This is a genomic window from Lactiplantibacillus sp. 30.2.29 (assembly GCF_018991255.1).
Classification (GTDB): domain Bacteria; phylum Bacillota; class Bacilli; order Lactobacillales; family Lactobacillaceae; genus Lactiplantibacillus; species Lactiplantibacillus pentosus.
In genome coordinates, this window is record NZ_JAGYGU010000002.1 from 57,672 (window position 1) to 115,342 (window position 57,671).

Consider the following 57,671-nt stretch of genomic DNA (forward strand, 5'->3'; position numbering starts at 1 on the left):
CATTATCGCTGCTTGATTCAGCTGGAGACCCGCACTTACCACTTCATTCCCCGCACAACTGGTCGTCAGCAAAACTTGACCTTAACGCCGGAGATGGCCGCGGATTGGCAAACACCGTATGTCTTTCCAGCGGACTGATTTTCGCCGATACGCTGTCTTCGCCTGTTTAAATTGAGCGCGATTCCAAGGCACGGTCTGGCGCACATATGACTATTTTAGTGGCTTTCATTTTAAGAATTTAATAAAAGAATATGACCATGCAAATAGATCCAGAGACCTTTTTGTGGGGATGCTGCAAAAAAATTTCAGTTAAAATATTTTGCCTCCAAAAATTATCAAATAAATTTTTGAAAACAGTTTAGGCTCCGCATTTATTGAGCGGATTTTTTCAATGCTCACTTTTTCTACCGGTTGACGGACCCTACTTGTATAAATTTAGTTATGTTCAATCAAAAAAAGCTCACTGACTTGCGATAATATTCTGCGTATAAATTTCATAAGTTCGTGACAAGCGATATTACCCATGTTACGTTTTGTATATGCTAAAAATGGGGGATACAAAATGAATTTCATCAATCATTGGGACAAGCAATTATTACCCATGTTCGCTTCTTTTAAAAAGCATAAAATTCTCAGTTGGACGATTTCTGTTCTGCTCATTATTGGTATCCTCTTAATTGGGGTGTCCGTCAAATCTAGCATGGAGATGACTAAGGCACGGGCAACACTTGAGGTAATGCTGAAAGAAAATCATGATGGCAATCAAATTCCAAGAAGCAAGCTAATTAAAGAAGAATCTGGTCCCTTCAGTGGCATTGTTTGGTATGACTATACTTTTTCAAACACGCACACATTAGCGGAGAGCAAGCGATATCTAAAAGCGACGGGACAATCTCATCAACAGGTCACGCTCGAAAATTGTCCAATCGTCTATCGCGTGATACTGCGACCACCAACCAAAACGTCCAAGCGATGGACGGGGCAAATTTTTTTGGATACTAATCAACAGCTCAGCGGCTCTGGCCGGTCGAGTTATGTTCAAGCTTTAAGTGCTAAATCTTTACGAGATTTGAATTGATGGCATGGTTACGTTGATTGCTTGAATAAGGAATCAGTACCGCAAAAACTCGATATAAGGCTAAAAAAACTAGTGGTTACAACATTCTTACTTGCCCGAATGTTGTGGCCACTAGTGTTTTTTTATTGATCATACTGCGTCATTGCTTGAGTCCTTCCAACCCAACCTGCGTAACTAAATCGCATCACCTGCTTAAGGTACTTCGAGCAATACCAACATGATGGACCAATTTGCTGATTGAGCTGGAAATAGACTATCCAATCAAGCTTCGTTGAGCGTCACCCGACTCATCGCCAGTAATGCCACTAGAGTAATCGCACTGCCGATGATAAATACGGTCGCAATACCGACATACCTGGTTATGACGCCGCCGAGTGCGATACCAATCGGCATTGAAATGTTCGTGCAAGACATCATCGCACCGTTCACCCGCCCTAATAATTCGCCGGGCGTTTTCAATTGGATCAAAGTGAATAGCGACACATTCACAAAGCCACCCGCCATGCCAATCACCATCATGGCAATCAAGGTGGTACCGATACTGTGCGTCAACACCATGAACGTCACCGCGACCGTCATCGTCGTCAAAGCCAGCAGTAACTTGGTCTTAAAAGTCGTTTTAACAAAATTGATCAGAATACTGCCAGCCACCACCCCAATGATGAACAGCGCTTGTGCCAAGCTATAGACGACGGCACTGGCATGTAAGGTTCCCCGCGTCCAGATGATATTCAGTCCTAGCACGGGACCAATCACCATATTCACGATTACGGCTAGTAAAATTAGCGTTCGCAACATCGGGTTATGATAGACGTAAGCTAAGCCAGCATACCAATCCCGGGTTTGCACCTGCTCGACGCTCACTTGTTCGGCGTGGCCCACCCGTTTATGTACAATCACGATACAACCTAGCGAGACCAAGAACGTCAGACCATTGATCAAAACGAAATCAGCTAGCGAGACGAACGCAACTAGACTACCGCCAGCTAACATCCCCACTAATTGGGCGCACACCTTAACGCCTTGATTCATACTATTGACGCGCTGTAATTGGTCAGCTGGGACAATTTGCGGAATTAATGCATTCTCAGCCGGATCAAAAACAGTTCCCAGAATTTTAGCGATAAACGCGACCCCCACCAGCGTCCAAATATTAAGTGCAAAGCCATAATACAAATAAGTGGCGACGCCCATTAGTATGGCTTGAAGCCCGTCAATCGTCATCATCACTTTGGTCTTAGGAAACCGATCGGCTAAATATCCCGTCAAGACATTCAGCACGACTAACGCATTGAATGTCCCAGAAATCAGGCCAATCGTCGTTGAATTATCAGTCAGTCGATACAGATACCACATAATCGCAATATCAAATAAATTATTACCGAATTGCGATGTCGACTCTCCAGCAAGGAGGACATAGATATTTTTCATTGAATCACTTCACTTTAGCTTTGAATTGTTGATGATGCTGTTCATTGAACTTGATCAGAAATGCGCCGAGGGGCTGAGGTGACAGGAAGGGTGAATAGTGCTATTTTAGCATGTAGTCACAATAAAATTAAATCGAATTCTAATCAAATTATAATATTAGCCACTTACCCATCTTTTTCCGTCTGTATATCACAACTGAATTTACTTTTCTTAACTCGCAGCTACTCACCCTGATTCCATTCTTTATAGACTTCAGATTGCTTGCGAGGTCCGACCGTGATATCAGTTGCGCGATTGGTTGGTCAACACTGCCATTATCACAAACAGCTCGCCATCGTCACCAACCAATATGATTGCGATTATAACTTGCTCGGCGGATATCGCCGCCTTGAAGGAATCGTTTGTCAGTTATCCAAAAATAGTCTCCTCGCACCTCCACATAGCGATAAGCGCAGCGCAAAAACGCCACGATGCGCGCCAATCTAGGCGGTATCGTGGCGTTCTGATCAATGACGGCGTTTCAAAAAATGCTCAAATTCTTGATTAATTGCTGCACGGACTTTTGGTTCATGCAAGTCGGCGTGTTCAGCATCCGTTCCACCCGTGACTTGGCTGACCACTTGTAAGTAGCCGAACAAGACTTGGCTGGGATCCAGATGGTACTGCTTGGCTAACGTGACCGCCAAGTCATAGCGGTCAGGACCTAATAAACTGGAATAATCCATCACTGTGTGCCTCCTTTCGCCTGCTCTAATTGATGACTCATCCGTAAATATGCGACAAAGTGAAAGATGATTCCGCTCGCCAGCAGAATCACCCCAAGCCAGACTGACCAGAACGTCGCAATGATTGCTAACGCGTAGATTGTTACACTACGCACCGGGTCCAGTTTGATTGCGGTATAGAAAGCCATGGAGACCCCCGGCTTTTTTAAGGCTTGATGGTGATGCAAATACGCATACATCAGGTAAAAGGTCGCAGAAATAAAGAGCGCGACCAAATCGTACACGATAAAAGCTGTCTGCATATCTTGGCGATTGCCAGTGGTTAACGCATCCGCCACTAACGACATCGGATAATCGATCAACGTAATGCTAAATAACATCAATAAGTTCAACATATTCAAATTACGGTCGATGCGTTGCAACATATTGAAATAATCATGGTGAAGCAGCCACAAAGTTCCGACGTAAAAATATGAAAAGACGTACGACAACATTAATGGCCACTGTGCCAGTATTGCTGGCAACAAGTGACCGGGCTGATAATTTGGAATATGAAATTCCAACACTAAGATGGTAATCAGAATCGCAAATATGCCATCGCTGAATGCCTGAAAACGGTCTGTTTTGATAACGTCACCCCCACAGCGTTTTAGGATATCATAACTCTGAATTAATTACTGTAATTAACTTTTCAAACTGGCGACAAAACCGCTAATCTCAGGACTGATATGGTAAGATTAGCGTAACAAAAAGTAATTGATGTGGGGGCGTCAAGACGAATGCGAAAATTATTGAAACCAAAATGGCTATTTTTATTTTTCTGGGGGATCGTGGTGTTAGCAAGTATTGTGATTTTGCCAAACATCACCACATTTGTGAATGAACAAACAACCATGCCACAAAATCAACGTACCACTGCCAAATACCAACAGCAATGGGGCCACGGACTAGCGGACACCCGTTCACTAACATTGGTCTTCAGCAATCCCAACGGTAAGTTGACGAAAGCGCAACACCGTCAAATCACCAAAGTGTTAGCGAAGTTGAATCGCAAAGCGGATACGTATGGGCTGGTGCAGCTCCGCATCGCGACTGGCATGACCAATGACCGCCAATTATTACGGTCCAACGATGGCTCGACCGAACTCGCTTTAGCGGCGGTCCAAACTTCTCGGGCCGACCTGCCGATCATTGCCAACCAACTAAACAACGCGATTGCTGCCGACGGGCTGACGACTAGTGTGACCAGTTCTGACCTGGTCTACCAGCAACACGTGTTACGGCAAGGACGCGCCTTACTGGTAGTCTATCTGATTGGGACGGTCATCACGCTGATGATACTCGGCCTGATTTTTAAGTCATTATTAGTGCCTTTATTAAACCTGGGCTGCCAGGCCGTCACCTTGATTACCACGGTCAGTTTCATTACCAACAGTCATTTGGCGTGGCACTGGCCACTCACGGCGAGTGCCTTGGGGCTAGCTGGGCTAGTCAGTCTGCTATTGACCCCGATTTTGACGTGGTCCTTCATGCGCGCATACTGGCGGTCGGCCGCGGATGAAACACCTGAAGCAGTTGGTCTCAAAATTTTAACGACCCACTATCGGCAATGGGGACTGACGATTATTCCGTTGATGCTGATCACCCTGATCGCACACTGAACAGCTTTCATCACGCTAGCCAGCGCCTGGACGATTGCGGTCGCCCTGATGATTACGCTACTCGCCGTTCCTACGCTGAATGATGCCTTTGTCGGTTGGCTGGGCGATAGCCTCTTTTGGCCTGGCACCAACGCTTGGCAACCACGGTCGCACAACCTATGGGGCCAGTTAAGTCGGTTTAGTCACTGGCAACCAGCCTTGGGAATTGTCGCCAGTGCGTTGTTGATTGTCCCGGGCATTCTCAGCGCCAATCAACAATTTGCGGACGATAATTTACGCCCCTGGCAGCAGGCCCAATTAACCAATGCAGAGCTCGGCCAACAACTGGTTCAAGCGCACTTTGGTACCGGTGCGACGGGGCCAATCACGATTACGCTACAAGGCACTCAGAACTTGACCAACCAACGCGCGCTCCAAACGATCGACCAGTTGACGCGTCAATTGACCGCGGTGCCAAACGTTAATCGTGTCATCTCAGTCACCCGCCCGACTGGCCAACCGATTGCTAGTTTTTACGTCAATAATCAATTGTCCGCCATCAATATTGATTTGGCGGGCAAACAAACCAGCGTGGCGCAACTGCAGCGAACACTGGCCAGTGATCAAAAAACGCTGAAACAAGCGGCAACAAGCAAGCACACTAAGTCCGTCGATCAACTCTCGGACCGCATCAATGATTTAGCCGATTTGAACGACCAATTAAATGACCAACTTAAAACAGTCAACAAACTGTTAACGCCGTCGACTGACGACGAACAACCGACCAAGCAGGCTGACTCTGAACAGCTACACCGCGCCTTGAGCAAGCTCGACCGCCTGACCAGCCGTACCACGACCGCACTCGACCACGTTGTCAGTGCCCAAACGGCCGTTGCGACCGAAGCTGGCCACGTCGATCAACACGTTCATCGCGTGACACAGTCGCTCAAGCAAACGACCGCACCGTTTAAAACGTTATTAGCGTCATTGACAGCCACCCACAGCTATTTGGAAAGCTTGGCTGACAGCGAAGTGGGCCACAGTTTCTACCTCCCCGCTAACGCCGCCACCAACCAAGCTTACCAGAACAGCTTGTTTACTAACGTTAGCAGCGATTCTAACATGACCCAACTGACCGTGCTCCTCAAAACAGCACCGGGTGACCAAGCCAGTCGGCAGACGTTGCGCCAGCTTGAAGCGGTGACTCACGCTAGTTTGTTGGCGACACCGCTTAAAGCTTCAAAAATCACAACAACGGGCATTACCGCGCAACAACAGGCCCGCCATCAGTTGGTCAGCCAACACGCGCTAAAATGGACTGTCGGCGTCGCGGGAATTCTAGTCATCGCCCTCTGGTTGGGCTTACGCTCGTTCCTACTGAGCGCCCTGGTGACCGGTGGTTTAGCTGCATTGGCTATCAGTAGTTGGGGCTGGACCCAGCTAATCATGACCCAGTGGCAACATGCCGGATTGTTAAGCAGCGCCGTCTTCCTCAGTAGCCTGGTGATCCTAGCGCTGCATTGGCTGACAGTCACCTTGATGGCGGTCGACCGTCAAAATTGGTTCCACCACTTTGATGCCCAGCGGTTACAGACCCACTTCTATGCTTGTGGACAACTCGTCTGGCCGGTCACGCTGCTGGAATGCGGCTACCTGTTGCCACTCTGGTTGACCGCTGCGCCTAATCTAAAAGGGCTTGCGCTGATGAGCCTGATTGGGATTGGCCTCAGTAATCTAATTGTGCCGGCGACACTGCCGGGCCTAATTCGTTGGACCGTCAGTTTTCCACGGTGGTCGCAACTACTGAAACGCCGCTCAGCGTGATGTGATGACACGACTACTCAGTACTGAATACTAATGATCAAGCTAGTTAAAGGCCGTTCTAAGTTGACTGTGTGTCGCTTAGAACGGCCTTCTAAGGTTACGATATTCTCAATTTGATGTCCACATTATCGCCGGCGCCACCAGTGATACCCCAACCACAATACGAGGCTACCGACCATGACCCCGCCAATTAACGTGACATTATAGGCGCGCCGTTTGATTCGATATGGTTGCGAGGTAATCGAATTCGGATGATCATGCTGAAAGTGGCCGATTCGTGCTGAAAACACTGGATCGCCAGTTCGCCTGTTCATCAGCTCAGTTGGCGTTACAGTACTAACTTGTTGTGAGACCGTTGCGATAAGCACAGTTGCCCGCGACTGAATGGTCGGTTGTTGCCGGGCGTGCGCCATCTTCCACTGACTCACACCACCAATTAGTATCATAATACCAATAATGACTAGGATTTTTAGCCACCATCGCGTCCGTTCTCCCCGCATGCGCAACGCCCCCATAATTGTGCCGATTTCTAATGATATTTCAGACCATACACGCTCCGAATGATTTTGGCACCCCAACGGATTCGTTGCGTCAACATCTAAACGAATGTCGTCCAGCAATTTCTAACGCCATATCTTAGGCGTTCAAAAAAGAACCCCAGCGCACTTGCTGGAGTTCCGTGTAAAACAACTCAATTGGATCTCTCATCCATCATGATGACTGACGCAATTTAGCCGTGCCGACGCCGCAGATAAACGACACCAGTTCCGGCCATCAACAAGCCGAGCAAGCCAGCGAGCATCATCAATAATGACGTTGGCGTTTCAGACGTTTGCGGGAGTCCCGCTCCGTGGCCTGCGCCAGCACCAGTGGTCCCCGTTCCTGCAGTCGTACCGTTCAAACCGGTTCCTGAGGCTAACGTCCCTGAACCATTTGAGGTAGTCACGCCTTGACTGGCAGATGGGTTACCAGCTCCCGGCAAACTTGGTGCTGGTACACCAGGCTGGCTAGGATTGGTTGGTAACGTTCCACTTGGTTGACTTGGTGTGGTGGTTCCAGGCACGCCTGGTTGACTCGGTGTGCTTGGGCCAGTGGTACCAGGCTGACTTGGTTGACCTGGTTCGGTCGTCCCGGGTTTACTTGGTTGACTTGGCTCAGTTGTTCCGGGTTTACTTGGTTGACCTGGTTGGCCCGGTTCAGTTGTTCCGGGTTTGCTTGGTTTGCCGGGTTCTTCGGGCTGTCCGGGTTCAGTTGTTCCGGGTTTGCTTGGTTTGCCGGGTTCTTCGGGCTGTCCGGGTTCAGTCGTCCCTGGTTCGCTTGGTTTGCCTGGTTCTTCGGGCTGTCCGGGTTCAGTTGTTCCTGGTTCACTTGGTTTGCCCGGTTCTTCTGGTTGGCCTGGTTCAGTCGTCCCTGGTTCGCTTGGTTTGCCTGGTTCTTCGGGCTGTCCTGGTTCAGTCGTTCCTGGTTCACTTGGTTTGCCCGGTTCTTCTGGTTGTCCTGGTTCAGTCGTCCCTGGTTCACTTGGTTTGCCTGGTTCTTCTGGTTGTCCGGGTTCAGTTGTTCCTGGTTCACTTGGTTTGCCTGGTTCTTCTGGTTGCCCGGGTTCACCTGGCTGACTTGGATTCGTGACTGGTTCATCAGTCGCGGAAACGGTCACCGCCGCGGTTTAACCGGCTTTGATCGTAAACGGCAATGGCGTTGCATTCAATTCATAGCCCGTTGGTGCAGCAGTTTCAACAAACTGGTAGTCGCCAGCTGTTAAACCGGTCACAGCCAATTGACCAGCCGCGTCGGTCTTCAAGTTGGATTGCAACACTTTACCATTAGCATCCCGTAGTTCGTAGACTGCGCCTGCTAAAACTTTCTTAGTCGTCGCATCCGTCTTCGTCAGCGTGACATCACCAGTCGCTGGTACGACCGGCATCTTCTGATCATCTTGACTCACTTCAATCGAAATCAGCGTTTTCGGTGTTCCCAAGGTAAAGGTCAATGGCTTGATGTTCAGCTCATAGCCTTCTGGGGCCTTAGTTTCAACGAATTGATAGTTTCCTGCTGCCAATTTTTCGACAATCAGCTGACCATTGGCATCCGTTGTTAAGCCGGATTGCAACACTTTGCCAGTGCTATCTTGGAGGTCATAAGTGGCACTAGCTAGCACGGCCTGTGTATCGGCATCATGCTTGGTTAACCGGACACTATAATCCTGCTGAGCGCTTCCGTTGCCACCAAACACAATATCGGCATCTGTCGCCACATCCAAACCATTCAAGGAAGCGGTATTATGCCAAACATTGCCAGCAGCGGAATCAACATTTTCTGGTTTCGTCCGATAATTCAGGACGAGCTTACTGGTTACATTCGTAAATGAAAATGTGATGATATTGCCATCAACCGCAACCGTTGGCGTCACTGTCCGACCAGGTACTTCCATCCCGTTCACGACATTGACCAAATACGCTTGAACGGTATCTGGTAAAAAGGTTTGGTTCGGTCCTAACGTATCCGTGATGACAATAGTCGGGTTATTCCCAGGTTGAACGGTGATATGCCAGAACAGCGTGGTCGGTGAACCTGCTTCATCCGACGTAAATATCGATCCACTCTTAGCAATGCTCCGTTCATCTCCCGAAATCGTTGAATTACCATTTGCGTTAATCGTTAACGTCCCGTGCCGATTCTGCAACCCACTGATTCGATCATTGAACGTGATGGTCCCCGTGGGATCTCCAGCCTTATACGTGAACGTTCCAATAGTTGCCCCATCGGCATCCACCACTGGAAAACTGACGTTGTTTTGAACCTTGACGTTAGCTGGAATACCTACCGTAACGGTATCACCGGCGTTCAAAACTTCAGAATCTGGAATCTGCCAATTATAGGTCACTTGATATGACGTGGTCGTATTCAACAAACTGGACGGTGGCATCAACTGACCGTTCTTATCATATACTTGAGCACTATTGGCATCGAGACCGCTGACACTTATTTCCTTGGCATGCGCCGTAGACCCCAACACAAATAACGTCAAAATTGCCATCAACACACTTAACAAAAAACCTATTCGCTTTTTTCGCATATGCTCCTCCCCCATTCAAAAAAAGCCAAACAACCTAACTTTTCCAGCCTAACCATCGGATGATAGCGGCCGAACGCCGGTCAGTCTTTTGCGCTAATCGGTTCCATATGTACAATACTGCAACTCACTAGATAGAGACGACTAATAACTTTCATTTGCCAACTAACTGAACAAACTGAATTCGCTTTCTTGCCCTGATTAAACGCATCATCCCTACACAAAAACCAGAAGCTTACTTGCCGCACTCAAAATATAATCAGCTATACGTTGTGCCAGTTCTTATTTAGCATTAAAGATGATTAAAACGTGCCGGCTCTTGAGTTCAAAAGCAGCCAGCTGAGGCCCGCTGGAAACAAAACGAATTAGCGTAAACCTGATTTGATAGCTGCGTCCTACACCGGCCTCCAGGAATTTCTGACAACGCTGGAACGCGATGGACACAGATTTAAGCCGACAGCCCACGTCTTAAATACTGGTCTTCCACTAACCAAGCACACAACGCTTGCTAAGTGGAATTTCATCGCTGAGCATTGTCAGAAACACCTTCCAGCCGGGGATGGTATTTGAAAGGAGAACATGTGCGGACTCAACTTTTTGTTGAATTAGTCGTTGATTCATAGTAGACAGTCATTTTGGTTATGAACTGTAAGATTAGTTTCAGGTAAAAGCAATCATACTCACGTTTTAATCATAGGAGCCAGCAGTATTCCTGAATATTATCAGAACTTTCTCTACTCGCTTAAGATGACGAAGCTTGAATACCAAACGAAGCCAAATTCTATGCACTAATTTCAAGGATAGTGGCTCTGAAATTAATGTATAATCTTAAAACCATCGTATCAGTATTCAAATGGGACAAGTTTTCAAGCTCAATAGATCATCACCGATTCTGATTTTTAAGGCCAGTCTCCTAGTAGTCGATGGCCAAATGTACCTAGATAGGCGGCCATTTATCTGCCATTCGAGCGGCTTCCCGACTGGAGGGGCTGGCTGACAATGCTCAAGGGCGAAATTTTTCTTGTCCGGGCGGTCTTCCCGGGCTAGAAGAAGACTCGTATTTGAAATTGCGCAGTGGGTTTCTGCGTGAGTTCAAATCGATGTCCGCCCTGTTCCAGCGTTGTCAGCAAGCCCCGGAAGTCGGACTAGGGCGCGCATCAGCTGACGAACAGAAATCTAAACTGGCACGTTTTAATCATGATTCATGACATATTACCTAGCACAATGCGTAATTAGCTTAAAAACGCAAAAAAACACCACGTCGCCGGTCAGTCGTAACCGGGTCGCAGTGCTTGAGATGTCTTGAATTCAGGATGCAGTTGACTTGTCAGTTAATTGGCAGGCGTCAATACTTTCACCATATTTTTATGACGCAAGCCGGCTTCCATAAATGGCGCGCCCGTTGGTTGATAGCCCAACTCAGCATAAAAACTCTGGGCCGTGACTTGTGCCCCTAACACCAGCTGTTGGTAGCCCTTCGCAGCCTCATCGACCGCAATTTGGTTTAAGAGCTGGCGTGCATACCCGTGGCCGCGTGCGGCCTTTAACGTGGCGACACGCTGAATATGGCCCGTCGTAGGATCGTTGGGCGTCACCCGTGCGGTGGCCACTGGCTTGCCCGTGTCATCATAACCAACATAGTGCCAAGTTGCTGGCGTAACCGTATCAATTTCCAAGGCCTCATCAATGTGTTGTTCTTGAACGAAGACCGCCCGTCGAATTGCGATGGCATCCGCATAAACGTCTGAGTCAATCTGATTACTCGTCTTGATTTTCATCTTATCGCCACTTTCCTTCTCAAATACTTTTGAGAATACGCGTTTATGGTATCGTCGTCAAATGTCGGTTCGAGCACAACACTAGTTTCGTTTGAAAACTCGTATTCTTAGCTTGTTTAATGTGCACCCTAGATTGTACAAGCCGGCTGAAATTAACGCATTCTTAAAATTGTTAGCGATTACGGAACTAGATGTTATGTTAAAATGATTTGATGACTGTTTATCGCGTCATATCCAAATTTGTTAAAAATGAGGTCTTTATCGATGTTTACCAAATTTCGCCAATACGTTAATACGCGAATTGGATTCTTTTGGCTACTAGTCTTTCTATTCTGGGCCAAAACGATTTATGCGTACTTAACTGAATTTGCGCTCGGCGTTGCGGATCCCTTGCAAGCGTTCTTAATGCTTGTCAATCCAATTGCAACGACGGTCTTCTTGTTTAGTCTGGCGTTCTACATTCGTAAAACCGGTGTATATTACTATATTTTGCTATTCATTGATGCATTGGACACCATTTTACTATATGCCAATGTCATCTATCACCGTGAGTTCACAGATTTCATGACTGTGAGCACGATCACCGGCGTCTCCAAGGTCAGTCAAGGGCTGACCGGCTCCTCATTAGCCTTAGCTAACTGGGGCGACGTGCTTTACTGGGCAGACATTGTCATCATCTTAGGTTTGGTGATTCTTCATCGCATTAAACAAGATCAGCGTCCGATTAAGAAGCACACCGCGTTTGCCTATACGTCTGCCGCGATCGCGGGCTTTGGGCTCAACTTAACACTCGCTGAATCCAACCGTCCCCAGTTATTGACCAGAACTTTTGACCGCACCTACATCGTCAAATACCTGGGACTCGACTCTTTCACGGTCTACGACGGCATCAAGGATGAACAAACGAACCATCAACGGGCCAGTGCGAAGAAATCCGAGCTGGACACCGTTAAGGATTATACGGAATCGCATTACGCCGCCCCAAATGCCAAAATGTACGGGATCGCTAAGGGTCGTAATGTGATCGTGATTCATCTGGAAAGTTTCCAACAATTTTTAATTGGTCAAAAAATCAATGGTAAGGAAGTCACGCCATTCCTCAATAAGCTGTATCACAGTCAATCAACTTACAGCTTTAAGAACTTCTTCCATGAAGTCGGTCAAGGGAAGACTTCCGATGCCGAAAACATGCTCGAAACGAGTACCTATGGCCTTTCAACGGGTTCATTGTTCTCACAATTAGGTTCAGACAACACGTTTCAGGCAGCGCCCGCGATTTTAAATCAACGGGCCAACTACTCTTCCGCGGTCTTCCACGGAAACGTCGCTAGCTTCTGGAATCGAAATAACACATACAAGAACATGGGCTATCAATACTTCTTTGATGCCAGTTATTTCGATACGACCGGTGATAAATCAACCGGTTATGGGCTAAAAGATAAGTTGCTATTCAAGGATTCCGTCAAGTACCTTGAACGACTCCAGCAACCGTTCTATGTCAAATATATCACCGTCACGAACCACTTCCCGTTCTCACTAGATAGTGAAGATACGACCTTCAAGACGACTGATACGAGTGACTCGGCCATCAATGGTTATTTCCAGACGGCGCATTATTTGGACCAATCGGTGAAGGAATTTTATACCTACCTCAAAAAGGCTGGTTTACTCAAGAATTCCATGATTGTTTTATATGGTGACCACTACGGCCTATCTAACAGTGAAAATTCAACGTTGGCGCCAATTCTTGGTAAATCGGCGGATGACTGGACGTCCTTTGACAGTGCCCAACTCCAACGGGTACCGTTCATGATCAACATTCCAGGCATCAAGAGTGGTAAGGTCGAATCGACTTATGGTGGTGAAATCGATGTTCTGCCAACGATTCTGCACTTGCTCGGGATTTCCAGCAAACGCTACATTCAGTTTGGGACCGACCTCTTCTCCAAGCAGCATGACAGTACGGTCGTCTTCCGGAATCGCGACTTCGTGACACCGAAGTACACCGTTCTCAGTGGTAAAATTTACGATAACGCCACTGGTAAACAAGTCGAAGATGATGAAAGTGTTCAGAAGAAAGTCGACAAGGATCAAAAGAAAGTCGACAAAGAACTGAGTCTTTCCGATTCACTCAATAACAAGAACTTATTGCGCTTCTACACACCGAAGAACTTTAAGAAAGTCGATGCGTCGAAGTACAACTACGCTGACGGGCTTGAAAAAGAAATCGACATTCAAAACAAGTTGGCTGGCAAATCAACGAGTTTGTACTCGAAGAACGGCAACAAGTCAACGGTCGATCTGTACAAGACGGATGCCCCAGAAGCGTCGCATAAGAAGACTGATTCAACTCGGATCAAGATTACCAATCCGGACGATACGGACAGTACGACGAGTTCTAGCAGCTCTAAATAATTGATTTGTAACAACGATATCCTGGTTAAGGGGTGCTCAACTGAGACCCTTAACTAGGATTTTTTGTTCCCACCGCAAGCCGATTGCCTGTCGTGACCGGTTTCATGATAGAATAGAATAAATTATATCCACTGACTAGCTGGGACGACCTGGCAATGGTCAACTTATTTTGAGAAGCGTGATGGTCGTCATCACGTGAAGGGGGCAATGCGCATGGGCGCTTGGCGTTTCTGGTGGGATAGTACCCGCCGTTTTTATAAAAATTGGGGAAGTTACGTGGCACTGATTTTCAGTACCAATCTGGTCATTAGTTATCTAGCAGTGCCCTTCTTCAATTGGCTTCTGGAAATGCTGCTGAAATGGCAAGGAGTCAGTTATGTCTCCTACACCAATGTCTTAAGCATCATTATTCGCACACCGATTGCAGCACTCGGCATGTTGGCCATTTTATTAGCCATCATTATTTTGATCTACTGGCAATTTGCCTTTTTATTACTGGGGATCATTAACATCTTCCGGGGACGCCCGCAAACGATTCGGCAAGTCTTACGGACAACGGTCACCAGTTTGACGCTGACCTCACCAAGCACCTTTCTGTTCTTTATCGGCTACTTCATTGTCATTCTGCCATTTGGGAGCTTCATTTTTACCACGCCCCTACTGAACAAGGCGCGTATTCCGGCCTTCATCGTCAGTTACTTGCTCGAGAATCCTTGGATGGCGCTGGGGCTTGCAGGCTTCCACTTGATTGCTGGGTATCTCGGGATCCGTTTAATCAGCTTATTGCCGCTCATGATCATCGACAGATTACCATGGAAGACTGCAGTTAAGCGCAGTTGGCAACAAACCAAGCACCGAACACTGCGGTACCTCTGGACGATGCTAGTAACCCTGTTTATGATTCTAGTCGCGGTCACCCTAATTTATATGCTGATTTACCTCGCGCAATTAGGATTTGATAAGACTGGAATTGCGATGGCCGCTGCGACGGTCAACTTGTTCATTATGGAAGCCATCACAGAAGTCATTATTTGCTACACGACCGCTGTTTTCATGATGCTGATCATCGTTTGTTACCGCCAAGATTTCACTCTACTTCGGCAAGCACCGCAACACTTTAACGAAGCACCGCGCCTAAAACGGTGGACCCGAGCCAGCGTGGCGATTGGGATTCTACTGGCGACTAGTCTACTCGTCGCGGTCAACCTCGTTTATTTAAACGGATTAGTCATCACCAAACCCATCATCATTTCTCACCGTGGGGTCGATGATGGCAATGGCGTTCAGAACACGATTCCGGCGCTCATCAAGACTAGTAAGGAACATCCTGATTACGTTGAGATGGATATTCAAGTCACCAAGGATCACCAGTTTGTCGTCATGCATGATCCGACCCTGAAAGCACTGGCTGGTATCAACAAGAAACCGAGCCAATTGACGCTAAAGCAGCTCGAAAAAATCACGGTGCGTGAAAATGGGCATCAAGCTAAAATTCCAAGTTTCGATGCTTACTTGAAGGCCGCCCGGCAACACCATCAGAAATTATTAGTCGAAATCAAGACCAGTTCCGCTTACACGTCTGCTGATACCAAACGGTTCATCAAGCGATATGGGGCAACACTGCTGGCACATCACGACCAGGTACACACGCTGAGCTACAAAGTGATGCGCGACTTGAAGCGGCTCGACTCACAACAGTTCGTCAGTTACATTTTGCCGTATAACTTGACCTTCCCGCATACGGACGCCAACGGATACACCATGGAAGTCACCACGCTCAACGACCAATTTGTCGATAAGGCCGACCGCAATCACAAGACGGTCTACGCCTGGGATATCGACGACACTGACCAAATGGACCGAATGATGTTCATGGGCGTAACGGGCATCATCACTGACAACCTGAAAGAAATGCAACAGGAAGCCAAGAGTAACACCGACCATCCGAGCTACGCCAAGCTACTCTTGACCTTCATGAATGAATTAAGCTTGACTAGTAATGAATAAGTTCGATTAACGGTTGGACATTGACTTGGCACACAATCGTGCGCGTTATTGTTAAGCATGAAAAATGATTGAATCATACCAATTGTTTGGCTTACTGTTCGTCTGCCGGTGATCGTCTTAGTCCGACTTCCGGGGCCGGCTGACAATTGCTGGAACGTAAGCCGACGTCGATTTGAACTCACGCAGAAACCCACCGCGCAATTTCAAATACGAGTCTTATTCTAAGCCGGAAGAAGACCACTTCCAGCTAAGAATAATTTGGCTACTGAGCATTGTCAGCCGGCCCCTACAGTCGGGAACCCACTCGAATGGCGGATAAACGGCCACCTACCTGGGTACAATTGATCACTGAATATTTTGCGACTGGTCCTTCAGGCAAACTTTTTTGAATCAGTATTTATGATGATTTATGGTATTCAAATGCTGACAAGCTTTCCTAAAGGTTAGTGTCTAATTCAATAGTAGAGGCTTACAATCAGACGATAAAATTGCCGTTTGCACAGGGTTTAAGGCTTTACCGAGAGCTGACTCTGCCAATATTCTACGATACTGATGGTTCACTGCCTGATAATATGGACAAAGCGGCTTAATATTATCGGTAGCTAGCCTGACATTTGACCGTCAAAATAACTGGTTACCAAGAACTAACGACTAGTTTATTTAAGGTTGAGTCCACACATGTCCGCCTTTCGAATACCATCCCCGGCTGGAAGGTGTTTCTGACAATGCTCAGCGATGAAATTCCACTTAGCAAGCGTTGTGTGCTTGGTTAGTGGAAGACCAGTATTTAAGACGTGGGTTGTCGGCTTAAATCTGTGTCCATCGCGTTCCAGCGTTGTCAGAAATTCCTGGAGGCCGGTGTAGGACGCAGCTATCAAATCAGGTTTACGGCTAATTCGTTTTGTTTCCAGCGGGTCTCAGCTGGTAGCTTTTGAACTTAAGAACTGTCACGTTTTAATCATCATTCATACCAAATGAGCGTAGACGCCTACTTTCTGTCAAAAGCTGGCTGAACACTTTTGTCCAATTGCATCTTCATTAAAGGATATAAATAGCGGCAATCGGTAATCATTAAATTGATTATCGATTGCCGCTATTTCACTTCTCAAGCGTTGATTAATTACATTTTTTCAAACAACGTCGTACTGTGCAGTGGGCTGCGCCGTTCTGGGTATAACGTCATCATCAGTTGATTGACTGCGTTCGGTGCTTCACCAAAGCCACTCGCAATCAAGCCAAGTTTGCCCGGATAAGTGACTGTATCACCAATCGCCGCAATGCCCGGAATATCCGTCTTCATTTCAGTGTCGACCGTAATCAGCCGGTGAGCCATCGTTGGCGTGACGTGCCAGTTGCGAATCACCTTGTTATCCGCAATAAAGCCATAGTTGACGATCAAATCATCAACTGCTAACGTCTCTTCAGCCGTACCGCGAACTTCCTTCATCGTCAATTGTAATTGCCCGTTGTTGAGTTCCGCCAGTTGTTTGATGAGAAATGGCGTCTTGATTTGAACGGACGAGGCCTTCAATAGGTCGACGTTATGTTCCATTCCGCGAAAACGGTCGCGGCGATGCATAATGTAGACTTGCTTGGCAACTGGTTCCAACATCAATGCCATATCAATGGCCGAATCGCCACCCCCGGCAACTAAAACAGTCTGGTCCTTGAACCGGTCAACACTTGGAATATGATAGAATAATTGCTTGTTTTCAAACGTCGCCGCGTTATCAACGGCCAATCGGCGGGGTTCGAATGCCCCGCTCCCAGTGGCGACAATAATTGCTTTGGTATGTGACTGTTCACCATTTGCGGTCGTCACCGTAAAGTCTCCCATGGCCCCCGTCACATCCGTAACCGGGCAAGCCAACCGGACATCAATTGGAAATTGGTCCAGTTGTTTGGCCAATTGGGCGACCAACTCACGCCCCTTAATTGCCGGATAGCCGGCAACATCATGAATCATTTTTTCAGGATAGAGTGCCTGAACCTGTCCACCTAATTCGGGCAGACTTTCTAATAATTGGACGCGGGCGTTCCGCATACCGGCATAAAAAGCCGCAAACATCCCCACGGGTCCGCCACCAATAATTGTTAAATCGTAATCTGAACTCATCGTTTCCCAGCTCTCTTGTATGTAGATTTGTTGCTTCTAATTCTAGTGGATTCTGGGAGGGTTTGCAAAACCAAATTTGTCGATTTGTCTTAAATTAGGCTCAGATTGCTAGTATGACGCGAAAAACGTTTTGTCGCGGTGCATGCCCCCAATCCATCGCCATATCGGCTTAGGTTGCGGTGTTGCACAAAGTTTTATTATACTCCCCCGCCCAACGCTACCGGTGCGTAAAAGCTTGCTAACAGATGCCGGTACAAGTTGCGTCATCTTCATTCACGCACTGATTCAACTTTATCCGCATAGTCAAAGCAGACAGACTATAATAGAAGCTGAAAGCAAGGTGGGAAACATGCGGCACAACAAAATCATTAAAATTATGGCGGTCATCAGCGCGACTCTGATCGTCTGCTTAGGAACTTATTGGCAACACCGACTCATGCCACTAAAAAAAGTCCAGGTCAATCAAACGTCGATTCCAACGATTTTCGTGGGCGGCGACTACGCCCGGGCCTTCTCGACGGCGGGCTTTGTCCACCGTTTGACCGCGGCACACCTGATGACTAAAGGCCTGATCGTCCATGTCAGTCAATCTGGACACGTTAGCGTGCAGCAGTTTGCCCCACTGAAAGCTAATCCTACGATCCAAGTGATTTTCGCGGATAACCACCATGCGAAACGACAAGCCCGCCAGTTTGCGACCGTCATTGCAATTTTGGCTAAACGTTATCACGTCACCCGCTACAATGCGGTCGGCCACTCGTCTGGCGGCAACATTATTTTTGACTACCTGACAGCAAACATTGACCACCCCGCCAAGATCAACAAGTTTGTCACGATTGGCTCGACTTATCCGGGAGTGACTCGCAAAACAATACAACAACTGCCGACCCGTTTTCCAGTCCTGAACATCGGCGATCAAATCTGGCAGACAACTGGCGATGGCGGCGTCAAACTGGATGATGTTTTAAAATTCAGTCAGCAACTCCGCGCAGCCGGTTGGCACCCACAAACGACCATCATCCACGGCAGTCCGCTAACCGCCGAACACTCGATGTTGCATATCAACCCGCAAGTTGACTTGCGCCTCATCCAGTTCCTATATGGCGTCATCAATTGAGAACCTACCAAACAGTCCTAGTCTCGACCGGCTTGATTTACCGCTATCCACAGGCAATCAAGCCGGTTTAGTCATGATGGTTAGTAAACTCGACGAACAACACCTAAGCGTACTATTAAATTGTACAACAGTGGTAAACTATGGGTAATTTAATAGCAGGGGGTGTTTACCATGCGCAAAAGGTGGCAATGGTTGTTATTAGCTCTAACGGGACTCTTCTTATTGATGTTTAGTCCCCCATTGATCAGTCAAGCGCGAGAAGTGATTGAAGCGACTGGTAATGATGTAAATAGTGCAGTTATCAAAGATAGCGCAGGCAACGTGATTTCGCATGATGCGCAATTGCCTGCCGATGCAGACTATACCGTCAATTATAAATGGCGTATTCCAGACAATGTTAAGATTACGGCCGGCGATACCATGACGTTCCAGGTTCCAGCCAACGTCACGATTCCAGCCGATGACTCGTTTCCAATGACCGGGACCATTGCGGGTTCTAGTGGTAACTTCTTCATTGCAGCTGGCTCCCATACCGGGGTCGTGACCTTCAATAAGATCTACCAATACGCAACAGTCAACCGTTCTGGATACGTTCAACTGGATGTTAAAGGGACTGTCCCAGAACATCCCGGAAACTTATCGCCAATTTTGTTAGATAAAACGGCAGCCTGGGAAGACCCGGCCGATCCGTACCATATCATTTGGACCGTCCACGTCTTACCAAACGAGAACGAACTGGCCGATCCCAGCTTCGTTGACACTTTAGGACCCGACCAAACGTTTGTCGCCGGTAGCGCTGTGCTACACGATGCAACTGGTAATGCAATTCCAGTCACCGCAACGACAAACGGTAATCAGGTCACGTTTAACGCCAGTGGTAACTATGTGACTGAGCTGACGCTGACTTATAAGACGCAAATCGACCCGAAATCCGAAACCGCTGTCTTTACTAATGATATTGAATACACGGATAAAAATGGTAACCGTGGTTCAGCTGATTCGAGTATCGATAAGCCTAAGGTCGATGTTCCGGAGAATCCTGGGGTAACTGAGCCTAATAATCCGGACGAGAATGAATCGTCAGAAGAACCTGGTGTGACTGAGCCTGAAAAACCGGGTACCTCCACGCCGGAAGAACCCGGTGTCACGGAACCTGAAAAGCCTGGCACTTCTACGCCGGAAGAACCTGGTGTCACGGAACCGGAAAAACCAGGGACCTCTACTCCTGAAGAACCGGGCGTCACTGAACCAGAAAAACCTGGGACCTCTACGCCGGAAGAACCTGGTGTCACGGAACCTGAAAAGCCTGGCACTTCTACGCCGGAAGAACCTGGTGTCACGGAACCTGAAAAGCCTGGCACTTCTACGCCGGAAGAACCTGGTGTCACGGAACCTGAAAAGCCTGGCACTTCCACTCCAGAAGAGCCTGGTGTGACTGAACCTGAGAAACCGGGCACTTCAACTCCAGAAGAACCTGGTGTCACGGAACCTGAAAAGCCTGGCACTTCTACGCCGGAAGAACCTGGTGTCACGGAACCTGAGAAACCGGGCACTTCAACTCCAGAAGAACCTGGTGTCACGGAACCAGAAAAGCCTGGCACTTCTACGCCGGAAAAACCTGGCGTGACTGAACCGGAAAAGCCAGGTGTCACTCAGCCCGAAAAGCCTAGCGTCACCACGCCAGAACGGCCTAACGGGGAAACGCCGTCGAAGCCGAGCGTGACGGCACCAAATACTTCTAAGCCAAGTCAGCCAGGCGCTGGTGCAGCCAATACACCATCCGTCTCTGGTCAGCCAACCGTCGACAATGGCGGTGCTGGTAACAATTCCGCTGCTGGACCAAGTACCCTTGCTAGCGCACCGTTTTACCGTTCACCGCTAGCATCGTCCACGAACGTGCCACTGACAACGACACAATCGGCTGGCGCTTTACCAGCCACTGCCGCAGCGGCATTCGCCGGTTCCACAACGGCGCGGCACTTGCCACAAACTAATGAACGTTCCAGCTCGTGGTTGATCTTACTCGGATTAGTCATCTTGTTAGCCGTTCTTAGTTACGTTTTTCTTCGTCGTCAACCACATCATCGCTCCTAACTCATGTATTTAAGTTCTAAAACGAGCCGTTCAAGTCCAACCTCAGTTAACGCTGAAATGGCTTGAACGGCCCGTTCTTTGTGTTACTTATTCATCCGCGATACGTGCTAAGTTGCCTTAACATAAGCAGCATCATGCTACCCAGTACGGCATCGATTGCAATCATTAATCCGTTTCGCGGTCTAATTGCTCCAAGGCGGTCTTTAACTGTGCCTGGGCCGATTTATCTAATGACGGATACGCTAATGGTAATTCAGCAAGTCGCTGATTAATGATTTCAGACACGCACAGCCGTGAATACCACTTGCTGTCTGACGGAATGACGTACCATGGCGTCTCCTTGGTGGCCGTCTGCGTAATCGCGTCATCATAAGCTTGCTGATAGTCATCCCAATACTGCCGTTCTTGAATATCGGCAGCGGAAAACTTCCAATTATGACTTGGAATCTCAATGCGGCGAATAAACCGCTGCTTTTGTTCCGCTTTCGACATGTGCAAGAAGAACTTCAAAACTAAGTAGCCGTTATGTTGGAGATAATCTTCAAAGTACCGTAAATCACCGAAGCGCCGTTCAAAAAACGCGTCGTCGACTTGCTTTTTATAGGCAATTTCACCGATATGTTCGTTGACGATAATCTCAGGATGAACACGGCTCACCAGCACGTCTTCATAATACGACCGGTTAAAAATCCCAATCATCCCGCGCTTGGGGACCCGCTCGTGAATCCGCCACAGATAGTCATGGGCGATTTCTTTACTCGTCGGCTGTTTGAATGACGTGACCTCACAGCCCTGCGGATTAACCCCGCTCATGATGTGGCGAATCATACTATCTTTGCCCGCAGCATCCATCGCTTGAAAAATAATCAGGACGCCAAACCGGTCTTGGGCATACAATTTACCCTGCAGCTCGGTCAGTTGCTTGATATTCTTGGCAATCTGATTCTTGATGACCTTTTCATCCTCAAACTCCGGGTCGACCGTCGTCGCTAATTTGGTCAATCCGAGCTTCTGCTTACCGGTATAGCGATAATGCTTTTCAAAATTCACGTCGCATCCGCCTCCCCGTTTAGCGGTAATCTACTAATGTCGACAATGGTTGATGGTCTGCCATTTTACCCGCAACGGCCGCCTTGCCAATTGACACCAGCAATAGCGGCTGATAGCGCTGGGCATCTAAGTTTAAAATCTTAGTGAACCCGGCGGCATCAAAACCAGTCATCGGATTGGTATCGTAGCCATGGTCCTTGGCGACCAGCATGAATTGCATCGCGATCAACCCGGTATCTAAGGCCCCAATCGTATCTGAATGTTGAGCTGGTGCGTCCCCTTGTCCCGGTTGAAACGCGGGCGTTTGATGCTGATTTTCGCGATCCAAGACGAATAACACGACCGCACTAGATGTGGTCAATTGACTGGTATTCCCAGTGGCTGCACATAACTGTTCGCGGAGTTGCGCATCCGTGATGACCAGTGCGCGAATCGGCTGCTGATTCAAGACAGTCGGTGCCAGAAACGCAGTCTGTAACATCTGATTCATTTCTTCGGGTTCAATTTTAGTTTGGCCGTCATATTTACGAACAGAATGACGGGCGTTAATTACTGTTTCTAATGGACTTTGAGTGGTCATTAGCTTCACCTTCCTTGACTTTCAGTATAAGTCAGTCAGGAAATTTGTGCCAGTAAGCGTTTTACCAAACGAATCCCGAACATTTTATAGCCTAATCCACATTTAATTCGCTGCTAGCCGTTGTCAGCGTCCACTGAAACGTTTACAATTAAATCATAGCATTACAGCGCTTCAGACCTAACTAGGGAGGATGTTTTTCATGGCAAAACGCAAAATGATTTTAGACTTGGACACTGGGATCGACGACGCAATGGCAATTGCTTATGCAGTCGGTGCGCCCGACGTTGATTTGATTGGTATTATTAGTTCATACGGGAACTGCCTGGTCGACCAAGCCGCCATTAATAGTTTACAAATCTTGGAATTACTGGGTGCAACGGACGTCCCTGTCTTTCTAGGCGAACCTCACTCCAGTACGACCGAGCACTTTGATGTCATGCCGATTTCACAACAAATCCACGGGATGAACGGGATCGGTGACGTCGAACTACCCGCACCAAAACGTGCCGTTGAAAAACAATCTGGCGTTGATTTCTTGATTGACGCTGTTCACCAATATGGCGCTGATTTGACCCTTGTGCCAACCGGTCCACTGACCAACCTGGCCGAAGCACTCGAAAAAGCCCCAGACATCGCCAGCACAATTGGCAACGTGACCTTGATGGGTGGTGCACTCACGGTTCCTGGTAACGTCAGCCACTACGCTGAAGCCAACATCAACCAAGATGCCGAAGCCGCCAATGCCGTCTTCACTAGTAATATGCCGTTGACGATGGTCGGCCTCGACGTCACGTTACGGACGTTATTGACCAAGACTGAAACCCAACAATGGCGCGACTTGAAGACGACGGCCGGCGAAAAATTCGCGGACATCGTTGACTACTACATCGCCGCCTACGACATCACCAGTCCAGATTTGCACGGTTGCGCATTGCACGATCCACTGGCAGTCGGCGTTTCACTCGACCCAAGTTTCGTCACGACACTTGATCTGAATATGTACGTTCAAGCCAGCGGTGAAGGCTACGGTCGGACGATTGGCGACCCTGCCCGTTTGAACGACCCAACGAATGTGACCGTCGCCTTAACTGTCGATAAGGACCGTTATTTGAAGACCTTCATGGACTACTTAACGACGCTGTTCAAACAACACTAGGCTTGCTGTAAAACTGGAATAATTCATTACAAATTTATTAATAAACACAAACAGTGTCGTCAGACTGAATTCAGTTTGACGACACTGTTTTTATCTGAATATTAACGTCTTAATGATCACCAATGGTTAAAAATCAGCGCCTACAAAAACTCGTCAAATTATTAACTCACTCTGGAAACAGCCTTCAAGACCACAAAATCAGTGGCACTTTTGAGTCGTTCAGCTATTTCTTTGGTGAATAGGGTGGCCGAACTAAGTTATCACCGGACTCGCCTTGTTTGACGCGATTTCGTAACGTCCCCACCGGCACGTGAAACGCGCGCGATAATTCTAACAGCGTCCACGTCCGACCCTGATAATCAACCATAAACCGTTTGCGCTTCGGTTGAACACTTAACTCAGCGCCCCGTTTGCCGGCTTGATAACGTTGCCAGAGCGTCATATAGTCAATTCCCGTCTTTGCGGCCAGTTCTGACAGGGTCTGTCCATCTTCCAACACGATTGGCCCAGAAGTGACCCGCTTGACCGTTTGCACCAATTCAGGACCACGAATCCCCCGTTTATAGCGGTTGATCACCGTACTTGGCTTGACCTGGTATTGAGCGGAAGCCTCGGCTAACGTCATCTTCTGGCCATCAATCGCGGTTTGAATATCTTGAGGACCATCACGTTTCATCTTACGTTTAAATTCATCGACTGGTAGCACAATGTCTGGATAGCGAACGCCCCGCTTATAGCGACTGAGGACCGTCTGCTGGTTTAAACCGAACTTCTTAGCAACTTGGATAAAATTCATCTTTTGCCCATCAATATCAATCATTTGCAGGCCTTTCGTATAATGCACCGGCCGCACCAGTCGTTTCCCACGCTCGCCATTTTTGTAACGTGTCGTTAGTCTGATTTGATCGATTTCGTATTTATCCGCCAGATAGGATAGGCTTCGCAACTGCCCATCCACATCTGCAGTTTTGATTTCGTGACGATCTGCCATGCTTTGACTCCCTCGTTTACGATTTTGTTGGCGGCAACTCTGACAATGCTAAAGATCCGATTTATCAGACACTGCTACTCGAGCGACGCCCAACGGATCGTACGTAAATCTTACTTATAAACTTTGTGCTTGTTGCAAAGTCAGCTTGATTGTCGCAAAGAATGCTTAACCATTCAATTATAATTATCGCGATAACAATTTTTCTAGATACTAATTGATCTACAAGATAATTATGTCGTAATTCGTCAAAATAAGCCATCGTTCTTCACTGTTTTTGCGAAAAAATAATGATTTTCAGCTTTCATTGACCGTCGTGACTACAAGTCAGCAATTTTACCCTGGGTTGGTCGTTATTGCGCACTTGAAAATGAAAAGCGGCATCAGCAATTGCTGACACCGCTTTTTACTCACACGTTTGGAATATTCGTCAAAATCACACCCGGCGTTGAAAAGACTGCCCGGGCCATCTGGGCGGCAGAAGTGCTCTCATCGCCCAATACATCAAAAAAGATGGGCTTGAAGCGATCAAATGCTTCTGCTTCTTCAACCTCAACGGCTGGTGTTGTGGCGCTCAGGCCACATTCTTGTACCGCTTGTTTGCGTGCCAGCCATTCATTATTGGCCGCAATCAGGGCTTGTTACTCACCTTCGCTAAAGAGATAGAATCGCATTAGTGGTCCTCCTTTCTTTGTCAACACCGCTAACCAGTCGCCACGGTAGCTCAGTCGTTTCCGGTTGCTTACAACTATTCTTGGTCTCAACATACCGTAATGTAGAACGCTTTCGCAACGGTTAGTCCGTGATCAAAAATAATTCTACTTGGGATTCTATTGCGTCCGCCACTTCTGGATTGTGCTGGTTTAGTTTTCAAAATCAGATAAATCGTAACCAGTCAAAGCTTCATATTCCGCCGGTGACACTGTCTTAGTTTTTGCCAAATCAATAGTTTTACCTTTTGTGCCTGTTGCATTACCATTCTCATCGGCGACTACTAAGCAGGCAGTATAGGTACCTGTACCAGAAGGAAGTGGTGCTTGAAATGCAGTTGATAGGTCAAGCCAAAGGTAGCTACTCTTAATAATTGAAGGATATTCAGTGTTATAGGTAACCTGTTGAGACAAAGGTAGTGCAGATACATCTGGATCAGCATAGTTTACTGTAGTTGAACTTGACGAAGAACTACTTGCTTTTGACGATGAGCTTGCAGTTGTTGCAGAACTTGAACTGGCTTTACTACTTGAAGTAGAACTGGTCTTGCTGGTTGCCGTCGAAGATGCCGTGCTACTTGATGATTGACTTGCAACGCTCGAACTTGTTGAAGATGTCTTTGCGGCGGTGCTAGTTGCTTTCTTGTAGGCACCGGACTTCATATACTTGTTCCATACCCAACCCTTGGTCTTCTTGTTAGCCGAAGTTACATAATAGTAGGTGTAGGATTTACCAGCTTTGTAAACCGTCCGAGTCTTTGACCGCGTATAGGTTGTTTTGGTTGCGATTGACTTTGGCTTAGTGAACTTGATGTACGAGTTGCCACCAGGCTTGAAAGTGTAGATTTTCCCATTTCGAGCCGTGTTCTTCTGATAAGAACCCGATGCTGCTTTCGCAGTAGTCCCCTGATAGTTCTTACCAGCCTTTAGATAGCCACTCCAAATCCAACCGGTCGCATTGTTTTTACTATTATGTACCCAATAGTACAGCACTTTCTTACCGTGCATGCTAATGTAGGTTTTCTGGGTTCGTGTCCAAGTCGTATTCTTATAATTCTTCAACGCATGATTCTTTTTAAAGGTCCATTTGTTGATTTTTCCATTGGCTTTGTAAGTTGATGCCGTCGTATTAGTCGTATAGTAGGCTTTCTTCGCAACTTTAGTAGTCTTAGTTCGTTTATAAGTATTGGTTTTCGCATTCGCATTTAATGGTACTGCTAAACTGACCCCACTCAAGACAGCCATCGTCATAACAACCTTATTTTTCACACCCATGATAAAGCCCCTTTTCTTTTTTGATTGATTTCATTATGTAGTTACATGACTATTTTTACAAGCAAAAGATAATAAAAATATTAATATTTCATTAGCCCCATTTTAAGCTAGAATATTGAAAATGTCATATAATAAGAAGTGTAAAAGATTTACATGATAGATTTTTCACATCAATTCAAACTACACAAATCGTAACATGCCCAATGTTTCCAGACTTTGAGGATCAACCTTTCAAACAGCCATCGGAGTCCCCGGTTGTGAAATTGCGTGCCGTTATCGGTCACTATACCCATCAAAGGCACAAAAAAGCTGCGACGATTCAGTCCGAATATACCCACTAAGCCGTCACAGCTTTCACCAGTTAGTTTTCCTAGCCATTATTCAATTGTTAGTCGTCTAAATAACTACAGTGCATCCCGATAAATCCGATATTGGTACCAAAGGGTTTCACCGCCACTAATAGCGGCTCAATCTGGTCATAGAACTTAGACGCCACTGGTGACAACCCCTTCTTGTTCAACGCTTCCATCTGAAAACTGACGACCAGTTTATTCAAAACGGCGACTGGATAACGCTTGGCCTCCAAATCACCCTTAGCCAGCAATCCAATTCTGCGCTCACGTTCAGTAATCGATTCGTCCAGTACAAAATCGTATAAATTACTTAACAGTTCTTCTTCATCCAAAGTCACATAATGTCGTCCAGCCATTGACCGCGTGACCCCCGTTTTGACCTGCTATTCACATTCCATCAGAATCGCTACCATGGCAGTCTACTCATCAATTTCACCAGCCAAATATGGTATAATTTAGGGCATTATCCTGGGTGTCAATGCTTGATTGCATCGTTCGCAATCGCAGCCACCTTTCAGAAAGTAGGAATCCTCGTGGCACAAAAATATTATGCCGTTCGCAAAGGCCGTCAGCCTGGCATTTACCGGACCTGGGCTGAAACGCAAGCACAAGTCAACGGTTACTCACAAGCACAGTTCAAGAGTTTTCCAACGGCCGCCGAAGCGGAAGCGTTTATGAGTGGTCAAACTAGCGCCAAATCAACACGTCAGCCTAGCCGTTCTAAATCATCAGCGCGTCCAACACCCGCACCCGTGGATGCCGCCATCACCGTTTATACCGATGGTGGTTCTCGTAACACTGGTAACGTCGCCGGTCAACACGTGCATCATGATGACAAGGCCGCGTGGGCGTATCGGATCGAATTGCCGGATCAACTCGTCACCGATTCAGCCGGTGAATGGGGCGCGACCAATAATCGTATGGAAATCATGGCCTTTTTGCGGGCACTCGAACAGCTCGAAAAATTAGAACAAACCAACACGACGATTTTATTCGTGCTCGATTCACAGTACGTCTTAAATGCGGTCACTAAGGGTTGGCTATCTGGTTGGAAACGCCGTGGCTGGAAACGAAGTAATGGCCCGCTAGTCAACGCCGAATTATGGCAAGCTGTTGACCGCCTACTCCCTAAGTTCACTGACCTGCACTACCGGTGGACCAAGGGCCATGCGACCAACCAAGGCAACGTCTTCGTCGACCATTTATTAAACCAAACAATGGACCAGATGCACGCCGGTCAACCCGCACAAGCTTCGACTGGCGCGAAAACGAGTGCCCGTCAAGCCAAGTCGGCAGCAACAAACACTCAAACTAAGCCGAGTGCAACTGCCAAGTCCGTTTCAGCACCTTCGACTCGGACTGACTCGACTGGGCCATTCAATTCTGACGAGCGCCCCGCAGACCCGGAACAAGTCGCCCGCTCCGTAGCAGCAATTAAGAAGATGCTGCAGGACCGGTAGTCTTAGGCGTAACATAGTTTGAATTTACGGCAAACCTCTACTTTCCATTGCAGTCTAAAAACCGGCGACCTAATTCAGGTCGCCGGCTTTGTCATTATTTTGGTGAGATGTACCTGAACGTTGTGCTCATCAAACATGACGAATACAACGCCATGCATGCTTCAAGGCAATCCGTTATTGCTTGCGACGTTCAGGCGATCCAACCGATTTTTTTCAAACCGTTGGCGATGCCGTCATGGTCACAATCCGTGGTCGTGATGTCCGCTAAGGCCTTAATTTCAGGCTTGGCATTGCCCATCGCGACACCGATGCCCACGCTTTGAAGCATCTCACGGTCATTTTCATTATCGCCAAACGCCGCCACGTTGGCATTGTCAACATTCAACGCCGCTGCCAGTTTGGCAATCCCCTGGGCCTTCGAACCGGCTTTAGGGATAATATCGACACCCCGTTCATGGAAGCGGACAAACGAAAACTCATCTGGATGCGGTAACAACCGGTTCTGGGCATCCGGATAGAACATCATCGCCTGATACACGTCATGGGCCTGATAGTAATCCGGGGCATAGTCGAGTTGCGGTGCCCGAAATGTCTCCAAAACATCCCGCGTTTGTTGTGACGGATGGGTATGAATATGCAATCCATCCAATGACTCGACCACAATATCGATTTGTTGTTGGTCAGCAGCCGTAATCAGCTTGCCCAGGTTAGCTTTGGACAAGGTGTGCTGATGAACTTGTTTACCATCCGCGAAGGCGGCTGACCCGTTACAGAGCACATAGTCTCGTAGCGCCAACGCTTCAATCACGGGACGAGCCATCGCCAAATTACGACCAGTCGCAATCGCGACATGGATCTGTTGGTCCTTGAGTGCCTGAATACTGGCCACGGTACTCGGCAAAAGGGTCTTATTACTTGCTAATAGTGTATCATCAATATCAAAAACGGCTAATCTCGCTACCATATTAAGTGCCTCCAAATTATCGCTCAATAAACTCTGATTTTATTAATTCATGCGTCCGGGTCTTGCCCATCGCTAGTCGAAATGCAGACTGGCCCAACGATTCCAGATGGTGATCGATCGTCGAAAACTTCAGCAATCGACTCGTCAATAGGTTCTCCTGACCAATGATCGGCATTGGGGGCAACTGGTGATCAATAAAGTATTGATAAACGCCCGCTCCAATGTCGTCGCCATTCGCAAAGACCGCCGCCACTTGTGGTGACTGCGCCGCAAAATACTCGCCAGCCCGGTAGCCATCCTCATAGGTCGCCGCACCGATAAACAGGTGGGCGTCATCCAACGGCCCATAGACCTGCTGATACGCCCGTTTGGTCACCCGCGTGCTAGCACTGATGACGTTGTTGCGACTCAAAATGACGCCCATCGTCTCATAACCGCGCTGTTTGGCCCACTTTAAGGCCGTCACGTACGACGCCATCCGGTCAGTATACGCCGCCGCCAGTTCACGGTCGTCGCCAGGATCTTCACAACACACGATTTGACCGTATTTGCGATAATTTTCGAGCGTTTCTAACGAACTACTACGCGAGGTAAAAATCAACGCATCATAGGCTTTACTTCGAAGTTCTTCCAAGTAGTGCCGTTCAATCGTCCGGTCATAGTTGGTGGGCAGTAGCGTAATCTTGTAACCGGCAGCAAACCCCGCTCCCACGATGCCATCCACGATCCGGGCAAAGTACGGATGATTAGCGTACGGTAAGACCACGCCAATGGTTTTGGTCTGGCCCCGACTCAGATCACGTGCGACCCGGTTGGGCACGTAATCGAGTTCCTGCATAATCGCTTCGACTTTCGCCCGCTTATCGTCTGCCACGTACTTTTGGTGGTTGATCACCCGTGAGACAGTTGAAACGGAATAGCCTGACAATCGGGCAATATCATGAATATTCGTCATCACAGAACTTCCTCTCTAACTTGATGATACCACGATGTTTCATATAATTACCATAATTTATGAAACCGGTACCAGGTCAAGCCGTTTATTTTCAATTTTCTGATAATAATCGCAATTTTGGGGAATTACTCGTATGATATTAATGATTGGAGGAAATAATGACATGTCAATTTTAATCAGCTTGCAACACCCAACCGACTTCACAAGTACTGAAGAACGCATCGGTGCCTATATCTTAGCCCATTTGAATCAGATGCCTACATTGCGAATCAAAGACCTGGCCGCCAAAACGTACACCTCGCATTCAACGATCGTCCGTCTGACTCAGAAGCTGGGTTATCATGGTTTTCGCGATTTTCAACAGGCGTTGACAGCTGAAATTGCCACACAGCAACACCAATCGACCACCGTGGATGCCAACTTTCCTTTTTCGGATAACGATTCTGTCCAAACCATCAGCGCCAAGATGGCGACATTGACCATCAACGCCATCCAAACCGCACAGCAGCAACTAGATGCGGCACAGCTCGCCCAAGCCGCGAACTTGCTGATGCAAGCGAACCGAATTTTCATTTTTTGCCCAGGGTGATTCCCAATTACGCGCACGGAGCTTTCAAAACAAACTCGTTAAAATCAACCGCTTTGCGATTATTGCCGACGAGTATGCAGATGAGGCTTGGAACGCCGCTAATTTGACGACAGAAGACTGTGCCTTCATCATCTCATATGCCGGTACAACCAGTGTGCACCAGCAATTTGCCACGTACTTCGCCGACCATCAAATTCCATTACTCGTGCTGACGGGCAACCCACAATCGCCGCTATTGGCACAAGCAACGACGCAATTGCTGACCGTCCAAAGCGAATATAATTTTGCCAAGATCGGCACCTTTGCCTCACAAGCGGCCTTCGAATACGTCCTCGATAGCCTCTTTGCCACGATGTACGCGCAAGATTTCCACGCCAACTTGCAAAACTTACAGGCCAAGCAACAACTGCTGCAAGCTGGTCCGCTGACGACCAAGGAACGCTAATGCGGTGAGGTTGCGATTGTCCGGCGGTATCGACAGGTCAAAACCAACGCAACGATGGTGGTACTTCGCAACAACAGAGGTCATGCCAACTGATGCGACATCCCCTGCTGGATTATCGAGTTGCCGGTCGCCATCGGGTTTAGTTGGTCCGCAATCCGCAGTTAAGTCGCTCCTAGTCTGGAAGCGTGCGAGGCCTGGCCGTCCTACCATTTGTCAGTCAACTTGGGCTTCATACTTGCCAAGTGCCAACACAAAAAGGCGCCCACCACGCCAAATTACTGACGCACGTGAGTACCTAATCGTTGATTGCCTATGGATAACTGTGCTTAACCCAGTTTCAATCCCGCACTCGCCACCGCCTGGTCGACCACAGCCATGACGGTTTCTGAATGAGCCAATTGCTGCTTGACCGTTGCCATATCGTGCTCGGCAACGATCCGTTCAAACGCGACAAATTCGGCATGCATCCGGTGTGCTGCCTGATTGCCCGCATAATCAGTCGCCGTCCCATCATGCGCAATTTTTGTAAAGCTTTCGACGGTATTGGTTGGGCCGTTCAAAACGATGGACCCATTAGTCCCTTGAATCGTTGACCGCACTGGTGAGGTACAATCCTTGGCACCAATGCAGACGACTTTGATATCCGGATAGGACAACACCAAGATACCCGATGTATCGATATTTCGCTCAACGTTTGCCAGATATTGCACATGGGTCGGCGCGCCTAACAGACCGACGACAAAGTGAATGTTGTAGATGTTCAAATCCATCAACGCCCCACCACCCAGTTTGGGGTCAAAGGCTGGTAAGACGGTCCCCGCCTTAAATTGGTCATAGCGTGAAGAATATTGCGAATAGTTGCATTCAATAATCTTCAATTTTCCTAAATCCGGTAGGTCCCGCCGAATGGCTTGATAGTTCTCCAGATACTGGTTGGTGATGGCTTCGATCAGGACTAAGTCGCCGCTCAAAGCGAGGTCTTTTAACTCTGCCAACTGCTCAGCTACTAGGGTAAACGGCTTCTCACAAATCACGTTTTTACCCGCCAATAAGGCCTGTTTGGCATACTGATAATGTAGCGAATTCGGCAGCGCCACGTACACCGTGTCAATCGCCGCATCCGCCAATAAGGTCGCATACTCCGTATAAACAGTCGCAATCTGGTACTGTTGCTGCAAGTCGTGCGCCCGTTCAACGCTCCGCGGCGTCGACAATAAGCCCGCGAGTTCAATTGACGGAATCGTCTTGACCATTGGCAAAAATTCTTGAACAATTTTTCCAGTTCCTAAAATTCCTAATCGCATGTGTCTTCCTCCTCGTATTATATAAATTGTTCCACTCGTCTAATGATGATTACCGGCGGCACTGTTGAATGCCTTGTTCCAATAGTTTGATCTGCAACAGAGTCTCCTCGTCCTTCACGAGCTTCGGGGCCCCGTTAACGAGCGTCTCATACACACCATCATAAACGCGGCTGTAATCACCGACCTCTGAGACGACCTTCTCTTCATGATAGCGACCGGCGTCGTCAACGTACGTCAGCGTCCCGTAGTTTTCCGGTTGGTCAATACCGAAGTCTGCATGGTCTGGCATGTAGAAGTGTTTTAAATCATATTCCTACCGATCCTTATCCGCCTTCACGAACATCCCCTGCTTACCATACAACACGAAACTTGGCCGTGGTTTGATACGGAAGTAGCTGGACTTTACGGAAACTTTCAGCGCGCCGTAATACAGATCAATATCAAAGTAATCATTCATCCGGTTTGCGCCCAACAGCTGCCGAACATCAAAGTGCACGTCGTCTGGTTCCCCAAAATAGGCGATGACTTGATCCAAAGTATGACAAGCGTGGCCATATAAGTAACTCGTATCTAACGAGAATTCTTTAATACTGGTAGGAACTTCCGGCCGAAAGTAGTCAAAATGCATCTCGACTTCCAGTAAATCCCCCAGTACGCCACTTTCAATTACTTTTTGGGCCGTGAGATAATCCGAGTCAAAACGACGATTCTGGTAGCACTGAATGAACAGCTGCTTTTCTTTGGCTAACGCGAACAATTCTTGAGCTTCCGCCGACGTTTCGGTAAACGGCTTTTCGACCAGTACGTTCTTCCCATGCAACAAGACATCCTTGGCTACCGCGTAATGGGTGTGGCCGGGCGTTGAAACGACCACTAAATCAATCGCCGGGTCTTGATAAATATCATCCAGGTCAGTCGTGTAATGGACCCCCGCAATCGGTTGCCACGTTTGTCGTCCCGAGCGTGAATAAATCGTCTTAACGTTAATTTTATCCTTTAGTTTCAAGGCAAACGGTAGGTGGTAGCGATTCGCACTCTTCCCATTTCCAATATAAGCAATCGTTAGCATGTTGACTTCCTCCAAATTGGTTGATAGCTTCATTATACCGACTTAATTGCCGGAACCAAGCTAAAGACTGACTTTCGGTCAAAACGTTCAATAATTAAGCGCGGTCGCCAGGATTTTGGACATTTTGTCCAATGTTTTATCTGACCACTTTGCCGAACTAAAAAGCCGCAGCCAAGCCCTTCATCAGGTGTCTGGCTGCGGCTAAGCGATTGCTTTAACGCAGTGGTGCTAAAAAATATGACGATCGCCGCTCAATTACTTTTGTGCCAATTGGGCTGTGATGGCAGTCACGATTTGTTCAGGCGTCAACTGAAATTCGTGCTTCAATTCCGTCGTCGTTTCCCGATCATTGAACCGTTTTGCGGCCCCGAAGTTCAAGACCCGCATCTCACTGTCACCATAGTACCGGCTGACTTTCTCACCAAAACCGCCACTAAGACTGGCTTCTTCAATCGTCACCACGAGTTGATGTCCATTCTTGAGTTGGGCCAAAGTGGCCGTGTCAGGGTCCGAAATGTCGCGTGGATCAATCAAAGTGGCATCAATACCGTGCGCAGCTAATTGCTGTTGAACCGTCGCGGCTAATGGGAAGATGCTGCCGACACCCATTAAGGCCACTTGGCGACCCATGTGTACCGTGTGCATCTTCAAGGCGTCAAAGTCTTGCAGTGGTGCGGACTGAACGTCATTACTTGGGACCCGGATTGCGACCGGACCGTTGTTTTGGTGCAACGCCCAGTGCATCATCGCACGCAATTCTTCCTTAGTCGTTGGTGCCAAATACGTCAGATTCGGAATGTTGCTCAACATCGCAACGTCAAAAATACCTTGATGGGTCGGGTCGCCCGCATTGATGCGCCCGCCGGCAACCATAATCGTGACCGGCAATTTGTTGATGCCTAGGTCGTGCGATAACTGGTCATATGCCCGTTGGAGGAAGGTGCCAGAATGAAAGACGATTGGCCGTAGCCCTTGTTGCGCCTGACCAGCAGCGAACGTAATCGATTCTTGTTCAGCAATGCCAACGTCGAAGTAACGGTGCGGATGTTTACGACCAAACTGTTTCAAATCATAAGTTCCCGGAACAGCCGCCGTAATCGCAGTAATTGGCGTCTCTGCGGCTAATTCATCCTCCAAGGTCGCGTGAATGACATCCGTATAAGTCTCCCCGGTATTTGGATGCAAGGTTGCACCACTAGCCAAGTCAAACGGCACATGCCAGTGAAAGGCCTCTTTATTGTCAATCGCGGGCTGATAGCCATGACCCTTCTCGGTGTGAACGTGTAAAACAATTGGGTGATCGATATCTTTAACCGCCTTAAAGGCTGTTAGCATCGTTTCCAAGTCATTCCCGTTTTCCACGTATCAGTCCAGGCCGAAGTCTTTAAACAAGTTATGGCTGCTCGTCCCGTTCGATTCACGGAGTTCCCGTAGATTTTGATAAATACCGCCATGGTCCTCCGCAATCGCCATCACGTTATCATTGACTAAAATAATCAGGTTCGACTTCAAGGTCGCCGCAATGTTCAGGCCTTCCAGCGCTAAGCCACCGGACAAGGACCCATCACCAATGACGGCCATCACGTTACCCGTTTTACCCTCAATATCACGTGCAACCACCATCCCAGTCGCGAGTGCGATTGACGTCGAAGTGTGGCCGATATTGAAATAGTCGTGCGGACTTTCTTCAGGTGCCGTATAGCCACTAACATCGTCATAGTGGGCGGGATCTAACCACGCTTGCTTACGCCCGGTCAAAATTTTGTGCGTGTAGGCTTGATGCGAGACATCCCAGACGACTTTATCGACGGGCGAATCAAAAATCGTGTGAAAGGCAATCGTCAATTCAACAACGCCCAAGTTTGGCCCCACATGGCCTCCAGTCTGACTGACTTTATTCAATAACACGTGTCGCAGCTCGTCAGCTAGCTGTGTCAGTTCCGGCAATGATCGTTTTTTAAGGTCTGCCGGTTGATCAATTGTTGCCAAAATAGGCGTTTCCATGTTTATCGCTCACTTTCTAATTCATAAGTCTGTTCATAGATTAGCACCTTAGAGCCACTCTAAGACAAGCATTTTGTTCAAATTTTATGATTAAAATTATACCAGCATCAACCCGGCGACAATATGCCGTACGACTACGCACGTTGCGCTAGCTATGATTTGGTAGTAAAAATGGTTGAAAGGTGCTGGTTCTCAAGTTCAAAAGCAGCCAGCTGAGAACCGCTGGAAACAAAACAAGTTAGCGTAAACCTGTCGTGTTGTTCGTCCTACACCGGCTTCCAGGTATTTCTGACAACGCTGGAACGCGATGGACACAGATTTAAGCCGAAAGCCCACGTCTTAAATACCGGTCTTCCACTAACCAAGCAAAGGACGCTTGCTAAGTGGAATTTCATCGCTGAGCATTGTCAGAAACACCTTCCAGCCTGGGTTGTGTTCGAAAGGCAGACATGTGTGGACCCAACTTTTTATTGGATTAGTCTTTGATTCCTTGGTACACGGGAATTTTGATATTGAACTTTCAGATTGGTTTCTAACAATCGCTAAACGTTCTTAACCAGGTTTTAGTTTTTCGAATCAGCGACTCCACACAACTTGTCAGAACTTTTCCTAGTTATTTGAGATCGCAAAATCTTGAATTCTCAATGAAGATAATTTTATCGACTAAATCCAAGACCAGTTGCTATTGAAGTTGGTGGCATGATGAGTGAATAATATTTGCTAATCTTCTCAGCAATTAAATGCCATAAGTCATTATCGATACTGATTAAGAGCTTTCCTGAAGGACCAGCCACCTAATATTCAGTGATCAATTGTACCCAGATAGGTGGCCGTTCATCCGCCATTCGAACGGCTTCCCGACTGTAGGGGCCGGCTGACAATGCTCAAGGGCGAAATTCTTCTTGTCCGGGTGGGTTTCCCGGGCTAGAAGAAGACTCGTATTTGAAATTGCGCAGTGGGTTTCTGCGTGAGTTCAAATCGATGTCCGCCCTGTTCCAGCGTTGTCAGCCGGCCCCGGAAGTCGGATTAGGACGCATCTCTGGCTGACAAACAGAAATCCAACCAGCACCTTTCAATCATGATTCATGCCACATCAATGAGTACAATGCGTGACTAAAATATCAAATTATGCGCATCATAAAATGACCGCTTCAAACCATCAGGCTTAAAGCGGTCATCGTTATTCCCAGACGTCATGCATAACTTACAGTTTGGGGGCGGACGGATTGACATAGCAATGCGTCAATGCGACTCTTGGGATACTTTGATTGTACCTGAGCCGCGCCCGCAATGATACTCGTCACAGTTGGTCCTATCGTTGACGTTACTAAGTGTAACTAATCGGTATTCACCGATTGTAAGTAAACTAACTGGTCAGTTGAGATTTGTTCATATAACTGATTGCCCAGTTCAGCGCTATACGTCTTATTGGCCAACTGGGTCTGAATAAAGTTGTATTCCAGCTGAAAGGCTTCAATTAATAATTCATTTTGAACATCTTGTAAGTCCCGTTCTCCCGACAAGCGCCGGTGCCGTTCATCGTAGGCTCGACGGACGATACCGATAGCTTGCTGGTTTTCGGCAGTGATCGTCTTTGAGAGATAGGCCAGCACTGCATCATATGGTTGTTGTTCAATCGCACGCATCTGTTGCCACATTTCGCGATGACGCGACATCAATTCTGAGCGTTCTTGACCATGGCGCGCATGGTACTGACGGAAGGCTTTACGGCGAGCCCGGGCCTTCTTGGTTAGCGACCATTTGACCATTGCAAACCGGAAAAATAATTTAAACCGCTTGAAAAAGGTTTGCTGATTCTGGAGTCGCGTCTGGCTCGCCAAACGCATGTATTTATCTGCCGCTTGAGGCGTAATTTCATCGCGGTCGACCATTTGATTGATGGTCTGCTGTTCAACATCAAACGTGGCATCGAAGAGCTGCGACAATTCTGACCGTTTTGGCCGGCCATCCAGCGTCCGCTGCCCAGATAGGATTTCAATCACCTTACCCGTACCGACGTTATTGCCGTGGCGCGCCTGCATCAGTTGACTCGCATGAGTGACCATCTCCGCTTTGGCTGATGCTAACTCTTCTTCCGTCACTTTAACGGTTTGCTTCGGTAGCGTCAGCGGTAACAAGATCGTCGGTACCAGCAGGCTGGTCAAAATAACGACGGCGGCAACGAAAATAATGTCATTGCGGTATGGAAACGCACTGCCGTTGAGTGTTAGTGGCAATGAGAAGGCCATCGCCAGTGTAATCGTCCCGTGCACCCCACTGAGCCCCATCACAAACGCATTACGGGTCTTTTCGTGTGTATCCCAAGCGCGAATACGGGCCAGATCAAACCGCGTCCAGAAGAACCGCACCAGGGTCATCACTAGATATAGGAGAACTCCCAAGCCGATTAATACGGCCACTGACCCGGTATCACGCTGTTGTAAATGTTTGATGACGCTCGGCAGTGACACGCCCAACAGCACGAACACGATTCCGTTTAAAATACTAGCGACAATCGACCAGGTCGTCGACATCACGATTTGGAGGCGCGAAGTCGTCAGCCGTAACCGATCCGATTGCACGCCATGAATCAAACCAGTCGCCACCACGGCCAAGATGCCAGAAACGCCGAGAGATTCAGCTAAGAAGTAGACGACAAATGGTGTCAGTAACGTGTAAGGCACAATGACCGACGGCGTGTCCACACGCATATTGATCAACATGATTCGGATGGCGACGATGACGTATCCCAATACCAAGCCAACGATAATTCCGCCAACAAAGACGTATAAAAAATTCGTAATTCCGTGCCAGACGGAAAATTGGCCCGTCACAATGGCGGCAATCGCCAGATTAAAGGCCACGATACCGGAAGCATCGTTAAAGAGCGACTCATTTTCCAGCGTCGTCATGACTTCATCAGGAATCGCCACCTTAGTCGTAATCGATGAAACGGCCACGGCATCGGTCGGCGTAATAATTGCACCCAAGGCTAACGCCAGTGCTAATGAAAACTCTGGAATCAGTTGGTGCGTCAGTATCCCAACAATGAAAATCGTGACGATTGCCAACACGACCGCTAACGACAAGGTCGTCCCAAATTGGTGACTCAACTTACGGACGTTCGTATTTTGCCCGTCATTGAACATGAGAATCGAAATAATCACAAATAAGAATATTTCCGGTTCCAGCTCGAAGTCTTGATATAACGGAATTAATGACAAAATTAATCCGGCCCCAATTTGCAAAAAGGCGACCGGGACTTGATTAAAGCGTGCATAGACGGCATTTGCCACGACGACAGCCGCGACGAGGAGTAGCACTAAGAAAACAGTTTGCACACCAAAAATCCTCCTTGATTTAGTTGTTCTTTAATTTTAACGCAACTCGCCAGATAAACACACATTGTGACTTTGATTTACGACACTGATTTCTCACCGGTAGTCGAGCATCTACACTGCGTTGGGGTATCTGTATCGGGTGGCTAACAGTCGTGCAATCGGGAATCCGTTGATTTGCTCGTGGCCTGCTGTTGCCCGTACCGGTATCACTCACCCTTTAGCCTAAGCAGTTTACGACCACGCCAACGAATTCCCCCAACCATTGACAATATAATTATCGATAAAATTATATTGGCGACCATCCAACTCGCTGCCTTGCTTACTGTAAATGCCTAGCCCACATTAATTCACTTATGACGCACTTACTCCCCCACCCTTAATGATTGACAGGCCCCGTGAAGTTGTTTAGAGTAAAGCCATCTTAAGGGAGGTAATCGCACAATGGCAACCAATCAAGCGTTACTCATTATTGATTATACCAACGACTTTGTGGCCGACGACGGGGCCTTGACTTGTGGCAAACCAGGACAAGCGCTCGCGCCGACCATTGTTCAACTTGCTGAAACAATGGCTAACAATGGTGACTGGGTGTTGCTCCCAACCGACGTCCACACGCCTAACGACCCGTACCATCCGGAAAGTCGCCTCTTTCCACCGCATAACGTCCGCAACACCTGGGGTCGTGAACTGTATGGCCCCTTGAAGACTTGGTTCGACAAGCATCAAGCCGATGATCAAGTCTGGCAATTCGACAAGACCCGTTATAGCTCGTTTGCTGGGACCGATTTGGACTTACGACTACGCGAACGCCACGTCGATACGCTGCACTTAGTTGGTGTCTGCACCGATATTTGCGTGCTACACACTGCCGTCGATGCTTACAATTTAGGCTATCAGCTCGTGATTCATCAAGACGCTGTCGCTAGTTTTGATACGGATGGACACGAATGGGCCTTACGTCACTTTAAAAACAGTCTGGGCGCCAAAGTTGTTTAGACGCTTTTAATCGCAAGTCAGTCGGTCACGTTAATTTCAGACTGATTGACCAGTCCAAAAAAACCACTGCGAATCCAACCGCGTGATGCGGTCAGTTCGCAGTGGCTTTTGTGGTTAATTCGCGATTAGTTCAGCGTTGGTTCAACCCATTTGTGTTGCATAAAAATATTAATCGCGCCTTCAACCAGAATGACGATCAGCATAATCAAGCTGCCAACCCATAAGGAATCGACCTGCCCCTGATTGACCAATTGACTCGATAAATAACTAATCATATTCATGAGGAGACTGGCTAAGCGGAAGGCCACGTAAATAACGACGACCGTAATAATCACGTTCACAAACTGCTGACGGAATTTCGGTAAGAAGCCCTTCGCCGCGTTGGTAATGAAGTGGCAAGTCGCAATTGTGCTCCAAATCAACAAGGTGACGAGCACGAGGACTAATAACGTTCCAAGGACGAACTTCGTCACACCGCTGGCACTAAATTGACTGAACAGAATTGAAGTTGTCGTTAGACCACCCATCAAGTCCTGCCAACCGATACCAATGGTGATTGCCATCAGAACCACTTGCAAGAGCCAAACATAAATAATATTGGCAAGTGACGCCACCAAGTTAATCGTATACATCTTCCAATCGCTGACGGGCAACAACTGGAAGGTCCCCGACCGAAACGTCTTCTCATTAGCGACTGCCAACAAAATAAACCCGACGGCCAGTGGCAAAATCATCCAGGCACTTAAATTATAAAATAACGTTGCACCCGAAAAATTCCCTTTGATCGCGGTCCAGAGGCTCGTGACCAAGACTGCAATGATTTCAACGCCCACCAGGAGATTCATTTGTTTGAACCGCGGCCAGCTGAGTGCCTTAAAAAGTGGCCAACTATTTGTCATCCGTCGCACCTCCCGTATACAACTGTTCATAATAATCTTTTAATTCAATGCCATACCGATCACGAATCTCGTCAGTCGCCTGGTGCAACGTGATCGTTTGGTCTTTGACGACCACGATTTCGTCTAAGATCGGCGCAATTTCACTGACATAGTGGTCGCTGATGAGCAGAATGGCCTCATCAGGGGTCCACTTAATAATACTGTTGATGATTTTCTTACGACTCATGCTGTCGATACCACTGAATGGCTCGTCCAGTAAATAAACGGCCGCCTGACGACTCAGCGTCAGCGCAATAATCAGCTTTTCTCGGGTCCCCTTGGACAACTCGCCTAATTTCTGTTGAGCGTCGAGTTCCAAGAACGCCACCATTTCCTGATACCGAGTTGTATCGAAGTCTGGATAAACACTGGCATAAAATTTCGCAATCTGTTCTAATTTCATGCCGGTACTAAATCCGCTGAGGTGGTCCGTAAAACTGATGTGTTGTTTACGGGCAACCACGCCAGCTTCACCGTTGACCCGAATCTCACCGCGGCCTTTCGCCGTTCCCATGATGAGCCGCATCAGAGTCGTCTTCCCAGCCCCGTTTTCACCTAACAAGCCGACGATTTTTCCTGCTGAAAGTACTAATTGTACATCTTGTAAAATCTGCCGTTGATTGTGCTTGTACGCGACATTTTTAAGCGTCAATGTTGCCATTTGCGTCATCCTCCCGCTGTTCAATATATCGTTGCATGCGCTGAATGATGTCGGCATCATTCAAATTCAAAGCATGCAACTGCTGATAAGCTAGTGCTAACTGCTCGGTCACTAATTCCGATTGTAATCGGGCAATCTTCTCTGGGTCATCCGTCACAAAATTACCTTTACCACGCTGTGACGTCAGCGTTCCCTCTGCAATCATCTCACTGAGGGCCCGTTGAACCGTATTGACATTAACGGTCAAATCTACCGCCAATTGCCGAACCGCAGGCAACTTAGCCCCCGGTGGCAATGACCCGTCAATCATTTCATGATACATGTGTTGCTTGATTTGATAGTAAATCGGCACCTTGTCATCGAATTTCAACTGATCGGCCTCCCTAGTGTTCTATTTATCTATTACAATATAACACGTTGGCTCATTAAATGCAATCCGACACTGCCATTACGTGTGATAGCGGTTACATTTTCGACTTGAAACTCACCTCAGTAGCGCTATACTTAAGTTAGCAGTAGACCACAATTGGTCATCATAACGCGAAAGGGATGGGGAAACATGTTAAAAAATGAAAATGCCATCGCTTTGACTCGGGCAATCGACGTGGCGTACAGTGATCCTGAAGTACGTGCAATTCCTGAATTATCTGAAGCCTTAGCTAAAGCCGCACAGGATTTGGATTGCGTGATGGATCATCATCAAGTTGCCAGCCGGTTGAACCACTTATTAACCACCTGGGGCAGCAATCATTCTCGGGGACCCGCTGTCTTAGACCAGCTTTACCTTGTCACCTTACAAGATGGCGTCGATGTCCCATGTCAAGTGCCATACCAGCGGGGCTAATCAGTCCGTTTTAATGACATCCATAAAAGCAATCAGCCGGCAAGATTTTGCGGGCTGATTGCTTTTTATTATATATAAATTATTTTTTTGCTTTAATTTAATCTTATTTTAATTTAAAATGGAATCATAACCTACTAATACTTCAATCCGGATTGAAATGGTATTACATGAACACAACCACTGTCGATTTGAAAGGTGGACTAATATGGTTATTGTTAAAATTATCTTAGCGGCCTATTTACGCGGCGGACTCTTTTTCATTGCCGTGTACTATTTGATCACTGCTGACCCAGATGGCACACTGCAGCTCCATTGGACATGGCTTAATCTGTATTGGACGACTTCATTTCTGATTGCTTATCCATTACTGATTATCATCCGACCCCAAATCGGCCACCCGCATCTCAAAACCAAGTCGCTTCGTTCCAAGTCTGCTGCAATAGAACGTCAACAGCCCTCAAACTTAGCCGATACCTACCATGACGCGACTAATCCAGTTAAAAGCCGACTGGCAATCGACGCTGCTAATCAACAGCGGGATGCTGACATCAGTTTGATTGCTGATATTTTTTATTGTGGGATACTAATTATCATTGCGTTACCGGCACTCATCCTAGTTGGCTTGTCTCACCTGATTCACCATCGACCAAATAAAAAAGTTTAGTCATTTTATTAACATCCAGTTTAAGAGCAATTGTCAGTATTAGTCTAGTTCAAACAGCCGCACATGCCGCAACGACCAACGAATCGGCCACCACAGTGACTCAGCCAACATGACGGATGCCGCTCGAAGTCAGTGCTGGCAGTGGTTATCGCAATACTGATTGGCAGGACATGCGATAGACTGTCTTCAACATGATTGGTGATTTAGTAGTCACGCGCTCATTGTGCAATCCTCGTGTCTGCGTATCTATCATAATGACAATAATAACCTTTCGATTCAGGCCTGCGATGCAACTGAATCGAAAGGTTATTTTATTTCAATCGACATATTGTGCTAAGAAACTAGCGATGTGACGCTTATACCGTTGATAATTCTGAGTAATCGCAGTCGTGTGCCCTGCGCCTTTGACAAGCCAGAGTCGCTTGGGCTGATGCGCGTTGCGATACAGTTGTTTACCCATGCGGGTCGGCACAAAATCATCCTTCGTGCCACTGATAATCATAATCGGCAACCGGTTCTTACGAATTTGTGCGACCGCGTCCGCTTCTTTGAAACTATACCCCGCGCGTAATTTGGTAATCAGACTCGTCACGTTGACCAATGGAAACGCCGGCAAGTGATACAACTGGCCCGCTTGATAGCTGATAATGGCATTCGCACTGGTAAACGGACTATCGACCACGTACGCTTTGATTTGTGGAATCTGTCGCTCACCACTCGCCATGGTCATTCCAGCTGCACCCATACTAATCCCACTCATCACGATTTGCTTGGTTGCCGTCCGTTTGACGACGGTTCGGGCCCATTGCAAATCATCTCGCCGCTCGAGCCAGCCATAACCGACCGCTTGCCCCTGACTGGCACCGCTCGCACGTGAATCGGGAACTAGGACATTATAGCCGAGCTCATGATACATGCCTGCCCAGGCACCCATCAATGATTTATTGCCGGCAAACCCATGTGCCAGCACCACCGTTTTGGTCGATTTGTTGGCGGGAATATACCACGCGACCAATCGCAAATGATCATGCGATTCAATTGTCCACGTTTGTTTCGCCGTATGTAAATACCAATATTTTTCATGATAAACCTGACTCTTCTTCGATAATTTCGTACTCTGAGTCACGAACGATTTGTCGCCCCTGGCAATCGCAACGTGATAAAAATAACTCCCCGCACCAATTAAGCCACCAGCAACTAACACCACCAGCACAGCCAACGTTATCCACCACTTTTTCACACCTAACCACTCCTCGTATCTTGGCACTTCAAGACGGCCCAAATCTGCGTCGTACAGCACCAAATTTCATAAATAACGGCCAAAACAATCGATAATTCAACACAGGCTTTAAAAACGAGATGCCTGACCATCGTCAAAAATCCGCCCAAAGCGGCAAAATTTTGCCACTACTTCCATAATAACCGTTATAATTAAAGATAACTAGACCAGATTGAGGAGGCCAACATTCTATGCACTATTCAGAAACGTGGGATCTAGACAGCATTTTTGCCGGTGGCATCGATTCACCCGCATTAGCTGAAAAGATGACCACGATCAAACAACAATTAACCACGACTGCCGACGTTCTCGTTCATTGGCGGGCCGCAGCCGATACGCCGGATGCGGATTGGTTCACCCAACTCGTCAACAACTTGCAAGCGATTCAAGCCGGCATTGACCAAGCCACGGTCTTCGTTGTCGCCTACCAGTCTGCACACGCTGACGATACCAAGGCAGCGCCCCGACTGAATCAACTCTACCAACTCGACAATCAGCTGGATAATCTCTTGACACGCTTCAAAAAACAACTCGTGAAGTTGGATGCCAACACCTTTAAAGCACTCATCAAACAGCCGGCCCTAGCACCACTGGCTTTCAATCTCACTGAAATGCGCCAGCAAGGGTTAGCACTTTTAGATGACGATACAGAAGCCTTGATCAACAGCTTGGCCCTAGATGGTTTTCAAGGTTGGAGCGACCACTACGACACGCTGGTCAGTGCGATCAAGGTACCTTATACGGATGAAACTGGTCAGACGACGCAACTTTCAGCCGGGCAGGCCCAAAATATGTTAGCCGCTGCCATGCCAAACGAACAGCGCGCGCAATTGATGCGTAATTGGGAAGCGGCTTGGCAAGCGCACGCGGCCCCGTTTGCCGACACCCTGAACCACTTAGCAGGCTTTCGTCTGGCAAATTATCGCGCACACGGTACCGATGACTTTTTGAAAAAGCCACTCGAATTAAACCGCATGAGCCGTGCGACGCTGGATACGATGTACCAAGTCGTCGCCGACAGCAAGCACCTGTTACTCAGCTACTTGCAACGTAAAGCGCAACTCTTAGGCAAGTCACAATTGGACTGGCAAGATATCGAAGCCCCGCTCGCCTTAGGGGAAGTACCAAGTCAGACTTATGACCAAGCTGCCGACTTCGTGATTAAGAATTTCCAGCAGTTCAGCCCTAAGATGGGAGCGCTCGCTAAACACGCCCTAGAAAATCGGTGGGTCGAAGCCGAGAATCGGCCGAACAAGCGTCCCGGCGGCTACATGGAAAACTTGCCTGAAACGCACGAATCCCGCATCTTCATGACGTTCACTGGCTCGCCCAACGACACGGCAACGCTCGCGCACGAACTTGGACACGCCTTTCATGGTAGCGTGATTCAGGATTTACCGCTCTGGCGTCAGGATTATGCGATGAACGTCGCAGAGACGGCCTCGACTTTTGCAGAACTGATCGTTGCCGACGCGAGCGTCAAAGCTGCAGACGACACCAAAGCCAAGTTGACCTTGCTCGATGCCAAAATGCAAAACCCGCTTGCAATGTTCTTGGATATTCGCGCTCGGTACTTGTTTGAGACCCGCTTCTATGAAGCCCGGCAACACGGCATCGTCACGCCAGACGAGCTCTCACAGTTGATGCTGAACGCGCAACAAGAAGCGTACGGCAACGCTTTGAGTACTTATCATCCAATGTTTTGGGCCAGCAAGTTACATTTCTACATCGACGACGTACCGTTTTATAATTTTCCTTATACCTTTGGCTACCTCTTCAGCCTTGGAATTTACGCACAGGCGAAGACCCAACCGGACTTTGAAGACCGCTACATCGCTCTACTACGGGATACGGCCAACATGTCGACCGAGGACTTAGCTGCCAAGCACCTCAATGTGGACTTGACTAAGCCCGTGTTCTGGCAAGCTGGCGTCGCCCTAATCAAACGGGATATTGATGAATTTATGGCCCTATCCGCACCGCTAATCTAACAGAATGGAAGTGAGCATATGTTTCCAGAACGTTTACGCGCCCTTCGACGAGGGCAAAAAATGACCCTGGCCCAACTCGCGACCGCGCTCAATCAGATGCCCGCCGCTGAACAGACGACCCGCAAAAATACCGCAGCTCAAATCGGCAACTGGGAACGTAATTTACGGACCCCTTCCTACCTAGAAGTTCGTAAATTAGCCGAGTTTTTTAACGTCACCACTGACTATTTATCAGGAAAATCGGACCAAGAAGAATACGACCTCGGACGGATTTTTTTATCTGGCAAACCACTGACGTTCAACCAGGAACAACTGTCCAGTGAAGACCGTTATGAACTATTTCAACTGATGGACGGCTACTTACATGGCCGTCAACACCGGGCCACGACGGACGTGGTCGGTCAGGAAGAATTAGATCTACATTTCGATGACTAGGAGTTATTATGAATCCCAAGAAATTAAAACAACTCAAAAAACGGGCGAAACAACAAGCCGTGACCCCCTACATTCAACAAATGACGCGTTACCGCACGTTGTTTAAAGACGACCCGCAAATCCTCGTGCTGATCAATAACGTGCTAGAAGCAGACCGGCTATTGGCCGCTGGACTGGCACCGCAGCAACTGCCGGTCTTAGAAGTGCCGGATGACTTTCAGGATCAGCTGTTTGCACGCATCAATCAACAGTACCCACTGGGCGACCCGGCTGGTGATGCCGCGTGGAACCAATTGTCAGCGGCCCTGCCAAAGGTCGACAAATTGTTGCGTGATTTCCGAGATTATTTGGAAGCGCAATACGGCATGTGGGCCTACATCAGCGCCCCATTTCTCAAAGACTTAGCTGATTTCACTGGTAATGCCCCGGTGTTAGAAGTCATGGCTGGCAACGGCTACATTTCAAAGGGGCTCAAGCGGCTGCATCCCAGTCAGCCAATCTACACGACCGATTCTAAGGATTGGACGCACGAGACTGGTAATCAAACGGGACGCCACCCGGTCACATCGATTGAAGCACTGGATGCTGTCAGTGCCTTTAAACAATACGCCGGGTCCATCAAGTACGTTATCATGGCCTGGTCACCCGACAAATTGACCATTGATTGGGACCTTTTACAGGCAATGCGCCAAGATGAGCACGATATTCCACTGATTGTCATTGGTGAAAAGTACGGTGCAACTGGTTCCAAACAATTCTGGGACGAAGCGACCTATCAAACTGACGATGCGGTGACTAAGTTAAATGCCCATTTTCGGCGATTTGATCTGATTCACGATCAGGTCTACGTCGTCCGCTAACGCCCTCATTACTAATGCGCTAAATTAATCAAAACGAGCTTTCGGAATTTTTTCTGAAAGCTCGTTTTTTGCAGCTTATTTCATATTGTGTGTTGACAAAAGCAGCGTCGCTTCCGCTCCCATCAGTTGTCAGTATTCTGGATTATAAATCTAACTGCTTCAACTGTGCTAATCCCGCTACCAGTGACGCCCGCGATATTCCCCCGCTGGCGAGGTTCTGGTCATCAAATCGGTTGAGTGTCGCGTAGAACCAGATGCCTAACTTCAAGAATTCTGAGGCCGTCATGGCGTATTGTAACGCTAGCAACCGGTCTGCGGCTTGCGCATAGGCGTGCTTGTCGATTAATTGTGTCAGTTCGACTTGGTGCAGTAACGGTTTATCTTGTAACTCTGGAAAGACGACTTGGGTCTCACCACCCTTACGACGACTCAAAGTGTATCCCAGCCCCGTCGCAAATGCGCGCAACTGCCGCATCAACCAATCACTTTCATCTTGCATGGTGGTCTCCCCCTAATTATGCGCCATCCAGTATATCGCTGTGATCGTTAAAATCACGGATAACGTACACATATAGCCGTAAAAGTGTTTTTCAGCCTTCGTCCGCGCGTGGTTTCCCTGGTACGCATCCGCCAAGCTGGTGATGAACGTTGCCAGAATCGTGTACAGAATCAGCCCTGTAAACGCGTAAGCACTCCAAGCACCACCAATTCCGCTGTGGGCCCGTTGTAGGCCGTAACCAATCAACCAAACCAGGCCTAAAATAAACGTCGGTCCGGCAATTAACCGTCGATGAATCATCGTGTACTCCCCCTTTGTTGGTACCAATCGTCCTCAAGCATCGTGTTGACTGCTACTAAGATTCAAGCGGCAGCATTCACGAATACCGGCCTCCCCATTTGACCGGCTATCACATCTATCATTAAATCGTATGCTCATTATCCACCTTTTTACAGGTATATACCACTAGAACGACGCGTAAAAAAATTGGCAGCTCTTCCACAATGGAAGAACTGCCAATTCGTGATTCCAATCTCAACGATTAATCGTGAGGTTTATTGTACCTTGAATTCTTTGAAGTAACTGGATAATGGTTTCAATTCATTAGCATCGTACTTTTCTTTAAATGCGCTGACCGAAGCATCGGATGTCTTGGCTGGATCGACATCCAGAATTTCAACTGGTAAGCCCCGTTTGTCAGTAATCTTAGCATCAATCAAGACTGGACGACCCGCTTTTAATTCGGCCATGGCCGTTTCAAAGGCATCATGTAATTGGGCAAAGTGGTCGACACGAATCCCTTTGACGCCCATCCCTTCAGCGATTTTTGCAAAGTCGGCATCGAGCAAATCAATCCCATAGTATGGTTGCGGCACGTCCTCTTGTTCAGACTTAATAAAGTTCAACGTTTGGTTAGACGTGACAATATTGAAGATTGGCAAGTGGTACTTTACTTCGGTCAACAAGTCTTGCATGACCATTGAGAAGGCCCCATCACCGGCAATATTGAAGGCTTGACGGTCAGGATAGCTCATCTTGGCAGCAATTGCCCCGGGAACGCCGGCACCCATCGTCGCAAATAGTGCGGAGGTCAATAGTTTTTGCTTAGGGTTCATCTTTAAGAACCGGAAACTGTTGATGGTGTTGTCACCGACATCCATTGAGAAGACGGCATCGTCTTCTGCGACCCGGTTGATTTCTTGATAAACTTGTTCATATTCCAGTGGATCAGTCGTCCGTTCACTTAACTTCTTCAAGTACTGCTTCCAATCAGCCATGTCGGCCTTGGCAGCTTGATAGTATGGTGATGGTGCAGCCTGTTCACTCAAGGCTAAGGCCCGTTTGATGAACACCTTGGCATCGCCATTGACACCGAAGTCTAAATGGTGATGACGACCAAATTTACCAGGATCTAATTCAATTTGAACATACTTGAAATCATGGGTCGTGTACATAATTTGGGCGAATGAATAGTCCGCACCGACTGAGACAACTAAGTCCGTAATCCCCATGAGTTCATCCGCAGCCTTGGAAGCAGCCCGGTAAGCACTGCCCATGTTGCCATCGAAACTATCTGGAATGACCCCTTTGGCTAAACCAGTGATGATGATTGGCACTTGTAACCGTTCAGCTAAAGCCATCATATCTTCGGTCGCGCCACGAGTCCCTTGACCAACGTGGAAGACGGGGTACTTGGCAGCTTTGATCATGTCTAAGACGGTCTTGACTTGGTCATCCTCGATTTCAGGAACGCCCCGTAACTTGGCAGGAACACTCGCTGAATCATAGTTTTCATCCGGAATTTCAACATACCCAAAGTCATTTGGAATCGTGACGACGGCAACGCCATTTTCCCGGTAAGCGGTCCGGATTGCCTTATCGACAACGTATGGTAGACTTTCAGGCGTCATTACAGTCCGATTGAAGACGGCGACGTCACTGAAAATTGGTTCTTCTGCAAATTCTTGGAAATAATCATAGTTCATATTGGTATGGGCAACTTGACCCACTAAGGCAAGTACGGGAACGTGGTCTTCCTTCGCATCGTACAGTCCGTTCAGCAAGTTAACGGCACCAGGGCCTGCAGAACCAAATGCGACACCGATCTTCCCGGTTAACTTCGCATCAGCCGCGGCAGCTAGTGCACCAACTTGTTCGTGACGCACTTGTACGTATTGGAGCCGATTTTTCTCGACGTCCAACGCGTGCATGGTTGAATTAAACGACCCACCGGCATAGCCGTAAATCTGCTTAATATCCCAAGCTTCTAACACTTTCAACATTGCGACGGATGCTTCAATCATCTTTGCCATAGTAAATGCCTTCTTTTTTAAATTTGTTGTATACGTTTTCATTTACGATTATTAGCATACATCTAAATTGTTCAAAATTCAATTGTAAACAATCATTATTTTGAAAATATTGGCTTAACTAACCAAATCGTCACGCCGACTCCCCCGTCAAAGCAGTGCTATAATGCAGATTATTTTGATTTCAACCAGTTCGTTCAGCGCGTAATTATGGTTCGGTTTCGAGGCGAAATAATGAGAACTCATCAATTAATTAATATATTGACCGCCGAATTGTCAGCGCTACCGGTACTCATTGTCGCGTATTACGCCATCACGGCCAAGCCCACTGGTGAGTGGCAATTGGTCCTTAATCTACCGGTGTGCTGGCTAATTAGCTCGTATCTGATCAGTTATCCACTGCTCCTGTCAGCCATCCCGATGCTACGTCGCAACCCCTTCAAAATGCAGTCAATCTCGGTGCAGGCCAGTTTAAAGTATCACTCTCATTTGAACGAACGGGCTGCCCGTTGGGATGATGAAATGAATCTCGCCATTTTTATATTGGAGCGCGGCCTCTTGATGCTGCTGTCGGAACCGGTGGGACTGCTGTTACTTCTGTATTTTGGGATCCGGCGACTTCAGCACGATGCCAAACGAAAAACGCCCTAGCTGTTTGTAAATCTGAACAGCTAGGACGTTTCGTTTTATGGATTAGTTTCAAAGCATTTAGTTAGTAGCCGACGCACTGTTAACAATCACTAACAATCGTCGTTGCCTTATTTCAAAATACTAGCCGCTAAAAAGTCGACCGCAGCTTCCTGAATCTTATGTGGCACGTGATGAACGCCACCCTCAGCACGTTTGAAGACCGTTGCACTCAGGGCTGGGGTATCTTTGAAACGGTGCTTGAAATCGCGCACATATTGATATGGCACCATCTGGTCGGCCGTTCCGTTAAAGAAGAACATTGGACGCCCAGCCAGCGCTTCTGGATGTTCTGATAAGTCAAACTTGGCCAACTGTTGATACGTTTTGGTAATCAGTTCGTCCGGTAGTTTGGCTTGTAAGGCTGCTGGTAGCTGCGCAACTTGGTCCTTGGCGAATGCGACCGGTTCAGGTGACCCAATCAGTGACACGCCGGCAACAACTTGCGGCTGCGTGGCCATCACACCTGCAGCGGTAATACCACCCATGGAAGTCCCCATCACACCGATCTTGTCCGCATCAGTGATTCCAGCCGCAACTAAACTATCCACTAATTGTGGAAATTCAGCCACCGAATGGCCGACGATCGACCAGAAGTGTTCCGGATGGCGGTCTAAGTCAGTGCCATCATTGCGGCTACCATGCAAATAAGCAGTTGGTAAAATGACCCGAAAACCAGCGCGAACTAGTTGATAGGCCGCGGATAGTTCTGTTGCCGTTTGGTTCGTCCAACCATGATAATCGATAATCGTTGGTAACTTCGTCTGTGCTTGACTCGCTGCAAACACGTGTAAGACGGGCAAATCGCCCAATTTGGTCGTACGGACTACCACGTCTTCAAATAAATTCGTTGTCATTTTTATCACCGTTTCCAAAATTAATAGTTAATAGTGTAGCAGAAGCCCAAACGAAAACCAACCCAAACGCGCACATCGTGGTTAAAGCTTAACCATCACGGACACATCTGAGTTGGCAATTAAGTCGACTAGCCACTACTGACCAGTGTAATAAATAAATTACTTTTCAAGTGTATCTAAGAAATCTTCAACTTGTTTTTGCGTCTTACGGAATTTGTCGACATAGCGGCCAATTTCTTGACCATCTTCAATGCCAACGAAACTAGGAATGCCCATCACACCCATGTCCTGGGCGATTTCAATATTCGCGTCACGGTCAACCGTAATCCAATCGTATTGGTCGTACTTGGCTTCGATTTGGGGCATTACTGGTTTAATAAACGCACAATCCGGGCACCAGTCCGCCGTAAAGAATAACATATGCTTACCCGTCTTGATTCGATCGCGAATTTCTTCGTCGCTTAAAGTTGCAGTTGCCATAAAAAATGCCTCCAATATTCTTGATGATACCTATAGTTTAACACATACTAAAAGTAAGTAAAGAACTTTGCGCTATTCGCTCGCACGTTGCAAGGCTTGTTGTAAATCAGCTGCTAAATCGGCCACGTTTTCGATACCGACTGACAAGCGTAACAAGTTCGGTGTGATGCCCTTTTCAGCGCGCTGCTCAGGCGTCAAATCGGCGTGTGTCTGGACGGCGGGAACGGTCAGCAAGCTCTCGACCCCACCCAGACTTTCGGCAAAGGAAATCACGTTTAACGCGCGTAGGAAGGTGTCGACGTCGGTCCCGTCAGCCAGGTAAAAACTGATCATGCCGCCGCGACCGGGGTATAAGACCCGTGACACGTGTGCATCCGCCGTCAGCGTTTTGACGAGCGATTGGGCATTGGCTTCTTGTTGGTGTAAACGAAGCGGCAACGTCTTCAGGCTTCGCAATAGCAACCACGCGTCAAATGGATCTAACACGGCACCGGTCGTCACCAGATTGAATTCTAAGGCCTTGGCATCCGCCTGGTCTTTGACCACGACTGCGCCAGCCAGCACGTCATTGTGGCCAGCCAGATACTTGGTCGCTGAATGCACGACGATGTCAGCACCCAGGTCTAACGGCTTTTGAATCAGCGGCGTATAGAACGTGTTATCCACAATCAATTTTAACCCGTGGTCATGCGCAGTCGCAGCGGTTGCCTGAATATCAATGACTTTCATCGTTGGATTAGATGGCGTTTCGAGCCATAACGCAACGGTGTGTTCATCCGCTAAAGTTGCCAATGCCGCCTGGTCTTGTCCGTCCCAGACCGCAAAATCCAAGTGATAGTGGTCATGCAGTAAGTCAAAGAATCGATACGAGCCCCCGTATAAATCGTCTGAAACAATAATTTTGTCCCCACTATGGAATAACGTGAAGACCAACTGAATCGCGGCCATACCTGAAGTGAGCGCATAGGCAGCCACCCCGTGTTCCATTTCAGCTAACACTTGTTCCAAAATACATCGCGTGGGTTGTGCTTCACGCGGATAATCAAAACCCGTCGATTGGCCGAGGCCGGCATGCCGATACGCCGTTGATAAATAAATCGGTGCTGAAATCGCCCCGGTCTTCTCATCATCACTTCGATTACCCGCTTGCGCTAACCGGGTTTCAATATGTAACTCATCTGTCTGCTTTGTCATGTTCTCAATCCACCTTATTAAATTTTATGCCATTAATCGTAATCTCATCCTAAAAATGAAAACACAAAAAAACCGCCATCTATCAGGGACGCCGGTCGCGTGTTACCACCCAAGTTCAATTGCGGGTCGCCCCACAACACTCATCAAGTTGATTTCAACTCACTAGGATAACGGCTAGTCCCGCCAGCACAGCCTTGTGACCGCTACTGGGCATTCCGAGTTCATCTTCATTAGGCCGCCACCTTGCCGCTTTGCACTCACTACGGCTCCCTGTTAAAGGCGCAGACTAACTACTCTTCTCATCAACATGTCATTTAATGATATTTTCATCTTACTCTCATGATGGGGTGAGTGCAAGGCTAATTTCGCGCCAGCCGGCCTATGAAACGCGTGCGGAATCGCCCAAAAACTTGACGTCATGTGGGTGGAGCGACTGGTCGGCGTGCTCAAAATTTTGGCGTACCGATCGTATTTGGGTAACTTCCAGCGGGTTTAAATAAGCTAACACTCAATTCGAGCCGCAGCTGCTGCTGAGAATTATCATCATTAAGTTAACAACCTAACTACATCGTTCCGAAAATCGTTAACTTTGAGTGCAACAATATCACAAAAAAGGAACCACCAGCATCGGCAGTTCCTGACATGATTTACATTTTCTAAACTAACTTCTGAGCAAAAAAACGTTCGCCAAAGCGACTTATCCGAATAATTTTGAAACAATCACAAAATAAATCAAAATCAAAGCGGCTAGCCCCAACGTCTTCAACAACGCGAGCCACTGTCCTCCGGCTGTTCGCCCCTTTGGTCCCAAGCAGAGCACCAAGCCACCACAAATCACGGCTAATGTTCCAAGCTCGCGGCCCCAGTCAGCATTCCACACATAAACAAACGGCCCAATCAGACCACTCACCACGGCAACAATCCCCATAATTTTAAGAATCAGGCGTCCAAGCCGCTTATCCTTTTCATCATAAATCTCATGTTTCTCTTTTGCCAACTTATCCACCAACCTTTATAACCTCCCTCTAGTATGCCGTATTTTGAATGTGAGGGCAAGAAGGCGGTTACACGTGGTGCTGTAGCCATAGTGTGAGTAGAACGCTGGTCAAGCCATATCTGCGTCAACCATCTGGCCATGAAAAAAGTCCATACAAAAAGACTCCTCCAGAATCATTTTCTGAAGGAATCTCCTTGACCGTTGTTAGCCTACTTCAGTCGAACGGCTTAAGGTTGTGTCGAAACGACTTGCCAGACGTCCCCTTGGGCAAGTTGTTGCTGCTCAAGTTGACCCTTGGCATTAACCCGGAACCGGCCTGCTAAGTGCGCGACATCGGCGTTTTGATTTTCATAAACTTCAACATAGACGAGTCCGCCCTGTTGATACTGATTAAAGACAAAGTTCTGCTTGTTAGCAGTTGTCCCTTGATACTGGGCTGACACTTGATGCCAAGCCCAATCGTTGATCTGACTAGTCGTTAAATGTTGCGTTGCAACGGTACTACTAGTCGCTGATGAGGACGATTGCTTGCTAGTCCCCGTGGTTGCGGAACTAGCTGCTTGACTGCTGGTCGTCGTGGAATCCGTAGATGATTGTGCATCCGTCCCAGTCGTCGATGAGCTCCGACTATCGGAAGTCGCAGTTGTTGAAGAGTCATCAGCTGTTGAAGACGATTTTGTTGCGGTTGACTTCTCGGTCTTAGCATCTGACGAGGACGCAGACTTGCTCGACTTTTCAGCCTTCTTTGACACGACCGTCTTCGTTTCACTAACACGTTGTTGACTAGTTTGGTGGTCGGCCTCCAAATAATAGCCACCCCCAAGCGCTGCAATTGCGGCGATTACTGCGGTACTAACTAACACTTTTTTCAAGATAATCAACTCCCCAAAGATTAATTGTCTGATACTACCTAAAGCATACGCTATGTTGACTCACTTTACCAACGTTTACCTGTTTTAGATGCAAATTTAATGTTTCGATAAGAATTGGGGGTTACCTTGAGAATTCAGGTTTAGAAAATGCCGCCGCTTATAGCAAAAATGTGCAATTAACGAAACCAGCAAACGCACAATTGACTTGCATCCCACAACAGATCTCACAAACGCACGGTATCAATGAGTACCCTAATTATCCCCTAACGTTTATTGCGCCGATTCTTTTTGGGCCGCTTACGCTTCTTCTTTTTTCGGAATGCCGGTGTCGCATCCATCCCCAGCCTCTTATGCAAGCGCAGTTTCTCATCTCTGACAACTTGTCGCAGAGCTTGTGCACGCTGCTCTGGAAGCGTTGTATACATTTCTAGCATATCCACCATGACAATCAATTTATCCATATCATCGAGCTGTATTCGTTGTACAAACCTTTGTTGTTCAGCACCATCAACCACTGAACCAGGCCCGTATTCAAGCGACATGGTCTCTTCAAGCGCTTCCGTAGTCAATTCTTCAGGCTGTAGAAGGTTGCAGTCGTATGCACGGCCAAGGTAAAACTCAAAAGACTCCACATAATCAGAAACGCGGGCTGTATTTTCAGGATGCTTTTGCTGTTGATCTAAATAGGCCCTAAACCCCAGTTCAACAGCAAAGCGGTGGGTCTTAATCGCATCCTTACGATGCCAAGACCGACCCTCGAAAGTCTCAACATGCGCATCCGGATTCAGGTAATCCCTTTCCTGATCAGGGCTGTAAAAGTCAATCAACTTGGCCAGTTGCTCTGGATCATCAAATACTGCCGCCGTGATTGGAAAGCCATTCTCATATTCACTACTGATGTCATTCTTGTGGTCAGTCACATAATTGTTGATACTGTCGTCATCATTCAAGTCAACACCAGCCGCTTGAATTTTCAGGATCATCTTCTTGTCTACCGAATAATTGTTGGGATCCTTAGCTGCTTCAACCATTTTTTCAGCAGCCTCATGAATATACCGTTGGAGTTGAGCGACCTTATTTGGTTTCATCATCTGCTCGGAACCTACGATACTAATCAAATCAGTTAACATTGGACCAATCGCCGCATATTCTTCTTGACTATAAAGACGATCCGCAACAAAATCACCCGTCATAATCTCAACCAACATATGCTTGGTCCAACTTCGCGGCAATTTACGATAACGGTTATACCCAATCACCAATAATGTTTCAACAACATTTTGCATAAAGTCGGCTGTGACCACCTCGGGACGGTTCTGCCATTCTGGACGCTCTTGGTAGATTTTCATTAATCTCGAATACTGAAGATTCACTCTTAATAATCGGCTAGGTTGCCACATTGGCAACTTTGGATCCCGATTAACTCGGGTACTAGGATCATCATCAAAGTCATCTTCAGTCATGGATGACCCATCCTGGCCCAAATCAACACTCGGCACAAAGTCATCATCGGAATCAAGGTCGGGGTTATCCCAAAAGTCAACATCGTCGAAATCATCATCGAAGT

The 57,671-nt window shown here is 47.7% G+C and carries 47 protein-coding genes and 3 pseudogenes (2 of these 50 cut by a window edge); 18 read left to right on the top strand and 32 right to left on the bottom strand.

Features of this window, described 5'->3' with window-relative positions; genetic code table 11:
* Positions 1-138: the end of a linear amide C-N hydrolase gene (locus tag KGF65_RS01655; RefSeq protein ID WP_101873119.1), read on the top strand. The gene continues 816 nt to the left of window position 1, outside the view; only the last 138 of its 954 coding nucleotides appear in the window; its start codon lies beyond the left edge, outside the window; it ends in the stop codon at positions 136-138.
* 424 nt (positions 139-562) lie between these two features.
* Positions 563-1,078 (top strand): hypothetical protein, encoded by a 516-nt coding sequence (locus KGF65_RS01660; RefSeq protein ID WP_253954352.1) that lies wholly within the window; start codon positions 563-565, stop codon positions 1,076-1,078.
* A 261-nt stretch (positions 1,079-1,339) separates the two neighbouring features.
* Here KGF65_RS01660 and KGF65_RS01665 read toward each other — a convergent pair whose 3' ends face one another.
* The 3 genes from KGF65_RS01665 to KGF65_RS01675 all read right to left on the bottom strand — a co-directional run bounded on the left by KGF65_RS01665 (position 1,340) and on the right by KGF65_RS01675 (position 3,863).
* Positions 1,340-2,509, bottom strand: coding sequence for an MFS transporter (locus tag KGF65_RS01665; RefSeq protein WP_101873118.1), 1,170 nt, complete (start codon positions 2,507-2,509; stop codon positions 1,340-1,342).
* Positions 2,510-3,015: 506 nt separating this feature from the next.
* Complete coding sequence (locus KGF65_RS01670) at positions 3,016-3,234, bottom strand: hypothetical protein (protein WP_003639318.1); 219 nt, start codon at positions 3,232-3,234, stop codon at positions 3,016-3,018.
* On the bottom strand, positions 3,234-3,863 hold the full coding sequence (locus KGF65_RS01675; RefSeq protein ID WP_216747977.1) for a TMEM175 family protein: 630 nt from the start codon (positions 3,861-3,863) through the stop codon (positions 3,234-3,236). Before KGF65_RS01675 ends, KGF65_RS01670 begins: the two co-directional genes overlap by 1 nt.
* A 150-nt stretch (positions 3,864-4,013) precedes the next feature.
* Between KGF65_RS01675 and KGF65_RS16955 the strand changes: the two genes are divergently transcribed.
* Together KGF65_RS16955 and KGF65_RS01680 are read left to right on the top strand one after the other, a co-directional pair.
* Positions 4,014-4,895 (top strand): MMPL family transporter, encoded by an 882-nt coding sequence (locus KGF65_RS16955; RefSeq protein ID WP_253954351.1) that lies wholly within the window; start codon positions 4,014-4,016, stop codon positions 4,893-4,895.
* Between the two features lie 48 nt (positions 4,896-4,943).
* Positions 4,944-6,698, top strand: a complete 1,755-nt coding sequence (locus KGF65_RS01680; protein ID WP_253954350.1) for a hypothetical protein — start codon at positions 4,944-4,946, stop codon at positions 6,696-6,698.
* A 125-nt stretch (positions 6,699-6,823) separates the two neighbouring features.
* On the opposite strand, the gene KGF65_RS01685 is transcribed toward KGF65_RS01680, so the two are convergent.
* From KGF65_RS01685 to KGF65_RS01695, 4 genes are all read right to left on the bottom strand, one after another.
* Positions 6,824-7,198, bottom strand: coding sequence for a hypothetical protein (locus tag KGF65_RS01685; protein WP_105924046.1), 375 nt, complete (start codon positions 7,196-7,198; stop codon positions 6,824-6,826).
* A gap of 230 nt (positions 7,199-7,428) precedes the next feature.
* Complete coding sequence (locus KGF65_RS17380; protein WP_313819548.1) at positions 7,429-8,355, bottom strand: LPXTG cell wall anchor domain-containing protein; 927 nt, start codon at positions 8,353-8,355, stop codon at positions 7,429-7,431.
* 9 nt (positions 8,356-8,364) lie between these two features.
* Positions 8,365-9,774 (bottom strand): SpaA isopeptide-forming pilin-related protein, encoded by a 1,410-nt coding sequence (locus tag KGF65_RS17385; RefSeq protein WP_313819547.1) that lies wholly within the window; start codon positions 9,772-9,774, stop codon positions 8,365-8,367.
* Between the two features lie 1,328 nt (positions 9,775-11,102).
* Complete coding sequence (locus KGF65_RS01695; protein WP_101873115.1) at positions 11,103-11,549, bottom strand: GNAT family N-acetyltransferase; 447 nt, start codon at positions 11,547-11,549, stop codon at positions 11,103-11,105.
* Positions 11,550-11,813: 264 nt separating this feature from the next.
* Between KGF65_RS01695 and KGF65_RS01700 the strand changes: the two genes are divergently transcribed.
* Together KGF65_RS01700 and KGF65_RS01705 are read left to right on the top strand one after the other, a co-directional pair.
* Complete coding sequence (locus KGF65_RS01700; RefSeq protein WP_216747932.1) at positions 11,814-13,964, top strand: LTA synthase family protein; 2,151 nt, start codon at positions 11,814-11,816, stop codon at positions 13,962-13,964.
* A 213-nt stretch (positions 13,965-14,177) separates the two neighbouring features.
* Complete coding sequence (locus tag KGF65_RS01705) at positions 14,178-15,971, top strand: glycerophosphoryl diester phosphodiesterase membrane domain-containing protein (protein WP_216747933.1); 1,794 nt, start codon at positions 14,178-14,180, stop codon at positions 15,969-15,971.
* Between the two features lie 1,120 nt (positions 15,972-17,091).
* On the opposite strand, the gene KGF65_RS01710 is transcribed toward KGF65_RS01705, so the two are convergent.
* On the bottom strand, positions 17,092-18,087 hold the full coding sequence (locus tag KGF65_RS01710) for an NAD(P)/FAD-dependent oxidoreductase (RefSeq protein WP_101873112.1): 996 nt from the start codon (positions 18,085-18,087) through the stop codon (positions 17,092-17,094).
* Positions 18,088-18,436: 349 nt separating this feature from the next.
* On the opposite strand from KGF65_RS01710, the gene KGF65_RS01715 reads away from it, so the two are divergent.
* A complete protein-coding gene (locus tag KGF65_RS01715; RefSeq protein WP_216747934.1) occupies positions 18,437-19,204 on the top strand; it encodes an alpha/beta hydrolase in 768 nt (255 codons plus the stop codon).
* A gap of 171 nt (positions 19,205-19,375) precedes the next feature.
* Positions 19,376-21,298 (top strand): LPXTG cell wall anchor domain-containing protein, encoded by a 1,923-nt coding sequence (locus KGF65_RS01720; RefSeq protein ID WP_216788186.1) that lies wholly within the window; start codon positions 19,376-19,378, stop codon positions 21,296-21,298.
* 165 nt (positions 21,299-21,463) lie between these two features.
* Here the strand turns inward: KGF65_RS01720 and KGF65_RS01725 are convergent, their stop codons facing one another.
* Together KGF65_RS01725 and KGF65_RS01730 are read right to left on the bottom strand one after the other, a co-directional pair.
* Entirely contained in the window at positions 21,464-22,348 is an 885-nt protein-coding gene (locus KGF65_RS01725) for a polyphosphate kinase 2 family protein (protein WP_216747936.1), read from the bottom strand.
* Positions 22,349-22,367: 19 nt separating this feature from the next.
* Entirely contained in the window at positions 22,368-22,928 is a 561-nt protein-coding gene (locus tag KGF65_RS01730) for a nitroreductase family protein (RefSeq protein ID WP_216747937.1), read from the bottom strand.
* Positions 22,929-23,127: 199 nt separating this feature from the next.
* Between KGF65_RS01730 and KGF65_RS01735 the strand changes: the two genes are divergently transcribed.
* Positions 23,128-24,084, top strand: coding sequence for a nucleoside hydrolase (locus KGF65_RS01735; RefSeq protein WP_216747938.1), 957 nt, complete (start codon positions 23,128-23,130; stop codon positions 24,082-24,084).
* A gap of 223 nt (positions 24,085-24,307) precedes the next feature.
* Here the strand turns inward: KGF65_RS01735 and KGF65_RS01740 are convergent, their stop codons facing one another.
* From KGF65_RS01740 to KGF65_RS01750, 3 genes are all read right to left on the bottom strand, one after another.
* Positions 24,308-25,075, bottom strand: a complete 768-nt coding sequence (locus KGF65_RS01740; protein WP_101873109.1) for a hypothetical protein — start codon at positions 25,073-25,075, stop codon at positions 24,308-24,310.
* Positions 25,076-25,935: 860 nt separating this feature from the next.
* Positions 25,936-27,057, bottom strand: coding sequence for a hypothetical protein (locus KGF65_RS01745; RefSeq protein WP_105924031.1), 1,122 nt, complete (start codon positions 27,055-27,057; stop codon positions 25,936-25,938).
* Between the two features lie 388 nt (positions 27,058-27,445).
* On the bottom strand, positions 27,446-27,766 hold the full coding sequence (locus tag KGF65_RS01750) for a bacteriocin immunity protein (RefSeq protein ID WP_216747939.1): 321 nt from the start codon (positions 27,764-27,766) through the stop codon (positions 27,446-27,448).
* 177 nt (positions 27,767-27,943) lie between these two features.
* On the opposite strand from KGF65_RS01750, the gene KGF65_RS01755 reads away from it, so the two are divergent.
* Complete coding sequence (locus tag KGF65_RS01755) at positions 27,944-28,870, top strand: ribonuclease H family protein (protein WP_101874292.1); 927 nt, start codon at positions 27,944-27,946, stop codon at positions 28,868-28,870.
* Between the two features lie 190 nt (positions 28,871-29,060).
* Here the strand turns inward: KGF65_RS01755 and KGF65_RS01760 are convergent, their stop codons facing one another.
* Together KGF65_RS01760 and KGF65_RS01765 are read right to left on the bottom strand one after the other, a co-directional pair.
* Positions 29,061-29,834 (bottom strand): Cof-type HAD-IIB family hydrolase, encoded by a 774-nt coding sequence (locus KGF65_RS01760; protein ID WP_021337609.1) that lies wholly within the window; start codon positions 29,832-29,834, stop codon positions 29,061-29,063.
* Positions 29,835-29,850: 16 nt separating this feature from the next.
* Positions 29,851-30,789: a LacI family DNA-binding transcriptional regulator gene (locus KGF65_RS01765; protein ID WP_050339562.1), complete on the bottom strand. Its 939-nt coding sequence runs from the start codon at positions 30,787-30,789 to the stop codon at positions 29,851-29,853.
* A 163-nt stretch (positions 30,790-30,952) separates the two neighbouring features.
* Here KGF65_RS01765 and KGF65_RS01770 point away from each other — a divergent pair.
* A pseudogene (locus KGF65_RS01770) lies at positions 30,953-31,823 on the top strand (MurR/RpiR family transcriptional regulator).
* A gap of 326 nt (positions 31,824-32,149) precedes the next feature.
* Here KGF65_RS01770 and KGF65_RS01775 read toward each other — a convergent pair.
* From KGF65_RS01775 to KGF65_RS01790, 4 genes and pseudogenes are all read right to left on the bottom strand, one after another.
* A complete protein-coding gene (locus KGF65_RS01775; RefSeq protein ID WP_216747940.1) occupies positions 32,150-33,127 on the bottom strand; it encodes a Gfo/Idh/MocA family protein in 978 nt (325 codons plus the stop codon).
* Between the two features lie 49 nt (positions 33,128-33,176).
* Positions 33,177-34,196, bottom strand: a pseudogene (locus KGF65_RS01780) (Gfo/Idh/MocA family oxidoreductase).
* A 255-nt stretch (positions 34,197-34,451) separates the two neighbouring features.
* Positions 34,452-36,200 (bottom strand): annotated as a pseudogene (locus KGF65_RS01785) (1-deoxy-D-xylulose-5-phosphate synthase).
* A 1,337-nt stretch (positions 36,201-37,537) separates the two neighbouring features.
* A complete protein-coding gene (locus KGF65_RS01790) occupies positions 37,538-39,541 on the bottom strand; it encodes a Na+/H+ antiporter (RefSeq protein WP_101873100.1) in 2,004 nt (667 codons plus the stop codon).
* A gap of 441 nt (positions 39,542-39,982) precedes the next feature.
* Here KGF65_RS01790 and KGF65_RS01795 point away from each other — a divergent pair, with 441 nt between their 5' ends.
* Complete coding sequence (locus KGF65_RS01795) at positions 39,983-40,537, top strand: cysteine hydrolase family protein (protein ID WP_101873099.1); 555 nt, start codon at positions 39,983-39,985, stop codon at positions 40,535-40,537.
* Between the two features lie 125 nt (positions 40,538-40,662).
* Here the strand turns inward: KGF65_RS01795 and KGF65_RS01800 are convergent, their stop codons facing one another.
* The 3 genes from KGF65_RS01800 to KGF65_RS01810 are packed head-to-tail and all read right to left on the bottom strand — an operon-like array spanning position 40,663 to position 42,506.
* Positions 40,663-41,436: an ABC transporter permease gene (locus tag KGF65_RS01800; RefSeq protein WP_101873098.1), complete on the bottom strand. Its 774-nt coding sequence runs from the start codon at positions 41,434-41,436 to the stop codon at positions 40,663-40,665.
* Positions 41,426-42,136, bottom strand: a complete 711-nt coding sequence (locus KGF65_RS01805) for an ABC transporter ATP-binding protein (RefSeq protein WP_216747941.1) — start codon at positions 42,134-42,136, stop codon at positions 41,426-41,428. Before KGF65_RS01805 ends, KGF65_RS01800 begins: the two co-directional genes overlap by 11 nt.
* Positions 42,117-42,506, bottom strand: a complete 390-nt coding sequence (locus KGF65_RS01810) for a GntR family transcriptional regulator (protein WP_050339579.1) — start codon at positions 42,504-42,506, stop codon at positions 42,117-42,119. Before KGF65_RS01810 ends, KGF65_RS01805 begins: the two co-directional genes overlap by 20 nt.
* Before the next feature lie 189 nt (positions 42,507-42,695).
* Here KGF65_RS01810 and KGF65_RS01815 point away from each other — a divergent pair, with 189 nt between their 5' ends.
* A complete protein-coding gene (locus KGF65_RS01815) occupies positions 42,696-42,980 on the top strand; it encodes a bacteriocin immunity protein (RefSeq protein WP_050339580.1) in 285 nt (94 codons plus the stop codon).
* Between the two features lie 205 nt (positions 42,981-43,185).
* On the top strand, positions 43,186-43,644 hold the full coding sequence (locus KGF65_RS01820) for a hypothetical protein (RefSeq protein WP_101873097.1): 459 nt from the start codon (positions 43,186-43,188) through the stop codon (positions 43,642-43,644).
* Positions 43,645-43,960: 316 nt separating this feature from the next.
* On the opposite strand, the gene KGF65_RS01825 is transcribed toward KGF65_RS01820, so the two are convergent.
* On the bottom strand, positions 43,961-44,884 hold the full coding sequence (locus tag KGF65_RS01825) for an alpha/beta hydrolase (RefSeq protein WP_101873096.1): 924 nt from the start codon (positions 44,882-44,884) through the stop codon (positions 43,961-43,963).
* A gap of 230 nt (positions 44,885-45,114) precedes the next feature.
* Between KGF65_RS01825 and KGF65_RS01830 the strand changes: the two genes are divergently transcribed.
* From KGF65_RS01830 to KGF65_RS01840, 3 genes are read left to right on the top strand one after another with little or no spacing between them, the layout of a single operon-like run.
* Entirely contained in the window at positions 45,115-46,914 is a 1,800-nt protein-coding gene (locus KGF65_RS01830; protein WP_105924024.1) for a M3 family oligoendopeptidase, read from the top strand.
* 18 nt (positions 46,915-46,932) lie between these two features.
* A complete protein-coding gene (locus KGF65_RS01835) occupies positions 46,933-47,349 on the top strand; it encodes a helix-turn-helix domain-containing protein (protein ID WP_003639358.1) in 417 nt (138 codons plus the stop codon).
* Between the two features lie 8 nt (positions 47,350-47,357).
* Entirely contained in the window at positions 47,358-48,209 is an 852-nt protein-coding gene (locus tag KGF65_RS01840) for an SAM-dependent methyltransferase (RefSeq protein WP_101873094.1), read from the top strand.
* Positions 48,210-48,351: 142 nt separating this feature from the next.
* Here KGF65_RS01840 and KGF65_RS01845 read toward each other — a convergent pair whose 3' ends face one another.
* The 3 genes from KGF65_RS01845 to spxB form a co-directional block, all read right to left on the bottom strand.
* Positions 48,352-48,708 carry a DUF6483 family protein gene (locus tag KGF65_RS01845; RefSeq protein ID WP_216747942.1) on the bottom strand — a complete coding sequence of 119 codons (357 nt, stop codon included), beginning with the start codon at positions 48,706-48,708 and terminating at the stop codon, positions 48,352-48,354.
* A gap of 12 nt (positions 48,709-48,720) precedes the next feature.
* A complete protein-coding gene (locus KGF65_RS01850; protein WP_050339589.1) occupies positions 48,721-49,008 on the bottom strand; it encodes a LasU family protein in 288 nt (95 codons plus the stop codon).
* Positions 49,009-49,262: 254 nt separating this feature from the next.
* Entirely contained in the window at positions 49,263-51,020 is a 1,758-nt protein-coding gene (spxB, locus tag KGF65_RS01855; protein WP_088770948.1) for a pyruvate oxidase, read from the bottom strand.
* 231 nt (positions 51,021-51,251) lie between these two features.
* On the opposite strand from spxB, the gene KGF65_RS01860 reads away from it, so the two are divergent.
* Complete coding sequence (locus KGF65_RS01860; protein WP_101873092.1) at positions 51,252-51,668, top strand: hypothetical protein; 417 nt, start codon at positions 51,252-51,254, stop codon at positions 51,666-51,668.
* 107 nt (positions 51,669-51,775) lie between these two features.
* On the opposite strand, the gene KGF65_RS01865 is transcribed toward KGF65_RS01860, so the two are convergent.
* The 6 genes from KGF65_RS01865 to KGF65_RS01890 form a co-directional block, all read right to left on the bottom strand.
* Positions 51,776-52,561, bottom strand: coding sequence for an alpha/beta fold hydrolase (locus tag KGF65_RS01865; RefSeq protein ID WP_101873091.1), 786 nt, complete (start codon positions 52,559-52,561; stop codon positions 51,776-51,778).
* Positions 52,562-52,720: 159 nt separating this feature from the next.
* Positions 52,721-53,041, bottom strand: a complete 321-nt coding sequence (locus KGF65_RS01870; RefSeq protein ID WP_003639365.1) for a thioredoxin family protein — start codon at positions 53,039-53,041, stop codon at positions 52,721-52,723.
* A 72-nt stretch (positions 53,042-53,113) separates the two neighbouring features.
* On the bottom strand, positions 53,114-54,235 hold the full coding sequence (locus KGF65_RS01875; protein ID WP_050339597.1) for a PLP-dependent transferase: 1,122 nt from the start codon (positions 54,233-54,235) through the stop codon (positions 53,114-53,116).
* A gap of 697 nt (positions 54,236-54,932) precedes the next feature.
* A complete protein-coding gene (locus tag KGF65_RS01880; protein WP_225366846.1) occupies positions 54,933-55,241 on the bottom strand; it encodes a hypothetical protein in 309 nt (102 codons plus the stop codon).
* A gap of 218 nt (positions 55,242-55,459) precedes the next feature.
* Positions 55,460-56,095 (bottom strand): hypothetical protein, encoded by a 636-nt coding sequence (locus tag KGF65_RS01885; RefSeq protein ID WP_225368207.1) that lies wholly within the window; start codon positions 56,093-56,095, stop codon positions 55,460-55,462.
* Between the two features lie 272 nt (positions 56,096-56,367).
* Positions 56,368-57,671: the 3' portion of a hypothetical protein gene (locus KGF65_RS01890; protein ID WP_216747943.1), read on the bottom strand. It continues 538 nt past the right edge of the window; 1,304 of the gene's 1,842 nt are visible here — the last part of the coding sequence; its start codon lies beyond the right edge, outside the window — the gene reads right to left on this strand; its stop codon occupies positions 56,368-56,370.

Bases quoted from the DNA above. Each gene is read 5' to 3' on its own strand.
- KGF65_RS01700 (WP_216747932.1), top strand. From the start codon at position 11,814: ATGTTTACCAAATTTCGCCAATACGTTAATACGCGAATTGGATTCTTT.
- KGF65_RS01875 (WP_050339597.1), bottom strand. From the start codon at position 54,235: ATGACAAAGCAGACAGATGAGTTACATATTGAAACCCGGTTAGCGCAA.
- KGF65_RS01840 (WP_101873094.1), top strand. From the start codon at position 47,358: ATGAATCCCAAGAAATTAAAACAACTCAAAAAACGGGCGAAACAACAA.
- KGF65_RS01845 (WP_216747942.1), bottom strand. From the start codon at position 48,708: ATGCAAGATGAAAGTGATTGGTTGATGCGGCAGTTGCGCGCATTTGCG.
- KGF65_RS01760 (WP_021337609.1), bottom strand. From the start codon at position 29,834: ATGGTAGCGAGATTAGCCGTTTTTGATATTGATGATACACTATTAGCA.
- KGF65_RS01660 (WP_253954352.1), top strand. From the start codon at position 563: ATGAATTTCATCAATCATTGGGACAAGCAATTATTACCCATGTTCGCT.
- KGF65_RS01710 (WP_101873112.1), bottom strand. From the start codon at position 18,087: ATGAGTTCAGATTACGATTTAACAATTATTGGTGGCGGACCCGTGGGG.
- KGF65_RS01715 (WP_216747934.1), top strand. From the start codon at position 18,437: ATGCGGCACAACAAAATCATTAAAATTATGGCGGTCATCAGCGCGACT.
- KGF65_RS01670 (WP_003639318.1), bottom strand. From the start codon at position 3,234: ATGGATTATTCCAGTTTATTAGGTCCTGACCGCTATGACTTGGCGGTC.
- KGF65_RS01870 (WP_003639365.1), bottom strand. From the start codon at position 53,041: ATGGCAACTGCAACTTTAAGCGACGAAGAAATTCGCGATCGAATCAAG.
- KGF65_RS01795 (WP_101873099.1), top strand. From the start codon at position 39,983: ATGGCAACCAATCAAGCGTTACTCATTATTGATTATACCAACGACTTT.
- KGF65_RS01685 (WP_105924046.1), bottom strand. From the start codon at position 7,198: ATGCGGGGAGAACGGACGCGATGGTGGCTAAAAATCCTAGTCATTATT.
- KGF65_RS01750 (WP_216747939.1), bottom strand. From the start codon at position 27,766: ATGGCTGGACGACATTATGTGACTTTGGATGAAGAAGAACTGTTAAGT.
- KGF65_RS01820 (WP_101873097.1), top strand. From the start codon at position 43,186: ATGGTTATTGTTAAAATTATCTTAGCGGCCTATTTACGCGGCGGACTC.
- KGF65_RS01775 (WP_216747940.1), bottom strand. From the start codon at position 33,127: ATGCGATTAGGAATTTTAGGAACTGGAAAAATTGTTCAAGAATTTTTG.
- KGF65_RS16955 (WP_253954351.1), top strand. From the start codon at position 4,014: ATGCGAAAATTATTGAAACCAAAATGGCTATTTTTATTTTTCTGGGGG.
- KGF65_RS01865 (WP_101873091.1), bottom strand. From the start codon at position 52,561: ATGACAACGAATTTATTTGAAGACGTGGTAGTCCGTACGACCAAATTG.
- spxB (WP_088770948.1), bottom strand. From the start codon at position 51,020: ATGGCAAAGATGATTGAAGCATCCGTCGCAATGTTGAAAGTGTTAGAA.
- KGF65_RS01735 (WP_216747938.1), top strand. From the start codon at position 23,128: ATGGCAAAACGCAAAATGATTTTAGACTTGGACACTGGGATCGACGAC.
- KGF65_RS01680 (WP_253954350.1), top strand. From the start codon at position 4,944: ATGATTACGCTACTCGCCGTTCCTACGCTGAATGATGCCTTTGTCGGT.
- KGF65_RS01815 (WP_050339580.1), top strand. From the start codon at position 42,696: ATGTTAAAAAATGAAAATGCCATCGCTTTGACTCGGGCAATCGACGTG.
- KGF65_RS01705 (WP_216747933.1), top strand. From the start codon at position 14,178: ATGGGCGCTTGGCGTTTCTGGTGGGATAGTACCCGCCGTTTTTATAAA.
- KGF65_RS01850 (WP_050339589.1), bottom strand. From the start codon at position 49,008: ATGATTCATCGACGGTTAATTGCCGGACCGACGTTTATTTTAGGCCTG.
- KGF65_RS01765 (WP_050339562.1), bottom strand. From the start codon at position 30,789: ATGACGAATATTCATGATATTGCCCGATTGTCAGGCTATTCCGTTTCA.
- KGF65_RS01800 (WP_101873098.1), bottom strand. From the start codon at position 41,436: ATGACAAATAGTTGGCCACTTTTTAAGGCACTCAGCTGGCCGCGGTTC.
- KGF65_RS01695 (WP_101873115.1), bottom strand. From the start codon at position 11,549: ATGAAAATCAAGACGAGTAATCAGATTGACTCAGACGTTTATGCGGAT.
- KGF65_RS01665 (WP_101873118.1), bottom strand. From the start codon at position 2,509: ATGAAAAATATCTATGTCCTCCTTGCTGGAGAGTCGACATCGCAATTC.
- KGF65_RS01720 (WP_216788186.1), top strand. From the start codon at position 19,376: ATGCGCAAAAGGTGGCAATGGTTGTTATTAGCTCTAACGGGACTCTTC.
- KGF65_RS01860 (WP_101873092.1), top strand. From the start codon at position 51,252: ATGAGAACTCATCAATTAATTAATATATTGACCGCCGAATTGTCAGCG.
- KGF65_RS01730 (WP_216747937.1), bottom strand. From the start codon at position 22,928: ATGACCACTCAAAGTCCATTAGAAACAGTAATTAACGCCCGTCATTCT.
- KGF65_RS01805 (WP_216747941.1), bottom strand. From the start codon at position 42,136: ATGGCAACATTGACGCTTAAAAATGTCGCGTACAAGCACAATCAACGG.
- KGF65_RS17385 (WP_313819547.1), bottom strand. From the start codon at position 9,774: ATGCGAAAAAAGCGAATAGGTTTTTTGTTAAGTGTGTTGATGGCAATT.
- KGF65_RS01740 (WP_101873109.1), bottom strand. From the start codon at position 25,075: ATGGCAGATCGTCACGAAATCAAAACTGCAGATGTGGATGGGCAGTTG.
- KGF65_RS01835 (WP_003639358.1), top strand. From the start codon at position 46,933: ATGTTTCCAGAACGTTTACGCGCCCTTCGACGAGGGCAAAAAATGACC.
- KGF65_RS01745 (WP_105924031.1), bottom strand. From the start codon at position 27,057: ATGGGTGTGAAAAATAAGGTTGTTATGACGATGGCTGTCTTGAGTGGG.
- KGF65_RS01830 (WP_105924024.1), top strand. From the start codon at position 45,115: ATGCACTATTCAGAAACGTGGGATCTAGACAGCATTTTTGCCGGTGGC.